The sequence below is a fragment of the Janthinobacterium sp. LM6 genome (assembly GCF_002002885.1).
GTDB classification, from domain to species: Bacteria; Pseudomonadota; Gammaproteobacteria; order Burkholderiales; family Burkholderiaceae_D; genus Janthinobacterium; species Janthinobacterium kumbetense.
Genome location: NZ_CP019510.1, coordinates 2,289,331 through 2,346,262, shown reverse-complemented (window position 1 = coordinate 2,346,262; position 56,932 = coordinate 2,289,331). Strand labels below are relative to the sequence as shown.

51 protein-coding genes and 5 tRNA genes (1 of these 56 cut by a window edge) are annotated in these 56,932 nt (G+C 63.4%); 21 read left to right on the top strand and 35 right to left on the bottom strand.

Annotation, left to right across the window (positions count from 1 at the left end):
• Positions 1-8: 8 nt before the first annotated feature.
• The 8 genes from BZG29_RS10480 to BZG29_RS10445 form a co-directional block, all read right to left on the bottom strand.
• Positions 9-1,085 (bottom strand): DUF5694 domain-containing protein, encoded by a 1,077-nt coding sequence (locus BZG29_RS10480; RefSeq protein WP_077402035.1) that lies wholly within the window; start codon positions 1,083-1,085, stop codon positions 9-11.
• Positions 1,086-1,336: 251 nt separating this feature from the next.
• Positions 1,337-1,412, bottom strand: a tRNA-Ala gene (locus tag BZG29_RS10475).
• A gap of 50 nt (positions 1,413-1,462) precedes the next feature.
• Positions 1,463-1,538: transfer RNA gene (locus BZG29_RS10470), tRNA-Glu, on the bottom strand.
• Between the two features lie 38 nt (positions 1,539-1,576).
• A tRNA-Ala gene (locus BZG29_RS10465) sits at positions 1,577-1,652 on the bottom strand.
• A gap of 134 nt (positions 1,653-1,786) precedes the next feature.
• Positions 1,787-1,862, bottom strand: a tRNA-Glu gene (locus tag BZG29_RS10460).
• A gap of 54 nt (positions 1,863-1,916) precedes the next feature.
• Positions 1,917-1,992, bottom strand: a tRNA-Ala gene (locus BZG29_RS10455).
• A 124-nt stretch (positions 1,993-2,116) separates the two neighbouring features.
• Positions 2,117-3,523, bottom strand: coding sequence for a glutamate--tRNA ligase (gene gltX, locus BZG29_RS10450; RefSeq protein WP_077402032.1), 1,407 nt, complete (start codon positions 3,521-3,523; stop codon positions 2,117-2,119).
• A gap of 70 nt (positions 3,524-3,593) precedes the next feature.
• On the bottom strand, positions 3,594-4,505 hold the full coding sequence (locus BZG29_RS10445; protein ID WP_077402029.1) for a LysR family transcriptional regulator: 912 nt from the start codon (positions 4,503-4,505) through the stop codon (positions 3,594-3,596).
• 101 nt (positions 4,506-4,606) lie between these two features.
• Here BZG29_RS10445 and lysA point away from each other — a divergent pair, with 101 nt between their 5' ends.
• Both lysA and BZG29_RS10435 read left to right on the top strand, forming a co-directional pair.
• Entirely contained in the window at positions 4,607-5,845 is a 1,239-nt protein-coding gene (gene lysA, locus BZG29_RS10440; protein ID WP_077402026.1) for a diaminopimelate decarboxylase, read from the top strand.
• Between the two features lie 62 nt (positions 5,846-5,907).
• The gene (locus BZG29_RS10435; protein ID WP_077402023.1) at positions 5,908-7,473 is read left to right on the top strand and encodes a phospholipase D family protein; all 1,566 of its coding nucleotides are present in this window, start codon (positions 5,908-5,910) and stop codon (positions 7,471-7,473) included.
• A gap of 83 nt (positions 7,474-7,556) precedes the next feature.
• Here BZG29_RS10435 and BZG29_RS10430 read toward each other — a convergent pair whose 3' ends face one another.
• The 3 genes from BZG29_RS10430 to apbC all read right to left on the bottom strand — a co-directional run bounded on the left by BZG29_RS10430 (position 7,557) and on the right by apbC (position 11,029).
• The gene (locus tag BZG29_RS10430) at positions 7,557-9,242 is read right to left on the bottom strand and encodes an alkaline phosphatase family protein (RefSeq protein WP_077402021.1); all 1,686 of its coding nucleotides are present in this window, start codon (positions 9,240-9,242) and stop codon (positions 7,557-7,559) included.
• Positions 9,243-9,396: 154 nt separating this feature from the next.
• Positions 9,397-9,804 carry a DUF4399 domain-containing protein gene (locus BZG29_RS10425; RefSeq protein WP_077402018.1) on the bottom strand — a complete coding sequence of 136 codons (408 nt, stop codon included), beginning with the start codon at positions 9,802-9,804 and terminating at the stop codon, positions 9,397-9,399.
• Between the two features lie 136 nt (positions 9,805-9,940).
• Positions 9,941-11,029, bottom strand: coding sequence for an iron-sulfur cluster carrier protein ApbC (gene apbC, locus BZG29_RS10420; RefSeq protein WP_034758315.1), 1,089 nt, complete (start codon positions 11,027-11,029; stop codon positions 9,941-9,943).
• Positions 11,030-11,189: 160 nt separating this feature from the next.
• Here apbC and metG point away from each other — a divergent pair, with 160 nt between their 5' ends.
• The 5 genes from metG (at position 11,190) to panC (ending at position 16,006) form a co-directional block, all read left to right on the top strand.
• Positions 11,190-13,346 (top strand): methionine--tRNA ligase, encoded by a 2,157-nt coding sequence (gene metG, locus BZG29_RS10415; RefSeq protein WP_077402015.1) that lies wholly within the window; start codon positions 11,190-11,192, stop codon positions 13,344-13,346.
• Between the two features lie 19 nt (positions 13,347-13,365).
• The gene (locus BZG29_RS10410; protein WP_077409049.1) at positions 13,366-13,845 is read left to right on the top strand and encodes a GNAT family N-acetyltransferase; all 480 of its coding nucleotides are present in this window, start codon (positions 13,366-13,368) and stop codon (positions 13,843-13,845) included.
• Between the two features lie 107 nt (positions 13,846-13,952).
• Complete coding sequence (locus BZG29_RS10405; protein ID WP_034778041.1) at positions 13,953-14,162, top strand: DUF3460 family protein; 210 nt, start codon at positions 13,953-13,955, stop codon at positions 14,160-14,162.
• A gap of 17 nt (positions 14,163-14,179) precedes the next feature.
• Positions 14,180-15,112, top strand: a complete 933-nt coding sequence (locus tag BZG29_RS10400) for a ScpA family protein (protein ID WP_077402012.1) — start codon at positions 14,180-14,182, stop codon at positions 15,110-15,112.
• A gap of 54 nt (positions 15,113-15,166) precedes the next feature.
• Complete coding sequence (gene panC / locus BZG29_RS10395) at positions 15,167-16,006, top strand: pantoate--beta-alanine ligase (protein ID WP_077402009.1); 840 nt, start codon at positions 15,167-15,169, stop codon at positions 16,004-16,006.
• Between the two features lie 162 nt (positions 16,007-16,168).
• On the opposite strand, the gene BZG29_RS10390 is transcribed toward panC, so the two are convergent.
• On the bottom strand, positions 16,169-16,621 hold the full coding sequence (locus BZG29_RS10390; RefSeq protein ID WP_150130853.1) for a hypothetical protein: 453 nt from the start codon (positions 16,619-16,621) through the stop codon (positions 16,169-16,171).
• 294 nt (positions 16,622-16,915) lie between these two features.
• On the opposite strand from BZG29_RS10390, the gene BZG29_RS10385 reads away from it, so the two are divergent.
• The gene (locus BZG29_RS10385) at positions 16,916-17,668 is read left to right on the top strand and encodes an SDR family oxidoreductase (protein WP_077402003.1); all 753 of its coding nucleotides are present in this window, start codon (positions 16,916-16,918) and stop codon (positions 17,666-17,668) included.
• Between the two features lie 118 nt (positions 17,669-17,786).
• On the opposite strand, the gene cheY is transcribed toward BZG29_RS10385, so the two are convergent.
• From cheY to flhD, 14 genes are all read right to left on the bottom strand, one after another.
• On the bottom strand, positions 17,787-18,185 hold the full coding sequence (gene cheY, locus BZG29_RS10380) for a chemotaxis response regulator CheY (protein ID WP_010396677.1): 399 nt from the start codon (positions 18,183-18,185) through the stop codon (positions 17,787-17,789).
• Positions 18,186-18,332: 147 nt separating this feature from the next.
• A complete protein-coding gene (locus tag BZG29_RS10375) occupies positions 18,333-19,403 on the bottom strand; it encodes a chemotaxis response regulator protein-glutamate methylesterase (RefSeq protein WP_035826603.1) in 1,071 nt (356 codons plus the stop codon).
• A 109-nt stretch (positions 19,404-19,512) separates the two neighbouring features.
• Positions 19,513-20,121, bottom strand: a complete 609-nt coding sequence (cheD, locus tag BZG29_RS10370) for a chemoreceptor glutamine deamidase CheD (protein ID WP_034758343.1) — start codon at positions 20,119-20,121, stop codon at positions 19,513-19,515.
• Between the two features lie 9 nt (positions 20,122-20,130).
• The gene (locus BZG29_RS10365) at positions 20,131-21,003 is read right to left on the bottom strand and encodes a CheR family methyltransferase (protein ID WP_077402000.1); all 873 of its coding nucleotides are present in this window, start codon (positions 21,001-21,003) and stop codon (positions 20,131-20,133) included.
• 71 nt (positions 21,004-21,074) lie between these two features.
• The gene (locus tag BZG29_RS10360) at positions 21,075-22,796 is read right to left on the bottom strand and encodes a methyl-accepting chemotaxis protein (RefSeq protein WP_077401997.1); all 1,722 of its coding nucleotides are present in this window, start codon (positions 22,794-22,796) and stop codon (positions 21,075-21,077) included.
• Positions 22,797-22,987: 191 nt separating this feature from the next.
• Entirely contained in the window at positions 22,988-23,494 is a 507-nt protein-coding gene (locus tag BZG29_RS10355; protein WP_034758356.1) for a chemotaxis protein CheW, read from the bottom strand.
• 30 nt (positions 23,495-23,524) lie between these two features.
• Positions 23,525-25,717 (bottom strand): chemotaxis protein CheA, encoded by a 2,193-nt coding sequence (gene cheA / locus BZG29_RS10350; protein WP_077401994.1) that lies wholly within the window; start codon positions 25,715-25,717, stop codon positions 23,525-23,527.
• Between the two features lie 43 nt (positions 25,718-25,760).
• On the bottom strand, positions 25,761-26,126 hold the full coding sequence (locus BZG29_RS10345) for a response regulator (RefSeq protein ID WP_034758362.1): 366 nt from the start codon (positions 26,124-26,126) through the stop codon (positions 25,761-25,763).
• Positions 26,127-26,209: 83 nt separating this feature from the next.
• On the bottom strand, positions 26,210-26,758 hold the full coding sequence (locus tag BZG29_RS10340; protein WP_077401991.1) for a chemotaxis protein: 549 nt from the start codon (positions 26,756-26,758) through the stop codon (positions 26,210-26,212).
• Between the two features lie 46 nt (positions 26,759-26,804).
• Positions 26,805-27,782 carry a flagellar motor protein MotB gene (gene motB / locus BZG29_RS10335; RefSeq protein ID WP_077401988.1) on the bottom strand — a complete coding sequence of 326 codons (978 nt, stop codon included), beginning with the start codon at positions 27,780-27,782 and terminating at the stop codon, positions 26,805-26,807.
• Positions 27,783-27,840: 58 nt separating this feature from the next.
• On the bottom strand, positions 27,841-28,701 hold the full coding sequence (motA, locus tag BZG29_RS10330; protein WP_077401985.1) for a flagellar motor stator protein MotA: 861 nt from the start codon (positions 28,699-28,701) through the stop codon (positions 27,841-27,843).
• Positions 28,702-28,919: 218 nt separating this feature from the next.
• Positions 28,920-29,681 (bottom strand): class I SAM-dependent methyltransferase, encoded by a 762-nt coding sequence (locus BZG29_RS10325; protein ID WP_077401982.1) that lies wholly within the window; start codon positions 29,679-29,681, stop codon positions 28,920-28,922.
• A gap of 109 nt (positions 29,682-29,790) precedes the next feature.
• Complete coding sequence (gene flhC / locus BZG29_RS10320) at positions 29,791-30,354, bottom strand: flagellar transcriptional regulator FlhC (RefSeq protein ID WP_077401979.1); 564 nt, start codon at positions 30,352-30,354, stop codon at positions 29,791-29,793.
• A 136-nt stretch (positions 30,355-30,490) separates the two neighbouring features.
• Positions 30,491-30,808: a flagellar transcriptional regulator FlhD gene (gene flhD / locus BZG29_RS10315; protein ID WP_034758381.1), complete on the bottom strand. Its 318-nt coding sequence runs from the start codon at positions 30,806-30,808 to the stop codon at positions 30,491-30,493.
• A gap of 607 nt (positions 30,809-31,415) precedes the next feature.
• On the opposite strand from flhD, the gene kynU reads away from it, so the two are divergent.
• The 5 genes from kynU (at position 31,416) to BZG29_RS10290 (ending at position 37,314) form a co-directional block, all read left to right on the top strand.
• Positions 31,416-32,666: a kynureninase gene (gene kynU, locus BZG29_RS10310; protein ID WP_077401976.1), complete on the top strand. Its 1,251-nt coding sequence runs from the start codon at positions 31,416-31,418 to the stop codon at positions 32,664-32,666.
• A gap of 26 nt (positions 32,667-32,692) precedes the next feature.
• Positions 32,693-33,562: a tryptophan 2,3-dioxygenase gene (gene kynA / locus BZG29_RS10305; RefSeq protein ID WP_077409048.1), complete on the top strand. Its 870-nt coding sequence runs from the start codon at positions 32,693-32,695 to the stop codon at positions 33,560-33,562.
• Positions 33,563-33,577: 15 nt separating this feature from the next.
• Positions 33,578-34,123: an alpha/beta hydrolase gene (locus BZG29_RS10300; protein WP_077401972.1), complete on the top strand. Its 546-nt coding sequence runs from the start codon at positions 33,578-33,580 to the stop codon at positions 34,121-34,123.
• Positions 34,124-34,231: 108 nt separating this feature from the next.
• Positions 34,232-36,286 carry a toxin-antitoxin system YwqK family antitoxin gene (locus BZG29_RS10295; protein ID WP_150130851.1) on the top strand — a complete coding sequence of 685 codons (2,055 nt, stop codon included), beginning with the start codon at positions 34,232-34,234 and terminating at the stop codon, positions 36,284-36,286.
• 2 nt (positions 36,287-36,288) lie between these two features.
• Positions 36,289-37,314, top strand: coding sequence for a hypothetical protein (locus BZG29_RS10290; protein WP_077401966.1), 1,026 nt, complete (start codon positions 36,289-36,291; stop codon positions 37,312-37,314).
• Positions 37,315-37,316: 2 nt separating this feature from the next.
• Here BZG29_RS10290 and BZG29_RS10285 read toward each other — a convergent pair whose 3' ends face one another.
• Positions 37,317-38,354 (bottom strand): hypothetical protein, encoded by a 1,038-nt coding sequence (locus BZG29_RS10285; RefSeq protein ID WP_077401963.1) that lies wholly within the window; start codon positions 38,352-38,354, stop codon positions 37,317-37,319.
• Positions 38,355-38,489: 135 nt separating this feature from the next.
• On the opposite strand from BZG29_RS10285, the gene BZG29_RS10280 reads away from it, so the two are divergent.
• Positions 38,490-39,230, top strand: coding sequence for an alpha/beta hydrolase (locus BZG29_RS10280; protein ID WP_150130850.1), 741 nt, complete (start codon positions 38,490-38,492; stop codon positions 39,228-39,230).
• On the opposite strand, the gene BZG29_RS10275 is transcribed toward BZG29_RS10280, so the two are convergent.
• From BZG29_RS10275 to BZG29_RS10265, 3 genes are all read right to left on the bottom strand, one after another.
• Positions 39,207-39,572 (bottom strand): hypothetical protein, encoded by a 366-nt coding sequence (locus tag BZG29_RS10275; RefSeq protein WP_077401957.1) that lies wholly within the window; start codon positions 39,570-39,572, stop codon positions 39,207-39,209. The two genes, BZG29_RS10280 and BZG29_RS10275, sit on opposite strands and share 24 nt — an antisense overlap.
• 71 nt (positions 39,573-39,643) lie before the next feature.
• Positions 39,644-41,563: a molecular chaperone HtpG gene (gene htpG / locus BZG29_RS10270; RefSeq protein ID WP_077401954.1), complete on the bottom strand. Its 1,920-nt coding sequence runs from the start codon at positions 41,561-41,563 to the stop codon at positions 39,644-39,646.
• A gap of 89 nt (positions 41,564-41,652) precedes the next feature.
• Complete coding sequence (locus BZG29_RS10265) at positions 41,653-43,071, bottom strand: PLP-dependent aminotransferase family protein (protein ID WP_077401951.1); 1,419 nt, start codon at positions 43,069-43,071, stop codon at positions 41,653-41,655.
• 129 nt (positions 43,072-43,200) lie between these two features.
• Here BZG29_RS10265 and BZG29_RS10260 point away from each other — a divergent pair, with 129 nt between their 5' ends.
• The 3 genes from BZG29_RS10260 (at position 43,201) to BZG29_RS10250 (ending at position 47,134) form a co-directional block, all read left to right on the top strand.
• On the top strand, positions 43,201-44,115 hold the full coding sequence (locus BZG29_RS10260; RefSeq protein WP_077401948.1) for a DMT family transporter: 915 nt from the start codon (positions 43,201-43,203) through the stop codon (positions 44,113-44,115).
• Positions 44,116-44,291: 176 nt separating this feature from the next.
• Positions 44,292-45,485 (top strand): PLP-dependent aminotransferase family protein, encoded by a 1,194-nt coding sequence (locus tag BZG29_RS10255; RefSeq protein ID WP_077401945.1) that lies wholly within the window; start codon positions 44,292-44,294, stop codon positions 45,483-45,485.
• 290 nt (positions 45,486-45,775) lie between these two features.
• Positions 45,776-47,134, top strand: a complete 1,359-nt coding sequence (locus BZG29_RS10250) for a diguanylate cyclase (protein WP_077401942.1) — start codon at positions 45,776-45,778, stop codon at positions 47,132-47,134.
• A gap of 4 nt (positions 47,135-47,138) precedes the next feature.
• Here the strand turns inward: BZG29_RS10250 and BZG29_RS10245 are convergent, their stop codons facing one another.
• The 4 genes from BZG29_RS10245 to BZG29_RS10230 form a co-directional block, all read right to left on the bottom strand.
• Positions 47,139-48,719, bottom strand: a complete 1,581-nt coding sequence (locus BZG29_RS10245) for an FGGY-family carbohydrate kinase (protein WP_077401939.1) — start codon at positions 48,717-48,719, stop codon at positions 47,139-47,141.
• 3 nt (positions 48,720-48,722) lie between these two features.
• Positions 48,723-48,950, bottom strand: a complete 228-nt coding sequence (locus BZG29_RS10240; RefSeq protein ID WP_077401936.1) for a hypothetical protein — start codon at positions 48,948-48,950, stop codon at positions 48,723-48,725.
• Positions 48,951-49,073: 123 nt separating this feature from the next.
• The gene (locus BZG29_RS10235; protein WP_253192848.1) at positions 49,074-50,627 is read right to left on the bottom strand and encodes a glycerol-3-phosphate dehydrogenase/oxidase; all 1,554 of its coding nucleotides are present in this window, start codon (positions 50,625-50,627) and stop codon (positions 49,074-49,076) included.
• A gap of 23 nt (positions 50,628-50,650) precedes the next feature.
• Positions 50,651-52,261 (bottom strand): FAD-binding oxidoreductase, encoded by a 1,611-nt coding sequence (locus BZG29_RS10230; RefSeq protein ID WP_077409047.1) that lies wholly within the window; start codon positions 52,259-52,261, stop codon positions 50,651-50,653.
• A 139-nt stretch (positions 52,262-52,400) separates the two neighbouring features.
• Between BZG29_RS10230 and BZG29_RS28740 the strand changes: the two genes are divergently transcribed.
• The 4 genes from BZG29_RS28740 to BZG29_RS10215 all read left to right on the top strand — a co-directional run bounded on the left by BZG29_RS28740 (position 52,401) and on the right by BZG29_RS10215 (position 55,369).
• Positions 52,401-53,030, top strand: coding sequence for an AraC family transcriptional regulator ligand-binding domain-containing protein (locus BZG29_RS28740; RefSeq protein ID WP_366928717.1), 630 nt, complete (start codon positions 52,401-52,403; stop codon positions 53,028-53,030).
• A gap of 3 nt (positions 53,031-53,033) precedes the next feature.
• A complete protein-coding gene (locus BZG29_RS28735; RefSeq protein WP_366928716.1) occupies positions 53,034-53,474 on the top strand; it encodes a helix-turn-helix transcriptional regulator in 441 nt (146 codons plus the stop codon).
• 92 nt (positions 53,475-53,566) lie between these two features.
• On the top strand, positions 53,567-54,349 hold the full coding sequence (locus BZG29_RS10220) for a 3-hydroxybutyrate dehydrogenase (RefSeq protein WP_034777971.1): 783 nt from the start codon (positions 53,567-53,569) through the stop codon (positions 54,347-54,349).
• 171 nt (positions 54,350-54,520) lie between these two features.
• A complete protein-coding gene (locus tag BZG29_RS10215; protein ID WP_150130849.1) occupies positions 54,521-55,369 on the top strand; it encodes a DUF2071 domain-containing protein in 849 nt (282 codons plus the stop codon).
• Here the strand turns inward: BZG29_RS10215 and BZG29_RS10210 are convergent.
• A protein-coding gene (locus BZG29_RS10210; RefSeq protein ID WP_077401928.1) for a methyl-accepting chemotaxis protein crosses the window boundary here: on the bottom strand, positions 55,341-56,932 show its 3' portion. 52 nt of this gene lie beyond the right edge of the window; only the last 1,592 of its 1,644 coding nucleotides appear in the window; its start codon lies beyond the right edge, outside the window; it ends in the stop codon at positions 55,341-55,343. The genes BZG29_RS10215 and BZG29_RS10210 overlap by 29 nt on opposite strands.

Sequence of the window (56,932 nt, the reverse complement as noted above, 5' to 3'; positions counted from 1 at the left end):
AGCATTCCTTAGCGCAAGATATCGTCCGCATTGGCGATGCGCACGTCATGCATCTGACTCAGATACGCGTCCAGGTAACCCTTGTGGGATGCACCGACGATGACCAGCACGCGCATGCCCGGGCGCGCCGCCATGATTTCGCGGATATTCGACGCCATGCGCAAGTTGCGCACCTCCCAGGATGCCACGTAGTTGCGGCCATAACGCTGCGGCGACGGCTCTTCGAGCGCCGCGCCAAAATCGCCGCGGAAGGCAAGATCCGCCTCTGCGCGTCCGTTATAGGCGCGATAGATCGCCAGCACACCGGCGGGCGTACTCCATTGCCCCTCAAACCCGGCATGGATGCGCTTGCGCTCGGCCGAAAAGGAATTATTCCAGGCCGCCCTGATCGCCTTGGCATACGCCTTTTCATCGTCAACAGGCATATCGGAGGTATGGTCATCCATGCCATGCACCCGCTCGTGCCCGCCCTTCGCCGCCAGCACGGCAGCAATCTGATAGCTCTCGTTGCGCTGTCCCAACAGGGAATTGAGGTTCACGGCCAAGGGCTCGCTCACGCCGTCACCGGCGCGCCGCTCATCCACGGGCAGGCGCAGCCATTGCACCAGCGCCGATGCACGCTCGCCACCGGCCAGGAACAGGGAAGCCAATGTGCGCCGCTGGGCGGCGGACGGCGCCGCCGGCCAGGCGGCCAGCAAACGCTCCGCCTGCGCCGTGGCCGCCACCACATCGAGCCCCGTGGCGGCCCGCGCGGCGGAAGTGTCATAGCAGTACGCTTTTACCGTATCGCCATAGCGCTGCGGATAGGCGCGCAAGTAAGCGCATTGCAAGCCAGAAAGCGCCTCGATCGCGATCGCATTCGGCCGCCAGCCCGCCAGGCGCTCGTTGAGCAAGCTCAATTGAGACGGATCAAACGATGTTGGCAATTGCACCAAATGGGGCGAACCGAGCACCAGCACGTCATTGAACGGCCCCTTTTGCAACTTCAGCACACCGGGATCGAATTTCGCCGCAGGCGGCGCCTCCGCGTGCACGGGAACGTGAATGACGGCAGCAAGAAAAAAACTGACAAATACGCGGTGCATCCTGTCTCCTCAGTGTAATGGTCCATTTTTTATCTGCAGGCATGATGAAATCAAGCCGCCCGCCAAATGTAACCACTCCGCAAAACACTGTCAGTTATATCCACGCAACCAATAGGCACAAAAAAAGCCGCCCAAGGCGACTTTGAATATCTTGTGACTTATATGCTATTGAAGGAGGTTGACGGAAAATGTTCCGGAAATAAAAAAAGCCGCCCGAGGCGACTTTGATTATCATGTGATTTCTGCGCTGTTGGTGGAGGTAAGCGGGATCGAACCGCTGACCTCTTGCATGCCATGCAAGCGCTCTCCCAGCTGAGCTATACCCCCCGGGCGCAGAAACACTGCTACTTCTTCACTACCACAACACCAGACTGAACTGGCGTCCCCAAGGGGATTCGAACCCCTGTACTCACCGTGAAAGGGTGATGTCCTAGGCCTCTAGACGATGGGGACCTCGGCACTACAGTTTTACCACCTTACTTCTGCGCTGTTGGTGGAGGTAAGCGGGATCGAACCGCTGACCTCTTGCATGCCATGCAAGCGCTCTCCCAGCTGAGCTATACCCCCCGGGCGCAGAAATAATAAAAGCCGCACTTGGCGACTTTGTTCCACTACTTGCTTTCCATCCAGATCCCGCTTTTTACGGGCCTGAACTTACAACAATCAGTACAAACAACTGCCACTACTATACCACAACTACCTGGCGTCCCCAAGGGGATTCGAACCCCTGTACTCACCGTGAAAGGGTGATGTCCTAGGCCTCTAGACGATGGGGACCGCGGAACTTCCAAACAACATCTGCACCACTTCAACAAGCAACATCATTGCTGCTGGTGGAGGTAAGCGGGATCGAACCGCTGACCTCTTGCATGCCATGCAAGCGCTCTCCCAGCTGAGCTATACCCCCGTTGGTGCAGAAACAAGAGTATAGCAAAGAAGTTTCACTCTGCAAATACCCTTTTTCGTCTATGAGCAACTTTTCATAGGGGCGGTTTCCGCAACGTATTTACACGCTCAATTCGGCGCGGCGATTACAGCCACTTTGCCAGGCGCGCCAGCACGGTGTCGCGGCCGAAAATCACCACCACCTGGTCGATGGCCGGCGTCTGCAGCTGGCCCGTCAGGATCAAACGCAAAGGCATGGCCAGCAGCGGCATCTTGATGGTGTTCGCGGCCAGCACTTCCTTGATCATGGCGGCGACGGCTTCCTTGCTCCACTCCACCGTGGCGATACGCTCGGCAAACTGCGCCAGCACGGGCTTGATGGCATCCGTGATGTGCTGCGCGACCAGTTCCGCTTCCGGCTGCGGCTCGCGGAAGAACAGCATCGAGGCGGCAGCCAGCTCATTGACGGTGTTGGCGCGCTCTTTCATCATGCCCAGCACTTGCGCCAGGTCCGGCGCGCCTTCGAAGACGGCGCCGGCGGCGGTCATTTGCGGACGCGCCAGGTCGGCCAGGCGGGTATTGTCGGCCTGCTTGATATAGTGGTTATTCAGCCAGGCCAGTTTTTCATTGTTGAACTGGGCCGCCGATTTCGACAGGTGGTTCAGGTTGAACCACTCGCAGAACTGCTCGGTCGAGAACACTTCATCGTCGCCATGGCTCCAGCCCAGGCGCGCCAGGTAGTTCAGCATCGCTTCCGGCAGGAAGCCCTGCGCCGGGTAATCCATCACGCTGACGGCGCCATGGCGCTTCGACAGCTTCTCGCCATCCGCGCCCAAAATCATCGGCAGGTGGCCGTACAGGGGCAGCGGCGCGCCGATGGCGCGCAGGATGTTGATCTGGCGCGGGGTGTTGTTGACATGGTCGTCGCCGCGGATCACGTGGGTGATCTGCATGTCCCAGTCATCGACGGCCACGCAGAAGTTGTACGTCGGCGTGCCGTCCGGGCGGGCGATCACCAGGTCGTCCAGCTCACGGTTGGAAATCGTGATCGTGCCCTTGACCACGTCGTCCCACGTCACGTCGCCATCGAGCGGGTTCTTGAAGCGCACGACGGGCTTGCGGTCGGCAGGGATGGCCGGCAGCGTCTTGCCCGGTTCCGGGCGCCAGGTGCCGTCGTAGCGCGGCTTTTCGCCGGCGGCGCGCATGCGCTCGCGCATCGCTTCAACTTCTTCCGGCGACGAGTAGCAGTGGTATGCCGTGCCCTCAAGCAGCATCTGCGCCACCACCTCGCGGTAGCGGTCCATGCGCTGCATCTGGTAGAACGGGCCTTCGTCGTGGTCCAGGCCCAGCCACTTCATGCCTTCGATGATGGCTTGCACGGCTTCCGGCGTGGAACGCTCCACGTCCGTGTCTTCGATACGCAGCACGAAGGTGCCGCCGAAGTGGCGGGCATACGCCCAGCTGTATAAAGCGGTGCGGGCGCCGCCCAGGTGCAGATAGCCGGTCGGGCTGGGAGCGAAACGGGTACGGACAGGAGTAGCGGTTGTGGTCATCGAAGTAATCAGGCTTGAATAAGTAAAACGCCATTTTACTCTGTTGACCGCCGCGGCTCCACAAGCACCGTCACAGCTGCAGCAAGCGCCTTTTTACCTCGTCCGCCTGCGCATGCAGCGCCTGCTCGAACAGGGCGACGAGTTGCGACAAGGGCCGGTGCAAAGGTTTCACGAGATTCACCGTAAACGGCAGGGACACGGCAAAGCGGCGGATCTGCAAGCCCTGCTCCGCATAATCGAGCGCCGTGAGCGGATTGACGATGGCCAGCCCCACGCCTTCGCGCACCATCGCGCAGACGGAGGCGGCGCTGTGCGTGTCGAGCGCCATGCGCCGCTCCACGCCCGCCTGCGCGAAGATGGCGTCGATCTGCTGGCGGTAAGGGTCGACGGCGGCCAGGCTGATGAAAGGCTGGCCCGCGAAGTCCGCCGGCGCCAAGGTCATCTTGCCTGCCAATGGATGGCCGTCGGGCAGCACGCACACTTCATCGACGGACATCAATGTATCGAGCGCGGTGCCCGGCGGCGCATTGCCCACTTCCGTCAGACCGATATCGTGGCGCTGCGCCGACAGCCACTCTTCCAGCAGCGGCGACTCCTGCGGCGTAATGCTGATGCTCACCTTGGGAAAATCGGCGACGAAACGCTTGCACGCCTGCGGCAGCAAGGACTGGGAAAACACGGGCAGGCAGGCGATCGACAACTGCCCCTGGTCGAACTGGCGCAAGGCCGCCGCCGTGCTGATGATGCGCTCCAGGCCGAAATACGCGCGCTGCACTTCCTCGAACAGCTGCAGCGCCTGGGCCGTCGGGCGCAGCCGCCCCCGCTCGCGCTCGAACAGTGTCAGGTCCGTCAAGTGCTCGAGGCGCGCCAGCTCGCGGCTGACGGTGGGCTGCGACGTATGCAGCATGGCGGCGGCAGCCGTCACGCTGCCCGTCGTCATGATGGCGCGGAAGACTTCGATATGGCGCAGGGAGATAGTCATTCCCATATCATAAATGAATAAGGTAGCCTCAAATAGATATTTTATAGTCGAAGCACAATCAGCCATCATGCGCTATCTCCTCATTCCACCGAAAGCACACGATGAAGCCCGTCACCGACCAGACCCTCGCCCAACTCGCCCAGGAACACGGCACCCCCCTGTGGGTGTATGACGCGGCCACCATCCGCGCGCGCGTGGCGCAGCTGGCGCAGTTCGACACGGTGCGCTTCGCGCAAAAGGCCAATTCGAACATCCATCTGCTGACCCTGATGCGCGAAGCGGGCGTGCACGTGGACGCCGTCTCGCTGGGCGAGATCGAGCGCGCGCTGCAGGCAGGCTTTACGCCGGCGCAAACGAATGGCGCTGCCGGCGTGGTATTCACCTGCGACCTGTTCGACCGCGCCACCCTGGCGCGCGTGGCGGCGGCGAAGATCGAAGTCAATTGCGGCTCCGTCGACATGCTGCGCCAGCTGGGCCCAGTGTCGCCCGGCCACCGCGTCTGGCTGCGCATCAATCCCGGCTATGGCCATGGCCACAGCAACAAGACCAATACGGGCGGCGAAAACAGCAAACACGGCATCTGGCACGAAGAGCTGCCGGAGGCGCTGGCCGTCATCCGCGCACATGGCTTGCACCTGGTCGGCCTGCACATGCACATCGGCTCCGGTGTCGACTACAGCCACCTGGAGACCGTCTGCGGCACCATGGTCGAGCTGGTGAAAAACATGGGCCACGACATCGAAGCCATTTCCACGGGCGGCGGCCTGTCCGTCCCCTACCGCGAAGGCGAGCAACCCGTCGACACGGACCACTACTTCCAGCTGTGGGATGCGGCGCGCAAGCAGATCGAGGCGCACCTGGGCCATCCCGTGCACCTGGAAATCGAGCCGGGCCGCTTCCTCGTGGCCGACGCGGGCTTGCTGGTGGCCGAAGTGCGCACCACCAAGCAAATGGGCGGCAACCACTTCACCTTGCTCGATACGGGTTTCAATGAACTGATGCGCCCTGCCATGTACGGCAGCTACCATGAAATGTCGGTCATCGCGCATGACGGCCGCGCACTGGACACGCAGCGCGCCACCGTGGTCGGCGGTCCCCTGTGCGAATCGGGCGACGTCTTCACCCAGCGCGACGGCGGCGTGGTGGAAACACGCCTCCTGCCCGCAGCGCAGGTGGGCGACTACGTCGTCTTCGAAGGCGCGGGCGCGTATGGCGCGTCGATGTCGTCGAACTACAACAGCCGCCCGCATGCGGCCGAATACCTGGTCGACGGGGCACAATCGCGCTTGATCCGCCGCCGCCAGACGGTGGCCGAACTGATCGCGCTGGAACAACTGTAACACCTTGCCCCGTGCGGGCATGCGCATCTGCTAACATCGGGGCAACCCGATGAAAGCCCGCCATGCCCGCCCAAGCACTTCCCTTCCGCAGCACCACCCGGCTGCTGCTGCCACTGCTGCTGTCCGCCGTCCTTGCCGGCTGCGCTACACTGCCTTCGCTGGACAGCCGCATCCCCTCCACCGTCATCACCGATACGGCCGACACCCGGCTGGCCACGGCCATTGCACCCATGGTGGCGCAGCATCCCGGCGTGTCCGGCATTTACCCGCTGGCCGACGGACGCGACGCCTTTGCCGCGCGGGCACTGCTGGCCGCCGCCGCCCAGCGCAGCCTGGACGTGCAGTACTACATCTGGCACAAGGACATCACGGGTACCCTGCTGTTCGACGCCCTGCGCCAAGCGGCCGAACGGGGCGTGCGCGTGCGCCTGCTGCTCGACGATAACAACACGGCGGGCCTGGACCAGACCCTGACCATGCTGGGCAAGCAGCGGAACCTGGAAATCCGCCTGTTCAATCCCTTCGTGCCCCGCGCGCCGCGCGCGCTGGCCTTCGCCACGGATTTTTCGCGCCTGAACCGGCGCATGCACAATAAATCGTTCACGGCCGATAACCAGGCCACCATCGTGGGCGGGCGCAACGTGGGCGACGAATATTTTGGCGCGGCCGGCGACGTGCTGTTTGCCGACCTGGACGTGCTGGCCGTCGGCCCCGTCGTCGACGACGTTTCGCGCGATTTCGACCGCTACTGGAACAGCGCCTCGGCCTACCCGGCCAGCCTGCTGCTGACCAGCCCTGTCGAGGGCGACGCGGCCACCATCGCCGCCGAAGCAGACCGCATCGACGACACCAGGGCCGCCGAGGCCTACGTGCAGGCGCTGCGCACCTCGCCCTTCGTCAAGCAGATGATGGAGCGCACCCTGCCCTTCGAATGGGCGCGCACGCGCATGGTCAGCGACGACCCGGCCAAGGTGCTGGACCAGGCAAGGCCAGGCACGGGCGTGGCGGACAACCTGCGAAACCTGCTCGGCGTGCCGGAAAAGGAAGTGGACCTGGTGTCGCCGTATTTCGTGCCCGGCAAGGCCGGCACGCAAGCCTTTGCCGACCTGGCCAGCAAGGGCGTGGGCGTGCGCATCCTGACGAATGCGCTGGAAGCGACCGACGTGGCGGCCGTGCATGCCGGCTATGCGAAGTGGAGAAAGCCGCTGCTGGAAGCGGGCGTGCTGCTGTACGAGTCGCGCCGCTCGTGGGAAGCCGGCGACGCGCGCGAGCAAACGGGCCGTTTCGGCAGCTCCGCCTCGAGCCTGCATGCGAAGACCTTTGCCGTCGACGACCGGCGCATCTTCGTCGGCTCGTTCAACTTCGATCCGCGCTCCATCGACTTGAACACGGAAATGGGCCTCGTCATCGACAGTCCCGCACTGGCCAGCCAGCTGGGGCAAGCCATGCGCACCACCATCCCGCAGCGCGCCTACCAGGTACTGCTGGGCGACGACGGCGCGCTGTACTGGATCGCCCGCGACGCCAGCGGCGCCGCCACGCGCTACGACACGGAGCCAGGCGCCAGCGTGTGGAAGCGCATGGGGGTGGCGATTCTGTCGGTGCTGCCGATTGATTGGCTGCTGTAGTGCCTTTTTAACGGCCAACCCACATGCACACCTGGGGTCGGACCCTGAGGGTCCGACCCCGGCATTTTCGCACTGGGGTTCTTTTACCGCACCGCTTCCGTCAAAATTCTCCCCTCCGACGCCGACGGCTGGCGCACGCGCAGCAGATGCGCCAGGGTCGGGGCGATGTCGACCACTTCCGCGTACTGACCATAGACGCCCGGCTTGATCCAGCGGGGGCCGAAGACCATCAGCGGCACGTTGGTGTCATACGTGTAAGGCGTGCCGTGCGAGGTGCCGCCGCTGCCCTTGCCGAAATACCAGGCCGGTTTTGTGACGACCATCAGGTCGCCCGACAGCTGGCGGTTCCAGGCGCGGCGCATCAGGGTGTCCATGCGCGTGGCGACGGCACCTGTTTCCATCTGCGTGCGCGTGTAGACTTGCGCCAGGCCGTCCTGCTGCTGCAGGAAGCGGGCCGCCGCGTCTTCCAGGGCGGCGCGATGGACGCCGCCCTTTTCCGCCAGCGCGTAATCGAGGTAGATATTCGGCAGCGACGACGACGTCACCAGCTTATCGATGCCCAGGCTGGTCGCCAGGTGCTGGTTCAAGGCATCGACCAGCTTGGCGCCATCGATGCGCTTGGCCGAGAAGCCCCGCGTTTCGGCAAATTCCGGCACGTTGGCAAAGCCATGGTCGGCCGTCAGCACCACCAGCACGTTATCCATGCCGACTTTTTTATCGAGATCAAGAAAGAAGCTTGCCAGCATGCGGTCCAGGCGCTGCAGGTGGTCGTGCGACATCTTGCTTTCCGGGCCGTAGGCGTGATTCACGTAGTCGTGCGCGGACAGGCTCACGCCGAGGATATCGGGCACGCCGGCCGGGTTGCGGCCCAGGTTCTCGCCATCGATGGCGGCGCGTGCGAATTCCAGGGTCAGCTCGTCGAGGAAGGGGCCGGACTTCAAGCGGCTGTAATACTCGCCATCGAGCTTGCCGCTGTCGCTGTAGTAGGCGAACGGGAAGGTGTTGCGCGTGCCCGGCTTGGCCGGTACCAGATCATCGCGGGCATCGCGCGCATAGGCGGAATCGGCCAGCAGCGGCGTCCAGCTCTTGCCATAATAACGGTCCTGCGGTTTGGCGGCCTGGTAGCGCTGCACCCATTGCGGGTGCTGCTGCATATAGTAGGTGCTGCTGGCGAAATTGCCCGTCTTTTCCATGTACATATACGCCGTTCCCGTTTTCCCGGCCAGCAGGATGGCGCCGCGGTCCTTGCCCGACACGGTGACAACCTTGGCCTGGTCGCCCGTGGAATAGCGCAACTCGTCGCCCAGGGTGCTCACGCGCAGTTTCGTCGGCGCAGTGCCGTCGTCGGGTTGCGTCTCTTCGCCGATGTAATGGAAATTGCCATCCTCGGTGCAGTACACGGATTTTTTCGTGACGGGATCGATCCAGTTATTGCCGATCACGCCATGCTGGTAAGGATAGGCGCCCGACAGCACGGCCGAGTGGCCGATGGCGGTGACCGTGATGCCATGCGCCTGGTGCGCGTCGCTGAACCACGCGCCCTGCTCCAGCAGGCGGCGGAAACCGCCCTGGCCGAACTGGTCGCGGTAGCGCGTCACCTGCTCTTGCGGCAAGCCGTCCACCACCAGTACCACCACCAGCTTCGGCTGCGCCGCACCGGCAGAAGCAGCAGGAACGGCCTTGGCCGCATGCGCCTGGCTCGCCGCCACGCCAGCGGCCAGCAGCAGCGCCTGCGCCAGTTGCCGGGAAAGGGAGAAATGTTTCGTCATATCCGCTCATCAAAAGTTAGGCCACCGGCCAGCATACGCCGACTATATGACACAATAATGACAAGAGGCAACAATATGAAAAAGGCCAGACCCCATCGCTGGAACCCGGCCTTTACTGAAACAGATGAATTTGCCTGACTGTTATTTGCCTGGCTTACTTGACCGTCACCTTGATGCTTTTGCTCAACTCCGGCCCATACGACTGGTGCGCGCCGTTGGCGAACTGCATGGTGAGCGTGTACTGGCCCGGCGGCAAGGTGACGTCCGTTTCCGTTTGACCTTTGCCAAAATGCAAATGTTTGTCATCCATGGGTATCATCTCGCCCGCCGTCATCGGCCCCATATTGATGAGCAAATGATGGTGGCCCGTCTTGGCCGTCATGTCGCCGGCCGGCTTGACGTCCATGCCGCTGACGGCAAATTTCACTTTGAACGGGCTGGTCACCGTCGCACCATCGACGGGCTCGACGAACGAGACGGATTGCGCAAACGCGCTGGCGGCCAGCAAGCTGCCGGCAAGCAGGACTGCGGCCTGGCGCAGGAATACGGTGGTCAATTGCATGATGTCTCCTCTTGTTTAATAACAACACGGACTGCATGAAACCATATTCCTGCCGGCAGTGGCGCCGGATTGTTGACCCATGAAGGGCCGGGGTCGAACCCTGAGGGTTCGACCCCAGTCTCTGCCTTGGGTTAGATCAGTCGTTCTTGATCACGATCGACGGGAATTTACTTGTCATATCCTTCGCCTTTTCCGCCACCTTGATCGCGATGGTGCGGGCGATCTGCTTGTAGATCACGGCGACGGGGCCTTCCGGCTCGGCCACGACGGTCGGCGTACCCGAATCCGTCTGCTGGCGAATCGCCATGGTCAGCGGCAAGGCGCCGAGGAATTCCACGCCGAAGTCCGCGCACATCTTCGCGCCGCCGCCGGCGCCGAAGATTTCTTCCGCATGGCCGCAGTTCGAGCAGATGTGCGTGCTCATGTTTTCCACCACGCCGAGGATCGGGATGCCGACCTTCTCGAACATTTTGAGACCCTTGCGCGCGTCGAGCAAGGCGATGTCCTGCGGCGTCGTGACGATCACGGCGCCCGTGACGGGCACTTTCTGCGACAGGGTCAATTGAATGTCGCCGGTGCCTGGCGGCATATCGACGATCAGGTAATCGAGGTCGCGCCAATTGGTCTGGTCGAGCAGCTGCTGCAAGGCTTGCGTGACCATCGGGCCGCGCCACACCATCGGCTCGTCCGGATCGATCATGAAGCCGATCGACGACACTTGCAGGCCGTGGTTTTCCATCGGCTCCATGCTCTTGCCATCGAGCGTCTTCGGCTGGCCGCTGATGCCCAGCATCATCGGTTGCGACGGGCCATAGATATCGGCGTCCAGCATGCCGACGGTGGCGCCTTCAGCAGCCAGGGCCAGGGCCAGGTTGACGGCCGTGGTCGATTTGCCAACACCGCCCTTGCCGGAAGCGACGGCGATGATGTTTTTCACGTTGCTCATCGGCTTCAAGCCGCGCTGCACCGTGTGCGAAATGATTTTCGACGACACGCCCACGCTGACGTTGCCCACGCCCGGCAGCACGCGCAGGGCGGCCAGCACGGACTTGCGGATCAGGTCGATCTGGCTTTTGGCGGGGTAGCCCAGCTCGATGTCGAGGGAAATATCATCGCCATCGACTTTCAGATTCTTGACGGTTTTGCTGGAAACGAAATCTTTATGTGTATTTGGATCAATAACCTGGGCCAGCGCGGCCTTGACGTCTTCTACTGTGATGCTCATGTAAATCTCCGTGTGTACTACATATGTGCAATACGCGCAGTCTAGCGCAAATTTGCATGGCGCGATGGCGGCAAAAGCATCACTTGCCGGCGCTGCATCTGCTCATATTGCCTTTCCGCTGTTAAAATGACCTATTATCCATCCCAAAAGTGCATCAATCATGACTCGCAAGCTGTTCGTCACCACTGCCCTGCCTTACGCAAACGCCGCTTTTCACATTGGCCACATCATGGAATACATCCAGGCCGATATCTGGGTCCGGTTCCAGCGAATGCAACGCGATGGCGCAGCCGGCCGTGAAGTGCACTTTGTGGGCGCCGACGATACGCATGGCACGCCCATCATGATCGCCGCCGAAAAGGAAGGCATTACGCCGCAGCAATTCGTCGCCAACATCGCCGCCGGCCGCGCCCAGTACCTCGATGGCTTCCATATCGCCTTCGACAACTGGTATTCGACCGATTCGCCGGAAAACGTCGACCTGTCGCAATCGATCTACCGCAAGCTGCGCGATACGGGCCTGATCGTCACGAAAACCGTCGACCGCTTCTTCGACCCGGTAAAAGGCATGTTCCTGGCCGACCGCAACATCAAGGGCGAATGCCCGAAATGCGGCGCCAAGAACCAGTACGGCGACAATTGCGAAGTGTGCGGCGCGGCCTACCAGCCGACCGACCTGGTCAACCCGTTCTCCGTGTTCACCAACGCGACGCCCGTGATGAAGCCGTCGGAACAGTATTTCTTCAAGCTGTCCGACCCGCGCTGCTTCGAATTCCTGAAAAGCTGGCTGAATACGCCTGGCCGCTTGCAGCCTGAAATGGTCAACAAGGTCAGCGAATGGCTGGGCGAAGCGGGCGAAAAGCTGGCCGACTGGGATATCTCGCGCGATGCGCCCTATTTCGGCATCCCGATTCCCGATGCGCCGGGCAAGTTCTTCTATGTGTGGATGGATGCGCCCGTCGGCTACCTGGCCAGCCTGAAAAACTATTGCGACAAGAAAGGCCTCGATTTCGACGCCTTGCTGAACGATCCTGCCACGGAACAAATTCACTTCATCGGCAAGGACATCGTTTCCTTCCATTTGCTGTTCTGGCCCGCCATGCTGAAATTTGCCGGCCACCCGGTGATCGACAAACTGAAAGTCAATGTGCACGGCTTCCTGACGGTCAACAATGAAAAGATGTCGAAGTCGCGCGGCACGGGCATCTCGCCGCTGCGCTACCTCGACCTGGGCATGAACCCGGAATGGCTGCGCTACTACATCGCCTTCAAGCTGAACTCGAAAGTGGAAGACCTGGACTTCAACGGCGAAGATTTCGTCGCCCGCGTGAACAGCGACCTGATCGGCAAGTACGTGAACATCGCCAGCCGCTGCGCCGGCTTCATCGCCAAGCGTTTCGACGGCAAGCTGGCATCGACGCTGTCGGAAGGCGCGCAAAGCTGGATCAACCGCGCGCTGACGGTGGACGTCAACGGCGTCATCGTCGAGCGCCAGGCCAGCATCGCCGCGCACTTCGAGAACCGCGAATTCGGCAAGGCCTTGCGCGAAATCATGGAAATCGCCGACATCACCAACCAGTATGTCGATGAAAACAAGCCGTGGATCCTCGCCAAGGACGTCGAAAAGACGGCCGAACTGCACGACGTGTGCACCACGGCCCTGATCCTGTTCCGCCAGCTGACGATTTTGCTGTCGCCGGTGCTGCCGGGCGTGGCCAAGAACGTGGCTTCTTTCCTCAACGACGCCGAATTCACCTGGGCCGACACGCAAGTGTTCGGCGACGCCGTCTCGAACAGCATGCTGGGCCGCACCATCGGCGCCTACAGCCACTTGATGACGCGCATGGATGCGAAGATGATCGAAGCGCTGTTTGACGCGCCGCAAGCTGCCGCCATCGCCGCGCCCGCTGGCGATGCCGCCAACGACGCCGCAGCGCCTGCAGCTGCCGCCGCTGCCGCCATCGAGGAACTGGCGCCCGAGATCAAGATCGACGACTTCCTCAAGGTCGACCTGCGCATCGCGAAAATCGTCAACTGCGAACTGGTCGACGGCTCGGACAAGCTGCTGCGCCTGACCCTGGACGCGGGCGAAGGCCGCTTGCGCAATGTCTTCTCCGGCATCCGTTCCGCGTACCAGCCAGAAGAACTGATCGGCAAGCTGACGGTGCTGGTGGCCAATTTGGCGCCGCGCAAGATGAAGTTCGGCATTTCCGAAGGCATGGTCATGGCCGCATCAAGCGCCGACGAGAAAGCCAATCCGGGTATCTACATCCTGAACCCTTGGCCGGGCGCCGAACCTGGCATGCGCATCCGCTAAGCCCGCACAAGGATCGATGATGAATATCGTGGTGCGCGAAGCAACGAATGCCGATGCACAACTGATCGCCGAGCTGACCCGCGCCGCGTGGGCCGGCAAGGTGGCGGCCTCGTCCAGTGGACACCACGAGACGGCGCAGCAGGTGGAAGAGCAATTGCGCCACGGCGGCGGTTTTCTGTTGCTGATCGACGACATTCCAGCCGGCTCGCTGCGCTGGATGCCGCTCGACAGCGATCCCGCCATCTGGAAGATTTCACGCATGGGCGTGCTGCCCGCCTACCGGGGCAGCCACGTCTCGCAACATTTGCTGGAAGCCATCATTCATCACGGCCTGTCGTGCCAGGCGGAAGAATTGCGCCTGGCCGTGCGGCGCGACCAGCGCAAGCTGATCGATTTTTATGCGGCCTTCGAATTCGACCTGGCCGAAGAACTGGAATATTCGCACGCCAACCCCGCCGAACCGGCGCCGATGGTGATGCGGCGTTTGCTGCGTTATTGATTTTTAGCAATTTCGCCCCGGACTTGCCGATACTACAACCCGCGAAGCGACACGGCGCGGTAGAATACGGCCGGCTGACCTTACCCATAAGACACTCAGAAGAGAATATGAAACTGCCTGCAAAACACAACAACTACGTATCCGACCACACCTTGTTCATCGCCGAACTGAAGGCCAAGAATCCTGGCATGGAAGCGGGCCAGCAAGCGGGCCGCGCCCTGCTGTGGGACAAACCGGCCGTCAGCATCGATGAGCAGGAGCGCCAGCTGGCGTCGGCCGTCAAGCAACAGGCTTACGTTTACCAGAACAAGAACTAATATCTGGAACCGGCACGATGTTGCCTGAAGAGTCTGCCGTCACGCCGGAAGCCGACGCTTCCGGCGCCGGCGCAGTCATAGAGTCGCCCGAACCCGCCGCTGGCGGCGACGGCAGCGGCGACCCCGCAGCATCCGCCACGGCAGTAACGGACGCGGCGCCCGCCGCCGACCCGCTGGGCATCGCCCGCCTGTATGGCGAGCCGATGATGCGCATGCCGACGGATTTGTACATTCCGCCGGACGCGCTGGAAATCTTCCTCGAAGCCTTCGAAGGTCCGCTCGACTTGCTGCTCTACCTGATCCGCAAGCAAAACTTCAACATTCTCGATATTCCGATGGCGCAGGTGACCCTGCAATATCTGAAATATGTCGACCAGATCCGCGTGCGCAACCTGGAACTGGCCGCCGAGTATTTGTTGATGGCTGCCATGTTGATCGAGATCAAGTCGCGCATGCTCTTGCCATCGCGCAAGAGCGACGTCGAGGAAGATGGCGGCGACCCCCGCGCCGAACTGGTCCGCCGCCTGCTCGAGTACGAGCAGATCAAGCTGGCCGCCTACGACCTGAACGCCATTCCCCAGTTCGAACGCGATTTCGTGCGCACGCAGATTTTCATCGAGCAAAGCCTGACGCCCACCTGGCCCGACGTGGAACCGGTGGACTTGCAGCAGGCGTGGCTCGACGTGCTGAAACGCGCCAAACTGACCCAGCATCACCGCATCAGCCGCCAGGAACTGTCCGTGCGCGAGCACATGTCGAGCATTTTGCGCCACTTGCAGTCGTCGCGCTTCGTCGAGTTCAGCGAGCTGTTCGACATTGCCGGCGGCGTGCCCGTGGTGGTGGTCAACTTCGTGGCCTTGCTGGAACTGGCCAAGGAAACCCTGATCGAAATCACGCAGGCAGAACCGTTTGCCCCCATCTACGTCCGGCTGGCGTATTCGCCCGCCTGACCCCTTCCCTTTGTCACTGACCACCGTACAACGGGGTTTTAGCGAAAGCAATCCATGAAAATTATTTCCGACATTGAAGAATTGCGCGACCAGCTCAGCGGACAGCTGCGCACGGCGTTCGTCCCCACCATGGGCAACCTGCACGAAGGCCATCTGTCGCTGATGCGCCTGGCGCGCAAGCATGGCGACCCCGTCGTCGCCTCGATCTTCGTGAACCGCCTGCAATTCGGCCCGAACGAAGACTTCGAGAAGTATCCGCGCACCATGGCGGCCGACATCGCCAAGCTGGAAAAGGAAGGCGTGTACGTGCTGTTCGCGCCGACGGAAAAGGAACTGTACCCGGAGCCGCAGGAATACCGCGTGCGCCCGCCCGATGACCTGGGCAACACCCTGGAAGGCGAATTCCGCCCCGGCTTCTTCGAAGGCGTGTGCACGGTCGTCACCAAGCTGTTTTCGTGCGTGGGTCCGCGCGTGGCCGTGTTCGGCAAGAAGGATTACCAGCAATTGATGATCATCCGCAACATGGCGCGCCAGTTCGCGCTGCCGACGGAAATCATCGCCGCCGAAACCTACCGCGCCGACGATGGCCTGGCCCTGTCCTCGCGCAATATGTACCTGTCGGAAAGCGAGCGCGCGGAAGCGCCGGAACTGTACAAGGGTCTCAATTTCGTGGCCGAGGAAGTGCGCAAGGGTAACCTGGCCGTCGGCGAACTGGAACAGGCCAGCATGCAGCTATTGAACAGCCGTGGCTGGAAATCGGACTACATCGCCGTGCGCAAGCGCGCCAACCTGCAAGCGCCGAACGCCGCCGAACTGGCCGCCGGCGAACCGCTGGTGGTGCTGGCCGCCGCCAAGCTGGGACAGACCCGCCTCATCGACAACCTGGAAATTTAACATACAACAAAACCTGCTGCGCGTCGCGCTTTGCGGCCTGCCATGCTCACCGTGCTTCAGCACGGTTGCGCTTCTTAGCCACAAATCACTGCCGCTCGCGACGGTTTTGTCAGATGTTTTTCAATGCAATTACAACGGGGCCATTCGGCCCCGTTTCCTTTCCTACCTCTCCATGCCAACCAGCTTGAGTTCGGCAAACAGCGGCCTGTTGCTGTCGCGTGCCGCTTGCAACATGTCATAGCTGGCCGCATCGAGCACGATTTCCTCCCCCGCCCACAGCTTGCGCTGGTTCGCAGGCAGCCTCAGGCTGCGCAAGATGGCCCGCGCCTGGGCCGGATCGGCCGCCAGCAGGCGGATGGCGTGCGCATGGCGCTGCGTACCCGTGAGTATCGGCAAGCCGCCCTCGGGGCCCTTCTGGCTCAGACTGACATAGTCATGGCCGCCCACGCGGTGCAGGTAGGCATGCCGGCCATCGCCTTCGGCAGGCAACTGCGCGGCCGACTCCTGCATCTCGACGGACGCGACAGGCACGACAGTGGTTTGTTCAAGGCTCACGCCGCAAGCTGCCAGCAAGGCCGTGCTCAGGGCGAACAATAATACGGGTGCTCGGCGCATCGTGCGCTCCTTCTTGTCGGGGTCGGGGACAAAGGGGAAATACTGCAGCGATCATGGGCCAAATTATTTGACGTGTAAAGTTAACTTTGGGAAATATTTCATTCCTTTACGCAATTATCTGCAGGCAGGGGGATCTTCGCTGTCCGTATCCGGCAAGCCTGGGACAATTGTTAATGCAATTTGCACACTGAAATCATCAGACCCATCTTTATCCATCAAACAATAAAGATGACAATGGCTGCACTGGCTCGCAGCAACAGCATGCGGGCCTCCCACCACGACAGGAGAACATCCATGAACACAGCAGCCATACCGGCCAAGGTCGCCATCGTCACGGGCGCTTCGCGCGGCATCGGCGCAGCCATCGCCCGCCGCCTGGCGCGCGACGGCATGCGGGTCGTCGTCAATTACGCCAGCGGCAACGTGACAGCAGAGCAGCTGGTGGCGGCCATCGTGGCCGACGGCGGCGCCGCCATCGCCGTCAAGGCCAACGTCGCCGACGCGGGCGAGGTGCAAGCCCTGTTCGATGCGGCCGAGGCGGCCTTCGGCGGCGTCGACGTGCTGGTCAACAACGCCGGCATCATGCCGCCCGTGCTGCCAGCCCTGGCCGACACGGACGACGCCACCTTCGACAGCCTGTTCGCCATCAACGTCAAGGGCAGCTTCAACACCATGCGCCAGGCGGCGACGCGCTTGCGCCACGGCGGCAGCGTGGTCAACTTCTCGAGCAGCGTGATCGGCCTGGCCCTGCCCGGCTATGCCGTCTACGGTGCCACCAAGGCGGCCATCGAGACGATGACTGCTATCTTCGCCAAGGAATTACGCGGCAAGAACATCACCGTCAACGCCGTCGCCCCCGGTCCCACGGCCACGGCGTTGTTCTTGAACGGCAAGACGGAAGAAACGATACAGCGCATGGGCAAGATGGCGCCATTGGAACGCCTGGGCACGCCGGACGACATCGCCGCCGCCGTGGCCTTTTTGGCAGGGCCGGATGGCCGCTGGGTGAATGGACAAACGTTACGCGCGAATGGCGGCCTGGTATAGCATCAGCATCGGCGATTTGCTTTCCGTCCACGGCGCAGGCTGGAGCTGAAGCAAGGGACAAAAAAAACGCTGCCAATTCGCATTGGCAGCGTTTTTCTTGATCGGTATCAAGCCGTGATCAGGCGCCGGCTTTTTCCAGCTTCTCGAAAATCTTGTTCAGCTTTTCATCGAGGGTCGCGGCCGTGAACGGCTTGACGACATAACCGCTGGCGCCAGCCTGGGCGGCGGCGATGATGTTTTCTTTTTTCGCTTCGGCGGTGACCATCAGCACGGGCAGTTTGGCCAGTGCGGGATCGGCGCGGATATGCTGCAGCATCGTCAGGCCATCCATGTTTGGCATGTTCCAGTCCGACACGACGAAATCGTAGGATTCCGCGCGCAGCTTGGCCAGGCCCATCACGCCGTCTTCCGCCTCATCGACGTTGGCATAACCCAGTTCCTTCAACAGATTCCGGACAATGCGGCGCATCGTCGAAAAATCGTCAACGACTAAAAATTTCATCTTTGGATCAGCCATGAATAACTCCGTTGTTTCTGTAGCGGTTTGTTAATAATATCGACATGAATGCCGACATTATGGTCGACACTACGGCAGCAAGTTGTAGGATAGCATTTTCGTTGCTTTTAGGCGAACAAACTTGCCTCAGATCATATAAAACGTGGCTTACACGCGCAAAGCACGCATGCCATGCGCAGCCAGGTGTCCCAGCACCATGCCAGGCAGCGCCGTCAGAGCGCCGACCTCATGCGTAGCACCGACGGCGATCGCCTCGCGCGGCATGCCGAACACCACGCAACTGGCTTCATCCTGCGCAAAATTATACGCTCCTGCGGCCTTCATCTCCAACATGCCTTGTGCGCCATCCTTGCCCATGCCGGTGAGGATCACGCCGACGGCATTTTTACCGGCCGATTGCGCGGCCGAGCGGAACAGCACGTCGACGGACGGGCGGTGGCGGTTCACCGGCTCACCCTGGTCGATCTTGGTCATGTAGTTGGCGCCGCTGCGCGTCAGGGTCAGGTGCGAATGGCCCGGCGCGATGTAGGCGTGGCCGGGCAGCACGCGTTCGCCGCCCGCCGCTTCCTGCACCGAGATCTTGCACAGCGAATCGAGGCGGCGCGCAAACGAGCGCGTAAAGCCTTCCGGCATGTGCTGCGTGATCAGGATGCCGGGGCAATCGGACGGCATCTGCATGAGAAATTCGCGGATCGCTTCCGTGCCGCCCGTGGAGGCGCCCACGATGATCAGCTTTTCGCTCGACGTCAACGGACTGCGCAGCGCAGGCAGCGGCGCGGCCACCTTGTCGCCGGCAGACGGCAGGGTACGCGCGCGGATGCGTGCCTTCGAGGCGGCGCGGATCTTGTCGGCGATCATGTCGGTGTACTCGCGCATGCCGCTCTGGATGGAAATTTTCGGCTTGGTGACGAAATCGACGGCGCCCAGTTCCAGCGCGCGCATGGTGATTTCCGAACCGCGCTCGGTCAGCGACGACACCATCAATACCGGCATCGGGCGCAAGCGCATCAGTTTTTCCAGAAAGTCGAGGCCATCCATCTTCGGCATCTCGACGTCGAGGGTCAGCACGTCGGGGTTGGTCTGCTTGATCATCTCGCGCGCCACCAGCGGATCGGGCGCAGCGCCCACCACTTCCATGTCGGGCTGGCTGTTCACGATTTCCGTCATCACGCTGCGGATCAAGGCCGAATCATCCACGATCAATACTTTGATCTTCATAGTTATCCTTCCAGGCCTTGCGGCCCTTATTCTTTATTAAATTAGTACACCGGACAAAATCGCCGCAAGCCGCACGGCGCGACGCGCAGCAGGTTTGGTCTGGTGTTTGTCAGAACAGCTCGACTTCGCCGCCGACCGGCGCGACCTTGAGACGGCTTGCGTAATCGAGTTCGCGGCGCACCAGCGTATCGTTATGCGTCTGCATCAGCTTTTTCACCAGCACCTTGCCGCTGCGAGGGAAAAAATACACCTTGCGCGGGTGGATGTCATTGAGGTCTTCGGCCACCACGCGCATCTTTTCCGCCTTCAGGTAGTTGATGACGAAAGCCGCATTGCGCTCACCCACGTTGATCGCCGTGAAGCCGCGCAGCACGGCGCCGCCGCCGAACACTTTCGCTTCCATATTCTCGCGCCGCGCGCCCGCCTTCAGCAAATCGTTGATCAGAATCTCCATGGCGTAGGTACCATAGCGCATCGACGCGGAAATCGGGCTATTCGGATCGCTGCCGCCATCGGGCAGCATGAAGTGATTCATGCCGCCCAGGCCCGTGACGCGGTCGCGGATGCAGGCCGAGACGCAGGAGCCGAGCACGGTGACGATCAGCATGTCCTTGTTGGTAAAGTAATACTCACCAGGCAAGATCTTGGCGGCGTCACAATTGAACGTCCTGTCGTAATAGACGTTAGTGGCAAATTGCTCTTTGGATTCCAGGCTCATATTTCACTCTCATGTACGATGCGACGATGCCTTGGGCGCGGCGCCCCGAGGCTGATCGAGCTCATAGACTGTTTTACCGCGCAGCTTCAATGAATCCGACACGTACAGGAAATTCTCCGAATGGCCCGCAAACAGCAGGGCATCCGGCTTCATCAACGGCACAAAGCGCGACAGGATCTTGCGCTGTGTCGCCTTGTCAAAATAAATCATCACGTTACGGCAGAAGATGACGTCGAACTGGCCAGTCAATGGCCAGCTGTCGGCCAGCAGGTTGAGCGGCTTGAAGGTAATCATCTGGCGCAGTTCCGGGCGCACCCGCACCTGTCCCTCGCGATCGCCCTTGCCGCGCAAGAAAAAGCGCCGCGCACGGTCGGCCGACATCTTGTCGAGCCGGTCCAGGTTGTAGACGCCATTGGCGGCCGTGGCCAGCACGTTCGTGTCGATGTCCGTGGCGATGATGGTGACCGGCGGCGTGAGCGTATTGAATGCCTCGCACACCGTCATGGCGATCGAATACGGCTCCTCGCCGGTGGAACTGGCCGAACACCAGATGGTGATCGGCCCGCTCAGTTTTTTCACATGCTCGGCCAGCAGCGGAAAGTGATGCGCCTCGCGGAAGAACGACGTCAGGTTGGTCGTCAGCGCATTCGTGAACGCTTCCCATTCGTCGCCCATGCGGCCCGCTTCCAGGTCGTCCAGGTAGCGGACGAACGAGGAGATGCCGGTAGCGCGCAGGCGCCGCGCCAGGCGGCTGTAGACCATTTCCTGCTTGCTGTCGGCCAGCGCGATGCCGGCCCGCTTGTAAATCATGGCGCGGACCCGTTCGAAGTCCTTGCCAGTGAAATCAAATTCCTTGACCGAATCCGTTTTAGTTTGCGGCATTTTGTTTTTACCTCTCTATGACTACTCTGACCAATGCCTTTGCAAGTATAACTAGCGGGACCGGGTTGGCGTCAGAACTCTTCCCAATCGTCGCCGCCGGCCGCCGCCAGCTTTTTCGCGGGCGGCGGCGTGCCGGCTTGCGCCGTCTTTGCCAACCGCCGTGTATTTGCCGCCACACTCGGTGCCGGCCGTGCCGCCATCTTGACTACCGGCGCGGGTGCGGACATGGCCGCCTGCGCCGCGCTCTCGCCATCGAGCTTGAAGATGCTGACGGCGTCGGCCAGTTTCTGCGCCTGATCCTGCATGCTTTCGGCCGCCGCCGCCGCTTCCTCGACCAGCGCCGCGTTCTGCTGCGTCATCTGGTCCATCTGCGCGATGGCCTGGTTCACTTCCTCGATGCCATGGCTCTGTTCCTGCGTCGCCGCCGTGATCTCGCCCATGATGTCGGCCACCTGCCGGATCGAGGTGACGATCAAGCCCATGGTCTGTCCCGCCTCGTCCACTAGGCGGCTGCCTGCATCGACCTTGTCGACCGAGTCGCCGATCAGGCCCTTGATCTCTTTCGCTGCGCCAGCGGATCGCTGCGCCAGGTTGCGCACTTCCGACGCCACCACCGCAAAGCCGCGTCCCTGCTCGCCTGCGCGCGCCGCTTCGACGGCCGCATTCAAGGCCAGGATATTCGTCTGGAACGCGATGCCGTCGATGACGCCGATGATATCGACAATCTTGCGCGAACTGTCCTTGATGGAACCCATGGTATCGACCACTTGCGCCACCACCTTGCCGCCCTGCTCCGCAACCGACGATGCCGACACGGCCAGCTGGTTGGCCTGGCGCGCGTTGTCCGCGTTCTGCTTCACGGTCGACGTCAGCTCCTCCATCGACGACGCCGTCTCTTCGAGCGAACTGGCCTGCGTTTCCGTGCGCGCCGACAGGTCCGCATTGCCGCTGGCGATCTCGCGCGACGCCACGGTAATCGTATCGGTCCCGTTGCGCACGTCGCTGACCGTCTGCACCAGGCTCTCGTTCATGTCCTTGAGCGCCTGCTGCAAGGCGCTCGTTTCATCCTTGCCTTCAACCACCACGCGCGCCGTCAGCTCGCCGGCAGCTACCTTCTGCGCCACGGCCAGGGCGCCGGACAAGGGCACCGTGATCGAGCGCGTGATGAAGATGGCGCACCAGGCGCCGATCGCCACCGCCGCTCCGCCCAGGATGAACAATACCGTCATCAGGCGCGCATCGGCCGCCAGCGAGTCGTCCATGAAGCTTTGCTGCGCCACGTGCTGCAAGTCGAGCAGCTTGTTGATATCGGCCAGGGTCGCCTTGTTCAAGGGGTCGATGCGGGTGGCGATCACCTTCGCCGCGCCCTCGCTGTTAAACGCCAGCACCTGCCCCATCGCTTCCTTGAAGGCGGCATCGACTTCGCCGTCGACCTTGGCGATATTGGCCAGCAATGCCTTCTCTCCCTCGGACAGGCCCAGGCCGGCCAGCTTGCCGCGCGCACCGTCGTACAACTTGCGCTGCTCGCGCACCTTGCCCTCTTCCGCCTGCATCAAGCCCACATCGCCCTGCAGGCCGATGTTGCGCATGGCGATACCGGTTTCCAGCATCGCGCTTTTCATCAGCGACGCCTGCGTATTCTTTTCGCTTGCCAGCGCCAGGCCCGTGAGCAACTGGGCCTTGTTACGGTAATTCAGTGCATTCGCCGAAACGATCACTACCACCAGGATGGCAAGGATGCTGCCAAAACCTATCCCCAGCCGGGTGCCTATCTTGAAATCGCGCAAACTCATTACAGTCTCCAATATTTATGTGAACGGCGCCCGTTCAACCGGACGGCGCCGTGTTGTGGCCTGGTCTCTGACGGACCTTGCAGCCTGCCGGCGCGCCTCTGCTCGCGCCGGTACATCCATATCTGTAGTGATTCATTGCGTGCCAAAACGGCGGCGCACCGGGCGCCGCCTTGCTGCCTGCTTGCTGCCGCTTACGCCGCCAGCTTGTCGATCAGGCCCATCTCGCTGCTCGACATCAGCTTGTCGATGTCGACCAGGATCAGCATGCGCTCGTCGATGGTGCCCAGGCCGATCATGTAGTCGGTCGAGAAGGCGGTACCCATTTCCGGCGCCGGCTTCACCTGCTCCGGCGTCAGCGTGGTGACGTCGGAAACGCTGTCGACCACCATGCCGACGATGCGCCCGCCGATGTTCAGGATGATCACCACCGTGAACTGATCGTACACGGGCGTGCCCAGGTTGAACTTGATGCGCATGTCGACTACGGGGATGATGATGCCGCGCAGGTTGATCACGCCCTTGATGAATTCTGGCGCGTTGGCGATGCGGGTGACCGCTTCGTAACCGCGGATTTCCTGAACCTTCAGGATATCGATGCCGTACTCTTCGGAGCCCAGGGTGAAGGCCAGGAATTCACGGCCGGCGATGTCCTTGCCGTCGCCCGCATTGCTTCCGGATGTTTGTTGAGTATCTGACATGGTGCGTTTTCCTATCTTTATCTATCGGTATTACGAAAAAATGGACTCGTCGGCCAGCTGGCGAGAGGAACGGATCAGGGCGGCGACATCGAGAATCAGCGACACGCCGCCATCGCCCAGGATGGTGGCGCCGGAAATGCCCACCACCTTGCGGTAATTCGATTCGAGGTTTTTCACCACGACCTGCTGCTGTCCCACCAGGTCGTCGACAAACAGGGCCGCCTTGCGCCCTTCCGTCTCGAGGATCACGCAGATGCCTTCCGAGGGACTGGTAAAGCGCGGCGCGATGTCGAACATCTGGTACAGCGGGATCAAAGGCAGGTATTCGCCGCGCACCTTCACCACCTGGCCTTTACCGCTGATGTCCTTGATATCCTCAACGGCTGGCTGCAGGGATTCGATGACAAAGCCCAGCGGTAAAATATACACTTCGTCGCCGACGCGGATCGACATGCCGTCCAGGATGGCCAGGGTCAGCGGCAGCGAGATGGAAATCGTCGTGCCGAAACCCTTCGCCGAACGGATGTCGACGACGCCGCCCATGGCGCTGATATTGCGCTTGACGACATCCATGCCCACGCCGCGGCCCGACACGTCGGTGACCGCTTCGGCGGTGGAAAAGCCGGGCGCGAAGATCAGCTGCCACACTTCGGCGTCGCTCATCGTCTCGGATACGTCCAGCCCCTGCTGCGCGGCCTTGGCCAGGATGCGCTCGCGGTTCAGCCCCGCGCCGTCATCGGATACTTCGATGATGATGTTGCCGCCCTGGTGGCTGGCCGAGAGGAACAAACGGCCAGCCTCGGTCTTGCCGGCGGCCACGCGGGCGGCCGGCATTTCCACGCCATGGTCGATGCTGTTGCGCACCAGGTGCGTGAGCGGGTCGACGATGCGCTCGATGAGGCCCTTGTCCAGTTCCGTGGCGGCGCCATTCGTGATGAAGTCTACCTTCTTGCCCAGTTTCGTCGCCAGGTCGCGCACCATGCGCGGGAAGCGCGAAAAGACGAAATCCATCGGCATCATGCGGATCGACATCACCGCTTCCTGCAAGTCGCGCGTATTGCGCGTCAGGTGGCTGACGCTGTCGAGCAGTTTTTCATGCAGCATCGGGTCGAGCGCGCTGGCGCGCTGCTCGATCATCGCCTGCGTGATCACCAGTTCGCCCACCAGGTTGATCAGCTGGTCGACTTTCTCGATCGAGACGCGGATCGACGACGATTCGGCGCCGGCCTTGTCGCCCTCTTTCTTGGCAGGTTTCTTTTCCTGCTCCGCTTCGGCCACGGCGCTGGCCACGACCGGCGTGGCGGCAGCGCTGGCGTTGCCGGCCTTGGCCGCGTCGGCGCGAATCTGTTCGAGCGGCTGGAAGAAACCGTAACCCTGTTCGGCGTCGCTCTGCACGCCGGCGGCGGCGCGGATGTCCTCGAGCGGCTGGAAGAAGCCGTAGCCGGGATCGGCCGCGCCCTGCGCCCCCGGCAGCGGATCGAAGAAACCGTAGCCCTGGGCTTTTTCCTGCGCCGCGCGGGCCGCTTCGGCTTCGCCTGGCGCCAGTGGCGGCGCCTGCGTGATCACCATGTCGTCGGGATTGAGCACGAACGAGCAGATGGCCAGGATATCGTCCAGGCTTTCATGCGTCGTCACTTCCAGCACCTTGCGCGCGTCGGGCAGGCTTGATACCACGACGTCGCCCAGCAAGCCCAGTTCGGCCGCCAGCGCATCGACTTCGCGCGGCTCCATGGCCGGCAGCTCCAGGCGGATGCGATGGCCGCCGGCATGGCTGACAGCGGCCTTTTCCGCCGTATGGAAAGCCGGCGCGACGGGCGTGAGCGCGGCCACGGGCACGTCCTGCGAGAACGACTGCAGCATCATGCGCACATTGGCCACGGCATCCTGGTCGACGGCGCTGCCCAGACGGTGGCCGTCGAGCTGCATCTTGAGGATATCCTTGGCCGCCAAAAAGGCGTCGACGTGTTCCGCCGTCAGGGCCATCTGGCCCTGGCGGATGCGGTCGAGCAGCGACTCGAGGATGTGCGTCACCTCGCTCATGTCGGAGAGGCCGAACGTCGATGCGCCGCCCTTGATCGAATGGGCGGTGCGGAAAATGGCATTCAGGTCTTCGGCGTCGGGCGCCGCAATATCAACGGCCAGCAGCAGCCGTTCTTTTTCAGCCAGCAGTTCTTCGGCCTCATCGAAAAAGACCTGAAAAAACTGGCTAATATCGATGGTCATAGGGTGACTCCGTCAATTGCATCGTTGTGCTGCGCGGCTGGCATCAGCCGATCACCTTCTTGACCACTTCGATCAGGCGTTGCGGATCGAACGGCTTGACCAGCCAGCCGTTCGCGCCGGCGGCACGTCCCTTCGATTTCATCTCGTCCGACGACTCCGTCGTCAGCATCAGGATGGGTACCTTCTGGTAGGTCGGCAGTTCGCGCAGCAGCTTGATCAGCTCCAGGCCATCCATGCGCGGCATGTTCTGGTCCGTCAATACCAGGTCCACGGTTTGCAGCTTGGCTTTTTCCAGTCCATCCTGGCCGTCGACGGCCTCCACCACCTGGTAACCGGCGGCTTTCAGGCTGAACGCCACCATCTGGCGCAATGAGCTGGAATCGTCCACTGCAAGTATCGTTTTGGCCATCTTTGCTCCCACTTATTCCGGGCATCCTGCCCGAGTATTTGATTAATCAATCCATGCAACCACAAGCGTTCCGCACTGGCATGCTAGAACAGCTCGATGTCGCCACTTTCCAAATGCTGTTGACTGACAGCCTTGCGCAGCACGCTGCGCAACTCCAGGCTTTGAATCGCCAGCGCCATGCTGACCCGCCCCAGCAAGGCGACAATTTCTTCATTGTCGCTCTCCGGCAACATCTCCGCGCCATGCGAGCCCAGGGTTCCGAGGAACTCGCGCAAACCCGTCACGCGCTTCAAGGTACGCTCGATCAGCTGGCTGGTCATGTCCTGGAACTGCAGGCTGGTGATGGCGGCATTCACGTAGCCCCCCACCTCATCCTGCAACGCCAGCAGTTTTTCCCGCTGCTGCTCGGCCGGAATTCCGCCGTCGAGCAGCAGGGCGATAGTATCTTGCTGCGCAGCAACAGCTGCGTGTATCGCCATGAAATTGAAGGACAGCTTCTCGATCGCCTCTTCCAGCAAGATGCCGGTCTGCACCAGGTCGGTTTCCACCTCCGTCAAGTGCTTGCGGCCATGGTCCGACACGCCAGACAGCAGGCGCTTTACATGCGAGCCAAGTATTTTCTTTCTTGTCATAAAGGTCTCATTGTTTCAATACACCACGCGTCGACAGCCTTGCGTGTTATTTTTTTGCCGCTACCGGGCTGGGGGCTGGCGCCGCCGCGGGCGGCGCACCGGCCGCCAGCCCTGAAGCGACAGCGGCGGCAGCGGCATCGGTCACCGGCAGCTCAATCGCCGAACCATCGCGCAGGACATTTTCTTCCGTGCGTTTGTTCATGACGATGATGCTGATGCGCCGGTTGATCGGATTGAAGGGGTCGAGCTTGTCCAGGTGGGCGGCCGAACCCAATCCCACCACGCGCAATACTTTCTCTTCCTTCATGCCGCCAATCACCAGTTCGCGCCGCGACGCATTCGCGCGGTCGGCCGACAATTCCCAGTTGCTGTAGCCGGCATCGCTCATGTAGGGCGTCGAATCCGTATGGCCCGACAGGCCGATGCGGTTCGGCACTTCATTGAGCACGGAGCCGATGGCATGCAGGATTTCCTTGGTGTACGGTTGCAGATTCGCATTGGCGAGCGCAAACATCGGACGGTTCTGCTCGTCGACGATCTGGATGCGCAAGCCTTCGCTGGTGATATCAAGCAGCAACTGGTTCTTGTATTTTTTCAGCAGGGGATTGGCGTCGATGGTCGCTTCGATGCGCGCTTTGAGCGCCTGCAGGCGCTTGCCTTCCTCGCGTTCGAGCGCGGCCTTGGCCGAATTGAGGTCGAACGACTTGCGCTGCTGCTCTTCCTGCGCCTTGCGCACTTGCCCATCCTGGCGCGACAAGTCCTGGCCGCCGCCCTGGATCACGGAATTGCTTTCGCCGCTGCCGGAACCGCCCGCCATGGCCACTTTCAAGGGGGTCTTGAAGAATTCGGAAATGCCGTTCAAGTCGCCCTTCGAGGTGGAGCCCAGCAGCCACATCAGCAGGAAGAAAGCCATCATGGCCGTGACAAAGTCGGCGTAGGCGATTTTCCACGCCCCGCCATGGTGTCCGCCAGCCGTTTTCTTGATACGCTTGACGATAATCGGGCGCATGCCTTCATCGGCCATGGCGTCCCCCTTCCGTGTGCTGCAAATGACTCATGGTGTCCAGGCGTATATTCACTGCTTACTTCGTTTTCGATTTCTTGATGTGGTCTTCCAGCTCATTGAACGTCGGGCGCTCGGTCGAGAACAGCACCTTGCGGCCGAACTCCACGGCCAGCGCCGGCGCATAGCCGTTCAGGCTGGCCAGCAGGGTCACTTTTACGCACTGGAACATCTTGCTCGACTCTTCCAGCTTCTGTTCCAGCAGGCTGGCCAGCGGTCCGACGAAACCATACGCCAGCAAGATGCCGAGGAAGGTGCCGACCAGCGCGTGCGCGATCAGCATGCCCAGCTCGGCTGGCGGGATACCCACCGATTCCATCGTATGCACCACGCCCATCACGGCGGCGACGATACCGAACGCGGGCAAGCCATCGCCCACCTTGGCGATCACGTGGGCCGGCACGGCGCCTTCGTGATGGTGCGTTTCGATTTCGTTGTCCATCAGGTTTTCGATCTGGAACGCATCCATATTGCCCGACACCATCAGGCGCAGGTAATCGGTCATGAATTCAACGATGTGGTGGTCGGCCAGCACGGCCGGATACTTGGAAAACAGCGGGCTTTCCTCGGGCTTGTCGATATCGCCTTCGATCGACATCAAGCCTTCCTTGCGCACTTTGCTGAGCACTTCGAACAGCAGCGACATCAGTTCCATGTACAGCTCTTTGGTATAGCGCGACCCCTTGAACAGGCTGGGCAAGGCGGCGATCGTCGCCTTGATGGCCTTGTTATTGTTACCAACAAGGAAGGCGCCCAGGGCGGCGCCGCCGATCATCAGCAGTTCCAGCGGCTGGAACAGCGCCGCCAGATGGCCGCCGGCCAACGCGAAGCCGCCAAAGACCGAGGCGCAGACGATGATGTATCCGATTATGACTAACAAGTGCCCTGACTCCCAATAATGGCCGGGGCTGTATGCCCGGCATGTTCAAACCTGTTCCTGTCTTCTGGCGGCTGCGCCGCCGGCAAAGACAGCGGCAAAAAAGCAACCGGAAGTTAATTGAAATGCGCTGCTTTTCAATGCAATTCCGAGAAAATGCCGTGTGGAACTACAATAACGTGAGATTGCCCTACGGGCAAGCAAATAACGCAGACAATTGCTTAAAAGCACCATATGTAAAGTAAAGGGCCACCCTCTGTGGCGGCGATGGTCTTATCGGGCTCGCGTGCCGCAATCTGGAATTCGTAACTAAGAAGCATGCTACCGGGCAACATTTCCCTTTCCGCCTTGCGCCACAGGGCCGCCATCGCCGCTGGCGACAGGTAGGCAAAGACGGCATCGTAGCGGCCGAAATCGAGCGCCTCGTAGTCGCCGCGCAGGAAACGCGCGCGGCTGCCCGCCAGCCGTGCGCGCAAGCGGCTTGCCAGCCACGGCAGCGGCGCCAGCTCAATGCCGGAAAACTGCCCGTCGGGCCGGCGCCGTGCCAGGTCCAGCACCAGGCCGCCCAGGCCGCTGCCGATATCGACCAGGCGCACGCCGGGACGGTCTGCGATCAGCCCGGCCACCGCCTGCCACACCTTCGGCCCCGACGGATAAAACGGCACTTGCGTGCGAAACGTCGACCAGTACAAACTCAGCAGGAAGACGAAGGCCGCCAGGAACACGGCCGGCGGCAAATCGAGCAAGCTGGCCGCCAGCAAGGCGGGCGCAAACAGCAGGCCGATGGCGCACCACCAGCGCGCCAGTCCCGCGCGCCACGTGATGAGCGCCGCCAGCACGCCCTGCACCAACACAACGGCCGGCAACGACATGGTCACGCCGGCACGCGCCAGGGAATACACAAAGAGCAACATCAAGGGAAAGGCCAGCACCTGGATCAGGATGGCCTTGAGCGCGGGCGCGCGCAGGATTTGTTGCAGCATGGGGCAGTCAAAGGAGGAAAACGCCAGTGTAAGCGAAAGCGCCATGAAAAAACCGGAGTCCGGTCTGGCGACCGCTCCGGTTTTCACTGAGGCTATTATTGAGGCAATCTCAGGCGGTGACACTCGGCGGCGCGACAGCGGCCGCTTCATCGCGCGCCTTCTTGGTCTTGCCGGCGCGCGAAGGCATGTGGCACAGGCCGCACACATAATCGGCGTTCAGGTCGAGGCAGTTGACGACAAATTTGCCGCCGCACTTGCCGCAGGGCGCCATGTCCAGCATCTTGCTGCTGAAGAAGCGCACCAGGGTCCAGGCCCGCGTCAGCGACAGCAGGGGCTCCTCACCCGCTTCGGGCGGCATTTGCTCCAGATACAGCTTATAGGCCTTCATCACGGCTTCGATGCCGGTGGCGCCGGCGTGGTCGACGAGGAATTTGTGGATATTGATGAACAGCGAGGAATGGATATTCGGTTGCCAGGTGATGAACCAGTCGGTGGAAAACGGCAGCATGCCCTTGGGCGGCGAGACGCCCTTCAATTCCTTGTACAGATTCAGCAGGCGTTCGCGCGACAGCGAGACTTCGGTCTCCAGCAGTTGCAAACGGGCGCCCAGCTGTATCAATTCGATGGCCAGCTGGATTTCCTGCGCTTCCGATACGACACTTTTCTTGGCCATGCTGTGCACTCCACTACTGACTGATACTGACTAATAAGGTTGCCAGAAAAATGTTCAGGGCAAGGCGCGTTGCCGAAGACAGTACGAATGTACGGCGAGGCAATGCAACGCCGCCATGGGCGTTTTGATGGGAACCTTAGGCGATTTCTTCGACGCCCTGGCCGGCCATGAGGATGGCCGCATGCGACTGGGCCAGCGAGCGGTCCTTATTGTAGTTCGTCAACATGCCCAGGATGGCGCTGTCGTCGAAGCGGAAGCGGGCCAGCATCATGTTGCCGCCAGCCAGTTTCAGGATCTGCGCATTGCTCATGCCCTCGATCAGTTCGGCGATTTCGGCGGCAATGCCCAAACGGAAGATGGCCGTTACCTTGTCCGCACGAATCATTTGCTGGGCCAGCATCAGGTAGCTCAGGTTAGCGTCGCGAATCTCAGCCATCATGTCGTTAGCAGTCATTTCCATCTCCTCAATCCGTTGAATTCAGCTGGCGTTGTGTGTTGCCAGTGAGATACATTCTGCAGGAGCAACATTAAACGCAACAGAGGCGTAGCGCTGTATTTTTGGTCGGGAAATAGCGGAGGGGATCGTAGGTGTTTGTCTGACAAACACTGCTCGATCATGGTCGCACGCCAGCAACGGCGCGGATGTGGGAGGTTGGCTCTGTGCCGGATTTGTCCGACTTTTGGCCTGTAAAAAATATCACTTTTTTACAACAACTTGATAAGAATCAAGCCTATCTACCTAGATAACGGCTGCCTTGGCAGGAACTTTAGGGCTTTTTTGAAAAATATTTAAAAAAGCCGCATTCTTTTTCCGTCGGTTTGACGCCGTTCATGTAATCGTTGACGGCGGCGTCAGGCAAAACTTTAGGGTGATTTGAAAATATTTTAAAAAAAACGTGATTTTTTTCGTTGACGCCCCGCAAGCAGGCATTTTTTCGCCGCCGGTCCATGTCAGGAAACGCGTTTTGCGGCGGGGATTTGCTACACTGCCACTTCCGCGTGATACTTTAAGCCTCAAGCAATATCATGCCATCCAGACAAGTATCAATATGAAAGCCACCATGATTTCTCGACATGACTGCAGCGCGCGCGACCTCGATGACCCGCTGGCACCCCTGCGCCAGCAATTCGACTTGCCGCAAGGCGTGATTTACCTCGACGGCAATTCCCTGGGCGCGCGGCCGAAAGCGGCCCTGACCCGCGCCCAGCACGTCATCACGGCCGAATGGGGCACGGATCTGATCCGCAGCTGGAATACGGCTGGCTGGTTCGACCTGCCCAAGCGCCTGGGCGACCGCCTGGCCCCGTTGCTGGGCGCCGGCACGGGCGAAGTGGTGATCACCGACACCACATCCGTCAACCTGTTCAAGGCCCTGGCCGCCGCCCTGCAGATGCAGGCCAGCGATCCCGCGCAGGCCGCGCGCAGGATCATCGTCAGCGAACGCAGCAACTTCCCCACCGACCTGTACATGGCACAGGGCCTGGCCGCCTGGCTCGACCGCGGCTACCAGCTGCGCCTGGTCGACAGCCCCGAAGAACTGGTGCAAGCCATCGACGCCGATTGCGCCGTCGCCATGCTCACGCATGTCAACTACCGCACCGGCTACCAGCACGACATGGCCGCCATCAGCAGCCATTGCCACGCGCACGGCGCGCTGGCGCTGTGGGACCTGGCCCATTCGGCCGGCGCAGTGCCGCTGGACCTGAACGGCGCCGGCGCCGACCTGGCCGTCGGCTGCACCTATAAATACCTGAACGGCGGCCCCGGCTCGCCCGCCTTCATCTGGGTGCCGGAAAAACACCAGGCGCGCTTCCGCCAGCCCTTGTCCGGCTGGTGGGGCCACGCCACGCCGTTCGCCATGGAGCCCGGCTTCGCGCCCGCCGACGGCATCGCGCGCGCCCTGTGCGGCACGCAGCCGATTCTCTCGCTGGCCCTGGTCGAATGCGGCCTCGATATCTTTGCGCAAACGAGCATGGAAGCCATCCGCCGCAAGTCGCTGGCCCTGACCGATTTGTTCATCGCGCTGGTGGAGCAGCGCTGCGCCAGCCATCCGCTGGGCCTCGTCACGCCGCGCGAGCATGCGCGGCGCGGCAGCCAGGTCAGCTTCACGCACCCGCACGGCTATGCCGTGATGCAGGCGCTGATCGCGCGCGGCGTGATCGGCGACTACCGCGAACCGGCCATCATGCGCTTCGGCTTCACGCCCCTGTACACGAGCTTTGCCGACGTGTGGGATGCCGTGGACATCCTGCGCGACATCCTCGACACCCAATCCTACGACATCGCCGCCAAGCGCGATGCGGTCACCTGAACCATCCAATGAGCGACGACAAGACTATGAACAAGGAAAACACCAGCGGCTGCCCCATGCATGCCGGCGCCCAGGACGCGCAGTGGCATGGCGCGCAGATGGATTTCAGCGAATCCATGAGCTACGGCAATTACCTGGCGCTGGACCGCATTCTCACAGCCCAGCATCCGCTGTCGCCGAACCACAACGAAATGCTGTTCATCGTGCAGCACCAGACGAGCGAATTGTGGATGAAGCTGATGCTGCACGAAATGCACGCCGTGCGCGCCAACCTGCAAAGCGGCGACCTGGCACCCGCCTTCAAGATGCTGGCCCGCGTGGCGCGCATCATGGATCAATTGGTGCATGCCTGGGACGTGCTGGCCACCATGACGCCGCCCGAATACACGGCCATCCGCCCCTATCTGGGCGCCTCGTCCGGCTTCCAGTCCTTCCAGTACCGCGAAATCGAATTCATTTTGGGGAACAAGAACGCCGCCCTGCTCAACGTGCACACGACGGCGCCGGAAACCTATGCGGTGCTCGACGCCGCCCTGCGCGCGCCCTCCGTCTACGACGAAGCCATCAAGCTGCTGGCGCGCAGCGGCCTGCCCATCTCCGCAGAACGATTGAACGCCGACTGGACCCTGCCGACCGCCGCCGACGCCTCGGTCAAGGCGGCCTGGCTGGAAGTCTACCGCGACCCCTCGAAACACTGGGCCCTGTACGAGCTGGCCGAAAAGCTGGTCGACCTGGAAACGGCCTTCCGCTTCTGGCGCTTCCGCCATGTGACCACGGTGGAGCGCATCATCGGCTTCAAGACGGGCACGGGCGGCACGGCTGGCGTGAGCTATTTGCGCAAGATGCTCGACGTGGTATTGTTCCCTGAATTATTTGCCCTGCGCACGGAGTTATAACCTCAAGGAGCATCGATGTCGCCTCTCGTACTGACCCTGGCCGGCCTGTGGAATTCGGGGCCGCAGCATTGGCAAACCCATTGGGAAGCGCGCCACCCGCAATGGTCGCGCGTGCCGCATCGGGAATGGCAGACGCCGGACAAGGACGAATGGGTGGCGGAGCTCGACCGCGCCATCGCCGCCTGCGAGCGCCCGCCCGTGCTGGCGGCGCACAGCCTGGCCTGCACGCTGGTGGCCCATTGGGCGGCCAGCGGCTCGCCGCACAGGATCGCCGGCGCCTTCCTCGTCGCCCCCAGCGATGTGGAAGCGCCCTCCTACCCGTCCGGCACCACCGGCTTTGCGCCGATGCCGCTGCAAGCCTTGCCGTTCCCCAGCCTGGTGGTGGCCAGCGGCGATGATCCCTACGTCAGCTTCGCGCGCGCACGCGCGTTTGCCGCCGCCTGGGGCAGCGATTTCACCCTGATCGGCGACGCCGGCCATATCAACGGCGACGCCGGCTACGGCCCGTGGCCGGACGGCGAGCAGCTGCTGCTGGAGTTCTGCGCCGCACACCAGCCCTGAACAAGGGTGCGCACGCGCACACGATAGACGTGCGCGCATTTGCCCACAAGTAAGAACGCAGGCAGAATCGTGGCCTTTCCATTGCGGCGCCCCGGCGCCAGCCACACGATGAAACGTCTGCTTCTGCCCTTGCTCCTCTGCTCCACGCTGGCCCATGGCGCGCCCTTCTACGAAGGCAAGAGCCTCGCCCATCCCGCCATCAGCGCATCGCAGGACAGCGGCTTCGATATCGCCTTCCTCAAGGAAAAGGACGGCGTCAACGGCTATTACTGCGAGTCCAAGAGCGGCAGCGCGAAACCCATTTTGCTCGACCAGTTCGGCAATGCCGTCATCCGTTCCGTCTTCTACGCCTCGCTGGACAAGGAAACGGACGACAGCGTGCAAACCATGCTGGTGCTGTTCCGCCAGGGCGACAAGGACGGCTTGCGCGCCTACCGCTACCACCGCAGTTCCGGCAAGTACCGGCGCCTCGATGGCTTGCAGCCGGCTCTGAACCGCATTGCGGCGCAAAGCGCAAGTCCCAACGCGGGACAGGTCAAGGCCTCGCTGGCCAAGCTGGCGCCCATGGACTACAGCGTCGCCCGGGGCAAGAGCGGCAATGCGGACTTCGACGCCATCGACCATACGCAAGGCACCATCGTCGGCTACTACAGCGATGACGGCAAGCCCGTGGCCGCTGGCGGCAAGGACGCCATCACCTACAAGAAAACCTTCCTGAAAAAAGGCGACCACTACCTGACGGCCAGCTACACCCTGTACAGCGACGCGGGCGCGGGCATCCTGCCCAACTACCGCCTGTGGCAAGTGACATGGGAAACGGCGCCGCGGCAGTTCACGGGCAGCGCAGACGGCCCGTCCGTCATTTACAGCCTGGCCTGGGACGATGGCTCGGTGGTCGAACGGGGGCAGTACGTGAAGGGCAAGCGCCAGGGACTGTGGGTGCGCGAAGGCATGCACGAAGGCCGCGAAAAGGGACATTTCGTCAACGGCCTGCAGGAAGGCCTGTGGCGCTTCGATTATCCAAGGCAGAGCGAGAGCGGCATGTACCGGGCCGGCAAGCGCGAAGGCCGCTGGACGGTCGTCAACTATGCCGATGCAGAGGAAGTGACGGGCTTCGACACCTACACGGGCGGCCAGCTCAATGGCCCGCACGAGCGCAGCATGGGCGGCAAGCTGCAAACGCGCGGCAACTACGTCAACGGCGCGCGCCATGGCGCGTGGATCACGGAAGACGGCGACGGCAGCTTCATCGACGGCTTGCGCGACGGGCCATGGAAACTCAGGCTCAAGGACAAGGTCACGCAAAGCGTCACTTTTGTGCAAGGCAAAAAACAGGGCGAGGCCCTCGACACGAATGCGCAAGGCGCGCTGCGCGTGCGCGACCACTACCAGGCCGGCGTGCTCGACGGCAGCCGCACGCGCTATCTGGGCCCGATGGGAAAGGAATACGTGGTCTACACGGCCACCTACCGCAACGGCCAGCTCGATGGGCGCGAACAGGCGTTCGACGACAGCGGTAAGATCCTGCGCCTCGATACCCTGTGGGACAACGGCAGGAAGCAGGGCCTCGATGCGCGCTACTACCCGAACGGCAAGCCGGAGCGCCTGGCCGTCATTGACCAGGGCCGCCTGCTCACGCACCTGCGCGAATACTATGAAGACGGCCAGCTGCTCAACGACATCCACCGCTGCACCTTCAAGGAGTACGGCAGCACGCGCGACGACGTGTGCGAGTACCACCACATGTACTACCCGGACGGCAAGCCGCAGTATTACTATGCCTTCCAGTATGGCCAGCGCCAGGAAGGCTATTCGAACTACCCGAACGGCAAGCGCAAGGACGAACTGCTGGTCGACCGCGCCGCCGACACCTCCGTCGTCAACGCGTATTACGAAAGCGGCCAGCTCAAATGCACGGAGCCGCGCAGCGGCCACAGCACGCGCACGGTGAATGGCCAGACCATGATCAGCTATGCGTCGGCCGACCGCGATGGCGACAATATCTGCTACCACCCGAACGGCAAGGTAGCCAGCATCTACACCTTCCGCAAGCGCGTGCTCGTCGAATGCGGCAAGCGCTACGATGACACGGGCAAGCAGACGTTTCCCGGCCCGGAGGGCTGCCCGCCCCCCAGGAAAGTCGACTACCCGATAGGACTGTGACCATGACGCAAACAAGACAGCCGCTGCGCATCCAGAACCCCGAACGCATCGACGCCGCGGCGATCCGCGCCGCCATCGCGGGCGGCCAGCAGGTGCTGGTGCAGTTCAATACCCTGGCCGAGCCGGAGCCGCTGCTGGCCGACCTCGACGCCCTGGCCGCCACCTGCGGCACGGCGCTGACCATCCGCATCTACGGTTACGACCCGAGGGTGTTCGATACCCGCATCCTGCGCGCGCTGCCGCATGTGGCCAGCCTGTCCATCGACTGCCACCGCAACGCCCTGTATCTGGAAACACTGGGCGAGCTGCGCCACCTGAAGCGCCTGAGCCTGGGCGTGTATGAGCTGGCGCAAGGCGACATCCTGCAACTGGACAATTTGCGCGCCCTCGAATACCTGAACCTGGGCGAGTCGGCCAGGAACAATATCGACCTGGCGCCCCTGCGCCAGTATGCGCACCTGGCCTGCCTGGCCATCGAAGGCCACCACCAGCATATCGAGACCCTGGCCAGCCTGCCGGCGCTGCACGAGCTGTCGCTGTACCGCATCAAGAACAAGGTGGCGCTCGATTTCATCTCGGAGATGAGCCGCCTGGACAGGCTGCTGTTGCAGCTGGGCGGCCGCGAATCGCTTGCACACATCGAGGCGCCGCTATTGAGGAAACTGGAAGTGATACGCGTGCGCGGCCTGGAAACGCTGGGCGACATCGGCCGTTTCCCGCTGCTGCAGGCGCTATGGGTGGAAGACCAGATCAAGCTGCGGCAGATCGCGCTGGGGCCCAATCCCGTGCTCGAACGCCTGAATCTGCACACCTGCAAGTCGCTCGACAGCCTGCCCGGCCTCGCCGCCTTGCCCGCCCTGCGCCAGTTGTCGGCATCCGAGACCATGCTCGACATCGACGCCTTGCTGGCGCATGGCTTGCCCGCGTCCCTGACGCATGCGCGCCTGCGCACGGGCAAAAAAACACGCGACGACGCCATCGCGGCGCAGCTGGTGCAACTGGGCTACGAACCGGCGCGCCCTGGCTGAAATCAGCGGCCGGCCGCCAGCTTGCGCTGCCACAAGGCCACGTCGATCATCACGCCATCGGCACCCGTGTTGCGGATGTAGACGCGGTAGCTGCCCTGCCCCATGTCGCCATCGAGGTAGGCCGTGCGCTCGTTGCGCTGCAGCCTGGCGCCCTTGGCCAGCTGGCGGTAGCGTTCCACCACCGCGTCGAAACTGGCATAGCTGCGCAACGCCACTTCCAGGTCGCGCGGCGGGCGGCCTTCGGCATGGTCCAGCACATTGGTCTGTTTCTTGCCCTTGAGCGTGAGCGGATAGGCAAACACGCCGGCGCCGGCCGACGTCAGCACCGTCGATTTATCGAGCAGCAGCGGCAGCAGCGCCGGCGGGTAGGCGGGCGGCAGCTGGGCGCGGTTCCAGCCCGGCAGGGCCGGCTGCGCCAGCACGTATTCGACGCTGGCGATCTTTTGCCCATCGGCGCCCGCTTCCTTGTCGCCCGCGATAAGCGCCAGCATGGGCGGCAATTGCCGGGCCCAGGCCAGCAAGGGCGCCGCTTCGCCAACCAGCATGCCCTTGCGGTGGAACACCGTCAGCACCGCGTTCGGATCGGGATTGCAGACTTTCGCCAGCGGCTGGCCCTCCAGGTGGCAATGCCCGTTGACGAGGCCAAAAGCGATGATGGCGCCGCGCTTGTCGAGCAGCATGGCGCCCCGTTCGCGGCCCTGCTTGCGGTCATTCATCGACGCCAGCAACTGGCGGCCGTCGGCCAGCACGGCGCGCGTGGCGTCGCGCTTTTCGCTGATCGCTTCGAGCGCCTGCGCCAGCAGCAATTCATCGTCTTCCGTGTAACTGCCGCGCGCGTAACCGAAGAAATCGAACAGCGCGGCGCGCACTTGCGGGTCTTCGCTCAGGCGCGGCAAGGGGCCGCCGACCAACAGCGAAGCCAGGCTTTTCCCGGCCGGCGCCGAGGGTGCCGCCGTGGCGCAGGCAGGCTGAGAAAGAACGCAGGCCGCTGCCAGCAAGGCGCCGCCCAGGGTACGGTAATTCGAAAAAATGATATGCATGATTCTGTCTGTCGGGGGATTTGGCCGCGATTGCGGCCACGCATGGCGTCGCCGGAGATTCTAGCATGGCGCCAGCCTCCATGCGGTGCGGCAGGCGGACGGCGCGCGCATCGGCTGGCTGGTATGATGGCCGCAATGACGATCTCTCACCCCGCCTCGCCACTGCTTGTCCTCCTGCCCGGCATGGATGGCACGGCCCGGCTCTTCCACCGTTTCGACGCCGCCTTGCTTGTGCAGAGCGCCATCGCCACCCAGGCCATCGCTTATCCCGCCGCACCGCTGGACTACGCGGCACTCGAAGCGTTCGTGCGCGAGCGCCTGCCGCAGGACCGTCCCTTCGTCGTGCTGGCCGAATCGTTTTCCGGTCCGCTGGGCGCCGCCCTGCGCGCCGATCCGCCGCCCGGCATGCGCGCCCTGATCCTGTGCTGTTCGTTCGTGCGCAATCCGCGCCCGATGCTGGCGCCGCTGCGCCACCTGCTCGGCCTTGTGCCCTTCGGCGCCATGCCCGGCTTCGCCCTGCGCCAGGCGCTGCTGGCGCCCTGCGCCACGCCGCAACTGCAGGCGGAACTGGCAGCGGCGCTGGCGCAAGTGCCTCCCAGCGTGCTGCGCCAGCGCCTGCGCGCGGTACTGGAAATACGCGAAAAGGACGCCTCGCGCAGCTTCGCGCGCGGCAGCCTGCCCGTGCTGTATCTGCGCGCCCGCCACGACCGCCTGGTGCCGCCGGCGAACGCCGTGCAGATACTGCGCCTGGCACCCGGCGCGCAACTGGCCGACATCGCCGCGCCGCACATGCTGCTGCAGGCGGTACCGGAAGCGGCCGCCGACGCCGTCGCCGCATTTATTACAAGCCTGTCAGCCGCGCAGGCGCTCAACTAAACGTGCGCTGGCCAGCACGGCCAGCCAGCTCAAGCCGCCCGACAGCACGCTGAAGTAGATGGCCCGCAGCGGGTGGTGCGGCAGCAGGTATGCGAGCACCGCCACGCCCAGCAAACCGCACAGCAGCGGTTTCACCCTGCCGGGCGGCAGCAGCGCCAGCAGCAGATTCGTGCCCGCATACACGTAAAACACGAGCAGCAGGGCCAGGCCGCCCGCCACGCCGCGCGAGCCGAGGCTGCCGAACAGCTGCGTGTACAAATAAAACCCCAGCCAGCTCAATGCGATAAACAGCAGGCAGCCCAGCGCATGCGCGCCCAGGCCGGCCATCAAACGGTGCTTCATCCTGCCCCCAAAAGAAAAAACCGGCCCTTTCAGATGAAAGAGCCGGCTTGGCGATATCTACGACAGAAAAATTACTTGGCCGAGTTAAGCAGCAATTCGTTGAGGCGTTTCACAAAACTGGCCGGATCGGCCAGCGAACCGCCTTCGGCCAGCATGGCCTGGTCGAACAGGATGTTGGCCCAGTCGCCGAACTTGCCGCCTTCCGCATCCTCGTATTTCAGACGCGTCACCAGCGGGTGGTTCGGGTTGATTTCCAAAATCGGCTTCGATTCCGGCGCGCTCTGGCCAGCAGCTTTGAGCATGCGCAGCAGGTTGCCCGACAATTCGTTTTCATCGGCCACCAGGCAGGCTGGCGAATCGGTCAGGCGGAACGTGACGCGCACGTCCTTGGCCTTGTCGGCCAGCACGGCCTTCATCTTGCCCACCAGGTCGGCATACGAAGTTTCCGTTTCTTCGTGCTCTTTCTTTTCCGCTTCATCTTCCAGCGCGCCCAGGTCCAGACCGCCCTTGGCGACGGAGACCAGTTCCTTGCCTTCGAAGTCCTGGATAAACGACAGCATCCATTCATCGACACGGTCCGTCAGCAGCAGCACTTCGACGCCCTTCTTGCGGAAGATTTCCAGGTGCGGGCTGTTCTTGGCGGCGGCGTAGTTGTCGGCCGTGACGTAATAGATCTTGTCCTGGCCTTCCTTCATGCGCGCCACGTAGTCGGCGAACGAGGTGATTTGCTCGTCGCTGTCGTTGGCCGTCGATGCAAAGCGCAGCAGCTTGGCCAGGCGCTCCTTGTTGGCCGCGTCCTCGCCGATGCCTTCCTTCAGCACCTGGCCGAATTCCTTCCAGAAGACGGCGTACTTGTCCTTCTTGTCCTGCTCGTCCGCGTTCGCCAGTTCTTCCAGCATGCCCAGCACGCGCTTGGTCGAGCCTTCGCGGATCACTTTCACATCACGCGATTCCTGCAGGATTTCGCGCGACACGTTCAGCGGCAGGTCGGCCGAGTCGATCACCCCGCGCACGAAGCGCAAATAGGTCGGCATCAGCTGCTCGGCATCGTCCATGATGAAGACGCGCTTGACGTACAGCTTGATGCCGCCGCGCTTGTTGCGGTCCCACATGTCGAACGGCGCCTTGGCCGGGATGTACAGCAGCTGCGTGTATTCGCTGCGGCCTTCCACGCGGTTGTGCGTGTGCGTCAGCGGCGACTGGAAGTCGTGCGACACGTGCTTGTAGAATTCGTCGTACTGTTCCGGCGTGATGTCGGCCTTGTTGCGGGCCCACAGGGCGCTGGCCTGGTTGACGGTTTCGAATTCGTCCTTCAGGACGGTTTCTTTTTTCTCGTCGTCCCACTCTTCCTTCTGCATCACGATCGGCAGCGAGATATGGTCCGAATATTTGCGGATGATGGACTTGATCTTCCAGCTCGACAGCAATTCGTCCTCGCCTTCGCGCAGGTGCAGGATGATGTCGGTGCCGCGCGACGGCTTGTCGATCGATTCGATGCTGTAATCGCCTTCGCCGGCCGATTCCCAGCGCACGCCTTCCGAGGCGTCCACGCCGGCGCGGCGCGTTTCAACGGTGATCTTGTCGGCGACGATGAAGCCGGAATAGAAGCCCACGCCGAACTGGCCGATCAGGGCCGCGTCCTGCTGCTGGTCGCCCGACAGCTTGCCGAAGAATTCCTTGGTGCCCGACTTGGCGATGGTGCCCAGGTGCGAGATCGCCTCGTCGCGGGTCATGCCGATGCCGTTGTCGGAAATGGTGATGGTGCGCGCATCCTTGTCGAAGCTGACCTTGATCTTCAATTCGTGATCGTTGCCGTACAGGGCGTCGTTATCGATCGCTTCGAAGCGCAATTTGTCGGCCGCGTCGGACGCGTTCGAGATCAGTTCGCGCAGGAAGATTTCCTTGTTCGAGTACAGGGAATGGATCATCAGGTGCAGCATTTGCTTCACTTCGGTCTGAAAACCCAGGGTTTGCTTTTCGGAGACAGCCATTTTTACCTCATAGTCTTGTGGATGGGACGGATTTGATGAAGTTGGGGATTATATAAGCGATTTCAAGGGCTCCCGTTTCACGCCGTGCCTTATCCCAGCGCGCGGTCGAAAAAGTCCCATACCCGCTCGTCCTGCACGGTGGCCAGGTTGAGGCGCATGCGGGTCGACGGCAGCTGGCGCGGCGAAAACAGGCTGCCCGGCCCCAGCACCAGGCCGTCGGCCAGCGCCTTCTCGGCCAGCACATTCGTGTCGCAGCCCGCATCGGCCCAGATGAACATGCCGGCCGGCGCGGGATCGAAGCGCAGGCCGGCCCGCTCGGCGCGGCGATACGTGCCCTCGCGCACCTTGTCGAGCCGCGCGCGCAGGCGCTCCGCATGCTTGCGGTACAGGCCTTGCGAGAGGATTTTATACACCACGCGCTCGCCGATGTCGCTGGTGGTGAGCGTGGCCAGCATCTTGCGGTCGGCCAGGCGCTGCGCCCACTCAGGCGAGGTAGCGATGAAGCCCACGCGCAGGTTGGCCGACAGGCTCTTGGAAAAGCCGCCCAGGTAGATCACGCGGCGCAGCTGGTCCAGCGCGGCCAGGCGCGTGGCCGCTTGCACGTCGCCGCCCGGGTGCATGTCGCAATAGATATCGTCTTCGACGACGAGAAAATCGTGCTGTTCGGCCAGGCGCAGCACCTGGAAGGCCTTGGCCGCCGACAGCGACGTGGAACTGGGGTTGTGCAGCACCGAGTTGATCACGTACAGCTTGGGACGGTGCAGAGCCGCCAGCTCGGCCAGCACGGCGATATCGGGACCGTCTTTCAAGCGCGGGATGCCGATGACGTTCATGCCCATCGCGGCAAAAGCGCCGAACATCAGCCAATACGCAGGATCGTCGACGAAAATGGTGTCGCCGGGACGGGCAAACTCGCGCGCCACCAGGTCCAGCGCCTGCATCACGCCCACCGTGGTGACGATCTGCTCGGGCGCACAGGCGATTTCCAGCCCCGCCAGCTTCAGCTGCAACTGCTGTCGCAGCGGCAAAAAGCCCTGCGGCGATCCGTAACCGAGCAGCAGACTGCCAGGCTGGCGGCTGACGTCGCGCAGGGCGCGCGCCACCAGGTCGCCATCGAGCCACTCGGCGGGCAGCATGCCGGTGCCGGGCGCGGGGATGGCCGGCGTCTGGCGGAACATGTTACGGATCAGCCAAACGACGTCCATCGGCTGTGCCGCCGCGTCCTGCGCCCCAGCGGGCGGCGCCGGCGTGTTCAGCGGCGAACGCTCGCGCACGAAAAAACCGGCGCCGCGCCGCGATTCCAGGTAGCCGCGCGCCACCAGCTTGTCGTAGGCGGCCACCACCGTGGCGCACGACACCTCCAGGCTGGCCGCGCACTGGCGGATCGACGGCATGCGCGCACCGCCGCGCAGCAGCTTGTCGTCGATGCGCGCCGCCAGCGAGCGCACGATCTGGTCGATCAGGGTTTCGCCCGAGACGCGCGACAGCAAAGGGAGTGTATTGCTCATATGACCATCACAGTATGTGAAATTATGCGTAAAAGTGTATTTGTACTGTATTGCTATTGCGCCCTAGGATAGCAGTACCGGGCAGATTAATCCATGCCCATACCTTGTCACGCCAGCCCCAGGAATCCCATGTCTTCGCACACCAGCACCATCGCTTCCAACCATCCACCGCGCCTCGGCGCCGACCGCACCGGCATGTTGCTGGGCTTGATCGCCGTCGCCCTCTTCAGCCTGACCCTGCCGTTTACGCGGCTGGCGGTGGCCGAACTCGACCCCACCTTCGTCGCCCTGGGCCGCGCCCTGGTGGCCGCCGCCCTGGCCGGACTGTGGCTATGGCAGCAGCGCGCGCCAATGCCGCGCCGCGAACAATGGCTGCCGCTGGCGCTTGTGTCGCTGGGCTGCGTGCTGGGTTTCCCCTGGCTGACGTCGATCGCCATGCGCAGCCTGCCCGCCTCGCACGGCGCCGTGCTGGTGGGCATCCTGCCGCTGACCACCGCCGTGTTTGCCGTACTGCGCGGCAAGGAGCGCCCATCGCTGGGCTTCTGGCTGATGGCCCTGCTCGGCACGGCGCTGGTGGTGGCCTTCGCGCTGCGCCAGGGCGGCGGCAGCTTCCACCTGGCAGACTGGCTGATCTTTGCCGCCGTGCTGCTGGCCGCGCTCGGCTATGCCGAGGGCGGGCGCCTGGCGCAAGCCATGCCGGGCCAGCACGTGATTTCCTGGGCGCTGCTGCTGGCCGTGCCATTTGTCTTGCCCGTGGTGCTGTGGAACGCCTGGCCGCAGCGCGCGCTGATGGCGCAGGCCAGCGCCGCCGCCTGGCTGGGCTTTGCCTATATTTCCGTGTTTTCCATGTTTATCGGTTTCTTTTTCTGGTACCGGGGCATGGCGCTGGGCGGCGTGGCGCGCGTGGGACAGACGCAGTTGCTGCAGCCTTTCCTCACCCTGGTGGGCGCGGCCGTGCTGCTGCACGAACCCTTGACAGGTGAAAGCCTGCTGTTTGCCGGCGCCGTGATCGCCGTGGTGGGGATCGGGCGCAAGCTGAAGTAACGCTCCCTGACGCCCATTTGCAACGCCGTTGCGCGTGCGGATGGGCAGAGCGGCGTGCAAGCCGTACAATACCGCAGCACCATGGCGACGCCTATCCGGCGCCGCTTGCGCACGCACCGCCACAAGCGGGCCAACAAATCCAGCCGGCGCAGCTCGGCATCTTCTGTGAGACTCGTATGAAAATTGAAAATCCGAATCCGATCCAATGGCGCTTTGCCGAACGCGCGGAACAGCTGCAAAGCTCGTTCATCCGCGAAATCCTGAAGATCACGCAGCGTCCCGAGATCATCTCGTTTGCCGGCGGCCTGCCCTCGCCCGCCACCTTCCCCGTGGAAGAAATGAAGACCGCCTTCGACAAGGTCCTGTCGAACAATGGCAAGGTTGCCCTGCAATACGGCCCGACCGACGGCTACCTGCCGCTGCGCCAGTGGATCGCCGACTCGCTTTCCAGCAATGGCAGCACCATCATGCCGGAACAGGTACTGATGACGTCCGGCTCGCAGCAGGCGCTGGACTTGCTGGGCAAGGTCCTGATCGACGAAGGCAGCAAGGTATTGGTGGAAACCCCCAGCTACCTGGGCGCCCTGCAGGCGTTTTCCGTCTACCGTCCCGAATTCGTTTCCGTCGACACCGATGACGAAGGCCTGGTGCCGTCGTCGATCAATCCCGTCGCCGATGGCGCGCGCCTGCTGTATGCGCTGCCGAACTTCCAGAACCCGACTGGCCGCAGCCTGTCCGTGGCGCGCCGCGTGGAACTGGTGGAAACCTGCGCCCGCCATGGCCTGCCGCTGATCGAGGACGATCCGTACGGCGCCCTGAGCTACAGCGGCGAGCCGTATCCGAAGATGATCAACATGAATCCGGACGGCGTGATCTACATGGGTTCGTTCTCGAAAGTGCTCACGCCCGGCATCCGCCTCGGCTACGTGGTGGCGCCGATGCCGCTGGTGCGCCGCCTGGAACTGGCCAAGCAGGCGGCCGACCTGCACACGTCGCAGCTGACGCAGATGGTCGTGCATGAAGTGATCAAGGATGGCTTCCTGGACCGGCATATCCCCAGCATCCGCAGCCTGTACGGCAACCAGTGCCAGGCCATGCTGTCGGCGCTGGAAGAGCACTTCCCGGCAGGCGTCACCTGGACGAAGCCGGAAGGCGGCATGTTCATCTGGGTCACCCTGCCGAAGCACATCGATGCGATGAAACTGCTCGATGAGGCCATCGCCAACAAGGTCGCCTTCGTGCCGGGCGCGCCGTTCTACGCCAACACGCCGGAAACGCACACCCTGCGCCTGTCGTTCGTGACGGTGCCGCCGGAACGCATCCGCGAAGGCATCGCCATCCTGGGCAAACTGATCGCCGCAAAAATGTAATTGCACTCCCCACGCCCCGCCTGCCGCGGGGCGTGTCCCAGCTGCCCCAGCGCCAAGGGGCACGCGTCTTTTTCGCCCAAAAACCCCCTTCACGACAGCAAATGCGTGTATCTATTTTTAAAAATAGCATAAAAATAATATTTTACCGCCTCGCGCATCGTCGATTTTTTCACCCAAAAAATTAGCGAGGCGGTATGATTTGACCGCTGTCGCAGATTTGAACCCGGTCAGCATCACCGAAAATGCAGCAAACGCTGGCATCGCAAAGTACATCGAGAAGGCCGGAAGCAATGAGTCCAGGCAGTGTGGAGCATTCCCAGCGGCGCGAGGCCGCCATTTTGATTGTCGACGATGCGCCGGCCAACCTTGAGCTGCTGCGCAAGCTGATGAGCGAACAAGGCTATCAAACCTATGTCGCCACGTCCGGCGAACGGGCGCTGGCGATCGCTCAGCGCGCCCGCCCCGACCTGATCCTGCTCGACGTGCTGATGCCGGACATGGACGGCATCGAAACGTGTCGCCGCCTCAAGCAGCACCCGCTGACGCAGGGCATCCCCGTCATCTTCATGAGTGCCAAGACGGAAACGGAAGACGTGGTGGCCGGCTTCGACTGCGGCGCCGTCGATTACATCAGCAAGCCGCTGCGCATGGCCGAAGTGCGCGCGCGCGTGCGCGCCCAGCTGCAAATCCGCAGCAACAATGAAACCCAGCAGGAACAGGCGGAGCGCCTGCGCACCATCGTCAACAACATGGCCGAGGGCTTGCTGATCATCGAAGCCGACGGCCGCATCCAGTACACCAATCCGGCCTGCGACCAGTACCTGGGCTACCGCGAAAACGAACTGGCCGGGCGCTCCATCGGCGAGCTGCTCAGCCCCCTGGTGACGCAGGAATACCTCGATTATTTCGCCATGCACGCGGCCAATCCGGAAAAAGCGCACAACCACGGCACGCGCGAAGTGGCGATCCGCCACCGCAACGGCGAGGCGCTGAGCATGGACCTGACCCTGACGCCCATGTACCTGCGCCAGCCCCTGTATATCGGCCTGCTGCACGACATCACGCACCACAAGCAGTCGGAAGACGCGCTGCAGCGCGCCGCCTATCTCGACCCGCTGACGCAGATCGCCAACCGCCGGCATTTCGACAGCTTCCTGGAAAAGGAATGGCAGCGCGCCGTGCGCGGCGGCGGCGCCCTGTCGCTGGTGGTGCTCGACGTCGACCACTTCAAGCTGTACAACGACAGCCTGGGCCACCCGGCCGGCGACAGCTGCCTGCAGCAGGTGGCGCAAGCCATCGCCTCGCATGCCGCCCGCCCGGGCGACCTGGCGGCCCGCTACGGCGGCGAGGAATTCGTCCTGCTGTTCGCCGACACGGATGCCGAAGGCGCCCTGCAGCTGGCCGAAGCCATCCGCGCGCACATCGAGGCGCTGCAACTGCCGCACCCGCGATCGATCACCTCGCCGTGGATCACCGTCAGCATCGGCGTGGCGACCATCCGGCCGCACCAGCTGGACGACCGCGAAGCGCTGTTCGTCGCCGCCGACCGCGCCCTGTACGTGGCCAAGGAAGGGGGACGCAACCAGGTGCGCGTCACGCAGTCGGGCAGCGCGGCCTGGGAAACGGTGAAAGCGCTCGTCCTGCGCTAGCCGGTCACTTCTCAGGATAGCCGGTGATGTCGGCGATTTCGCGGTACAGGGGCTGCAGCCGCGCATACATCTTGCGGTACACGCGCCGGTACAGTTTGTCATAGACCTTGCTGTGCCCGGGATCCGGCTGGAACACCTTGCCCTTGCGCGTCATCGCCTGCACGGCGGCGGGAAAGTCCGCATGCCAGCCCAGGCCCACGCTGGCGGCGATGGCCGCGCCCAGGCCCGAGCTTTCATACACGTGGGCGCGCGCGGCGGGCAGGCCGAAGATATCGGCGGTCAGCTGCATAGCGGCGTCGCTCTGCGAGCCGCCGCCGGCGATGCGCAGCTCCGTGATGGCGATGCCGCTGCGCTGCTCGATGCGCTCCTTGCCTTCGCGCAGCGCATACGCGAGACCTTCGAGGATGGCGCGATAGATGTGCGCGCGCGTGTGCACGTCGCCAAAGCCGATCATGGCGCCCTTCGCTTCCGGCCCCGGCACCTTGATGCCGGGACTCCAGTACGGCTGCAGCATCAGGCCCATGGAGCCGGGCGGCACGGCCTCGACCAGGTGGTCGAACAGCGCCTCGGCGGACAAGCCCGTGCCATCCTCGGCCGCCGCCGCCCGTTCGCGGTCGCCGAACTGCTCCTTGAACCAGTTGACCATCCAGTAGCCGCGGAATATCTGCACTTCCGTGCTGTAGGCGCCCGGCATGGCGGCCGGATACGGCGGAATGAAACGCGTCACTTCCACGTATTTGCGGTTGGTCGTGTTGATGGTGGCCGTGGTGCCGTAGCTGAGGCACGCCACGTGCGGTTCGACGCAGCCGGCGCCCAGCACCTCGCACGCCTTGTCGGCGGCGGCCGCCAGCAAGGGCGTGCCCTCCGGGATGCCCGTCGCCGCGGCCGCCGCGGCCGTGATGGCGCCCATGCGCGTGCCCGGCGTCACCAGCTCGGGCAGCATCGAGCGTCGAATCGCCAGCGCCTGCCATTTCCAGTCGAAGCGCCCGGCCCAGGCGTGGCGCTTGTAGTCGAACGGGATATACGCCACTTGCGAGCCCGTCGAATCGATATACTTTCCGCAGAGTCGGTGGTTCAGGAAGCCCGACAGCAGCAGGAATTTGTGCGTGCGGCGCCAGATGTCGGGCTGGTGCGCGCTGATCCAGTTGATCTCGGCCTCGCGGCGGAAGTAGCGAATCGTGCCGTCGAGACGCGTGGCGCGGAAGGCGGCGCGCCACCATGGCGCCAGCCGGGGAATGTCGCGCGTGCTGCGCTGGTCCAGCCAGGTGATGGCGGGCCGTAACGGTGCGCCATGTTCATCCACGTTGACCACCGTGCCGCGCTGCGTGGTGACGGCCACACCGGCCACCGACGATTTTTCAATGACGGTGCCGCGCCACAGCTGCTGGCACGCTTCGCATACGGCTTGCCAGTAGCCTTCGGCGTCATGCTCGGCCCAGCCGGGGTGGTCCGAGTAATACGCTTCCAGGAAGACTTGCGCCTTGGCCGCCAGCTTGCCATCCCGGTCGAACAACAGCGCGCGCACGCTTTGCGTGCCATTATCGATGGAGAGGATGTACGGGCCGTCGCCCGCTGCGCAGGTCATGGCTCAGGCCACGCTGGCCAGCGCGGCGCGCAGCGCCTGCAGCAGCGCCTGCGGATCCTTGTCCGGCAGCGCGCTGAACACGGGCGCTTCCCAATCCTGGCCGTGCACGGCCACCACGCGTAATCTCCCCTCTTCGTTCCAGGCCGGATACCAGCCCACGTCGACGATGCAACCATTCGCGCAGGTGATTTGCAGCAGGTCTTCTCCCAGGTCGTCGACAAGGGCGGCCACGGGCTGGCACAAGTCCAGCGGCGACAGGCTGTCGTAGGTGATGCGGGCGTCGCCCAGCGCCAGGGGCTGGCCAAACAGGGTAGTTTCGATAATGCTCTCCTCTTGTTTATTTTTTATGTTTTTTCAATCGCCCTGCGGCACGCTGTAATGGCGGCGCCACAGGGCCAGGTAGCGCTGCTGCTCTTCCTCCCAGCGCGCATCGTCCCAGCCCAGTTCATGCTGGCAGATGGCGCGCAGGCGCGGCATGATAGCAAGCGCGCCGCCGGCCAGCTGCAAACCGAGGCGCGTGCGCCGCAGCAGCAGGTCGTCCAGGTGCTGTACGTCCTCGCTGCGCGCGCCCCAGCGCAGCTGCGCCCATAAAGTCTGCGTGCCGGGAACCGGTGCCAGTTCGCCCTCGTGCGCCGCGTCGCACAGCGCTTGCGCGGCCGCGCCATGACGCCCCAGCAGGCGCGCGCGCTGCTCGCCATCGAGCGCCAACGCCTTGCCCGACAGGGGCGGCGTTGGGTCAAAGATGGGCAAGGGACGCAAATCCGCCTGCCAGCCCGGCAGCAGTGGTGCGGCGCGGCGCAAGGCATCGAGGGCGATCACGCGGAACGTCGTCAATTTTCCGCCCGCCACCGTCAGCAAGCCGTTTTCCAGCCATAGCGCATGTTCGCGCGCTTCCTTCGACGGGTCAAGCTGGCCGCTGTCGATCACGGGGCGCACGCCGGCAAAGGTAGCCAGCACGTCGTCTTCGCCCAGCGCCAGCTGCGGGAACTGCCAGCGCAGCGCCGCCAGCAGATAATCGAGTTCGCCGCGCGTGATGGCCGGCTCCAGTTCCAGGCTGGCGCCGTGGTCGACATCGGTGGTGCCCACCAGGGTCACGCCCTCCCACGGATAGGCAAACACGGGGCGGCCGTCCTGCGGGTGCATCAGGCTGACGGCTTGCGCCAGCGGCAAACGCCAGGCCGGCAGCAGCAGGTGGCTGCCGCGCAGGGGCCGCAGTTTCGGCCGCTCTCCCACCTGGCCGCGCAAGCCGTCGGCCCAGGCGCCCGTGGCGCTGATCACCAAGTGCGCGCGCACAGCGAGTGCCCTGCCATCGACCGCATCGTTCAAGGTGGCGCCGGCAACCTTGCCATCTTCGCGCAGCAGCGATGCCACGCCCAGGTAATTGACGGCCACGCCGCCATGGCGGCGCGCCTCCTGCAGCACGCGCAGCACCAGGCGCGCGTCATCCGTCTTGGCGTCCTGGTACAGCATGCCGCCCCGCAGGCCATCGCGGTTGACATGCGGCGCCAGCATGGCAAAGTCAGAGGCGTCGACATAGCGGCGCGCGCGCCGGCCCGCCATCACGTCATAGATGGCCAGGCCCAGCATGAACTGGCGCCGGCCCGGCTTGCGGCCCGCGTAATCGCCGAAGGCAAACCCCTGCGGCTCGACCAGCCCCGCCGCATCCGTCAGCAAGGCTTGCCGCTCATGCACCGATTCGCGCGTCAGCGCGAACTGTCCCTGCTTGAGGTAGCGCAAGCCGCCGTGCACCAGCTTCGAGGAACGGCTCGACGTGCCCCAGGCGAAATCGCGCTGCTCCACCAGCAGCGCCGTCAAGCCGCGCCGCGCCGCTTCCAGCAGGATGCCGGCGCCCGTGATGCCGCCGCCGACGATCAAGATATCCCACTCGCGCGCCAGGACGTCAGGCAAATCCGCCCTGCGCCGGGCCGCGTTCACAAGCCGCCTCCCGCTTCGGGCAGCAGTTTGCCGGGATTCATCATGCCCTGCGGGTCGAACTGGCGCAGCAGCGCGCGCATGGCGGCGATGCCCAGCTCTCCCTTTTCCGCCATCAGCCAGGGTGCGTGGTCCGTGCCCACGCCATGCTGGTGGCTGATGGTGCCGCCGTTGGCGACGATGGCGGCGCAGGCCGCGTCTTTCAAGGCACGCCAGCGCGCCATGTTTTCCTCAAAGGTGGGCGCCAGCCGGTATACATATGTGGTGTAGACGCTGGCGCCCTGCGCGTACACGTGCGACAAATGCGTGTACGCGTGCACCTGCTCGCCGTGCCGCGCCAGCGCTTTGGTGCCCGCCTGCTCCAGCGCCGCCATCATGGGCGCCACGCGCGGCCAGTCGACGGCCGTTTCCACCGTGTCGATGACGTAGCCATGTTCCCACGCGCCGTTGCGCAGGTAGACGTTGCGAAAGCGCCCCTGCTTCCATTTATCTCCCATGTGGCGTCCCACATGCACGCCCTTGTGCCGCCGCGCCAGCGCCAGGGCGCCGCGCAGTGCCGCGCGCGCCGGCCCGGCCTCGCCGCTGACGCCCAGCATCAGCATGCACTTGCCTTCGCCGCAGCCGCGCAGCGACAGATAGCGCTCCAGCAGTCCCACCAGCTTCTTGTGCCCAGCCAGGGTCAGCATGGTCTGCGTTTCGAGCGCATTCGACAGGCGCAGCATGCACAGGGGCAGGCGCGACTGGGCCAGCGCCCGCACGGCTGCTTGCGCCTGACCCCAGTCGGCGAAAAACACGGCGTGGAACGCTTCATAAGGGGGCAGCGGCGAGACGCGCACCGTCGCCTGCGTCAGGATGCCCAGCCGCCCTTCGGAGCCAAGCACCACTTCGCGCAGGTCGATGCCGGCCGCCGAAGCGGGAAAGGTGGGAATCGTCAAGGTGCCGGCCGGCGTTTCCACTTCGCCGCCCGCGAACAGCTGCTCGATGCGGCCATAGCGCAGCGATTGCTGGCCCGACGAGCGCGTGGCGATCCAGCCGCCCAGCGTCGAATACTCGAACGACTGCGGATAGTGGCCCAGGGTATAGCCATGCGCGCGCAACTGCGCTTCCAGGTCGGGACCATACACGCCCGCGCCGAACGTGGCCAGCTGCGCCTCGCGGTCCAGGTGGCCCAGTGCGCACAGGTGGGAGAGATTGATCGACAGCACGGGGCGCGGCCCCGCCGCCACCGTCAAATGCCCGGCCACGCTGGTGCCGCCGCCATGCGGTATCACGGCCACGCACGCCTGGCGCGCGTAGTCGAGCAGCTGGCGCACCTGCAGCGCGCTGTCGGGAAAGGCCACGCCATCGGGCACCGCGCCGATGCGGCCATGGCGTAATTTAAACCAGTCGGGCAGGCTTTGGCCGAGCGCATGGCGCACGCGCGTGGCAGGCAGGGTGTCGATCAGCGGATGCGGCGCCAGGCGCGAAGCGGGCACCCGCGCGCAGGCGTCGTCAAAGGTGGCGTCGACGATGCCGCTGCCCGGCCCCAGGCGCTCGCCCAGGAAGGTCAGCGCGTCCTCGCTCAGCGCATACGTGATGCTCTCGTCTCCCCAGCCATTCCAGCGTTGCATCGACATCCCCTGTGTTCGGCCAGTTGCGCGCCACGGCGGCTTGCTATACTGTTCTTGCCTGATTTTCTTGCTAGATCAATAGCATATGCCGCCACAGACGAAGGGTATTGGTTTTTCATGACAATCGCATTGTTCCATCATGACAAGCACTGACGGCCGGGTCGCCGGCGCCTACCTGCAGCCGCTGCTGGAAACGGCCAGCGCGCACGGCATCCCCGTTGCCGCCCTGGCGCAGGCGGCCGGCGTAGCGCCGCACAGCATGGAAGCGTCCGCAGCCAGCCTGGCCGCGCGCGACTACGTGCGCCTGCTCGATGCGGGCGCGCAACTGGCGGGCGATGCGCATTTCGGCCTGCACGTGGGCCAGCGCGTGCGCATGGGCACCTACAGCGCCTACGGTTTGATATTGCTCAGTTGCAGCAACGTGGGCCAGGCACTGGAACAGACGGCCCGCTATGAACGGCTGGCGCACGACCTGGGCCGCTCGACCCTGCAGCGCGACGGCGCCGTCGCGCATTACCGCTGGGCCAGCAATTATCCGGGCGCCAGCCGGCACCTGGTCGACAGCGTCTTTGCCGGCATCCGCGTCTGCGGCGACTGGCTGGCGGGCATGCCGCTGCCGCCGGCCAGCCTGGCGTTCACGCACGATGGCGGCGGCGACCTGCTGCGCCACGCGGCGCACCGCGACGAATACGTGCGCGTGCTGGGCAGCCTGCCCGCCTTCAACGCCCCCGCCAACACGGCCACCTTCGATGCGCAGTTGCTGGACTAGCCCGTGCCGAACGCGGACGTCAGCCTGTACCCCGTGCTGTGCCAGCATGCGGAACAGCTGCTGGCGCAACGCCAGGCTGAAACCGACACTGGCGGCGGCATCGACGCGCAAGTCCACGCGGCCATCGTGGCGGGCTTGCGCCAGGGTTCTGCTCGGCTGGCCACCGTTGCCGCCGCACTGGCGGTCACGCCGCGCACCCTGCAGCGCAAGCTGGCCGACGCGGGCACCAGCTTCCAGGCCCTGCTGGACCAGGCCAGGTACGGCCTGGCACGCGATTATCTGCGCGCGCCGGATTTGTCGCTGGTCGACATCGCCTTCCTGCTTGGCTACCAGGAACAAAGCGCGTTCAATCATGCGTTTCGCACCTGGGCGGGCACCAATCCCGGCGCCTGGCGCTTGCAGGAAATGCAAGAGAGGCAGCTTGACCGGCAGCAAGCCCCATAGGCGTGCGCGGGGCATGCGCGGCGCGTTTTCTGGCTATACTGGCATAGTCAGGTTTTCCACGATCACTCCAACCCGCAATGCAAAGGATTAATATGCAACTCAAAGACAAAGTCGCACTGATTACCGGCGCCGCCAGTGGTATCGGCAAGGAAATGGCCATCGAATACGCGAAACAAGGCGCCAAGGTCGTCATCGCCGACCTGGCCCTGGAAGCGGCCAGCAAGACGGCCGAGGAAATCAAGCAGTCGGGCGGCCAGGCGTTTGCCGTCGCCATGGATGTCTCCAGCGAAGAACAGGTGGACAAGGGCGTGGCGGATGCCGCCGCCCACTTCGGCGGCATCGATATCCTGATCAGCAATGCGGGCATCCAGATCATCAGCCCCGTCGTCGACTACCCGTTCGATCAATGGAAAAAGATGCTGGCCATTCACATGGACGGCGCCTTCCTCACCACGCGCGCCTGCATGCGCGAAATGATCAAGGCGGGCCGCGGCGGCGCCATCATCTACATGGGTTCCGTGCACTCGCACGAAGGCTCGCCGTTCAAGAGCGCCTACGTTGCTGCCAAGCACGGCTTGCTGGGCCTGGCCAAGGTGGTGGCCAAGGAAGGCGCCAAGGATGGCATCCGCGCCAACGTCATCTGCCCCGGCTTCGTGCGCACGCCGCTGGTCGACAAGCAAATCCCCGAACAGGCGGCCCAGCTGAACATCAGCGAGGAAGACGTGATCAAGAAAGTCATGCTGAAAGACACCATCGACGGCGAATTCACCACCACGCAGGACGTGGCGCAAACGGCCGTGTTCCTGGCCGCCTTCCCGTCGAACGCCCTGAGCGGCCAATCCATCGTCGTGAGCCACGGCTGGCACATGCAATAATAGTGACGCCCGCCCACATCGGCTGCTCGGCGCCCTGTGCGGCCTGCGATGCTCGCTGTGCTCCAGCACAGCTGCGCGTCTCGGCCACACATCGCTGCCGCTCGCGATGATGTGGACGGGCGTTGCAGCGTTAGCGTATCAACCCTCCGCGCCTTTCCCGAAAGTTCCCAATTGCAAGACAACACTTACCGCCACCCGCGCGCGGGCTGGCCGGGGCGCCTGTTTGCCGCGCTCGCCAATTCCACGCGCTTTGCCAACCTGCGCCAGGCGATCATGTCCCGCCTGCCCTTCCTGCCCCTGCACAGCGACGTGCGCGACGTCGTCTACGTGAGCTGGCTGGTCGACGCCGCTGCCGCGCAGCAACTGCTGCCCGCCGGCGCGACCCTGTGGCAACGCGACGGCAAAACGCCATTTACCGTGCTGACCTACCGTCACGGACACTTCGGCCCGGCCCTGCTCGGTCCCTTGCGCCGCCTGCTGCCGTCTCCGTTGCAAAGCAACTGGCGTGTATATCTGGACCACACGCCAGCGGGCGCGCCGGACGTACCCTGCGTGTACTTTCTGAAAAACATCATGGACAGCTTGCCGCATGTGCTGGGCACGCGGCTGTTCAGCGACATCCTGCCGACCCACCTGGCCGCCGGCATGACGCTGGACGTCACGGCCGCGCAAGCGCGCTGCAGCATTGCCAGCGGCGCCGGCAGCGCGCCATCGCTGGACGTGCAGGCGGACATCGTGACCGACCATATCCTCGATGCCGGCTGGCAAGCGCTGTTCGGCAACTGGCGCGACGCTGTCGCCTTCCTCGCCTGCCAGGATGCGGCCATTGCGCACGTGCCGCGCAACGGCAAGCTGGTCTTCGGTGAAATCGACTTACCCGTTGATCTGGATCAAGTACAAGCGCTGACAGCCTTGCGCGCCGACTGCGGCTTGCTGGGGCAGTTGCCGCCCCTGTCAACGCCGTTTGCCTTTCTCGTGCGCAAGGTTTCCTTCAAGGCGCTGTCAGAGCACCTGCTGTAGCGCGGCGGCGCTCGGGCGCGCGCAGGGGTGTGGCCGGACCGCCGCGCCGCCGTTCCAGCTTGAACAGGGCCATCGCCTGCTCCAGCTGCAAGGTCTGGTCTTGCAGCGAGGCCGAGGCGGCCGCCGATTCCTCCACCAGCGCCGCGTTCTGCTGCGTGACTTCATCCATCTGCGTGACGGCCATGTTGACTTGCCCGATGCCGTGGCTTTGCTCGCGTGAAGCGGAGGCGATCTCTTCCATGATGCCGTGCACGCCCTGCACGGCGCCCAGCATTTCGGCGCTGCTGGCGCCCGCCTGCTGCGCCAGCTTCGCGCCCGCCTGCACCTGCGCCAACGACGCCGTGATCAATTGCTTGATTTCCGTGGCCGCCGCCGCGCTGCGATGGGCCAGGCTGCGCACTTCGCCCGCCACCACGGCAAAGCCCCGCCCCTGGTCGCCGGCGCGCGCCGCTTCCACGGCCGCGTTCAGGGCCAGGATATTCGTCTGGAAGGCGATGCCTTCGATAATGCCCGTAATTTCGCCGATCTTCTTCGAAGAGGCGTCAATATCGGCCATCATGCTCACCATCTGGCCGACGATCTCGCCGCCGCGCCCGGCCAGGCCGTGGACCTTGCCCGCCATGTCGCTGGCCTGCACGGCGTTGCCGCTGTTTTGCTGCACCGTCGCCGCCAGCTGCTCCATGCTCGACGCCGTCTGCTGCAGGGCCGACGCCTGCGCTTCCGTGCGGCCCGACAAGTCCATATTGCCGGCGGCGATTTCCTGGCTGGCCATGCTGATGCGCAAGAAATTGCCGCGCACATCGCCGACGATGGAATGCAGGTTCACGCGCAACTGGCGCAGAGAGCGCAGCAGTTGCCCCATCTCGTCGCGCCGCGTGGTGTCGAGCTCGCCCGTCAAGTCGCCGCCAGCCATCACGTCGCACGCCTGGCGCGCCCGCTGCAGCGGCTGCAGCACCACCTTGTGCAAGGCATGCCAGAAATACAGGGTCAGGCACAAGGCGGCCACGGACAGGCCCGTCAGCCAGCCGTGGGCCGCCTCCGGCAGCAAGCCCGCATCCCAGCCCAGCTGCAGCAGCAACAGCAGGGACAACGAACCCAGATTCCAGGCAATGCGTTTGCCCAGGGCCATATCGCGCAGGCGCGCGAACCTGGCCAGCCAGTCCGTGCGCACGGCCGCGCCCTGGCTGATAACGATGCCGTCGGCCTGCCCCGCCTTGATGCGCGCGTACAGGGCCGAGGCCTGCGCCACCTGCTGGCGCGTGGGCTTGGTGCGCACGGACATGTAACCGACGGCCACGCCGTCTTCCACCACCGGCGTCACATTCGCCAGCACCCAGTAGTAATCGCCATTCTTGCAGCGGTTTTTCACCATGCCGCTCCACGAGCGCCCCGAGCGGATGGTGACCCAGAAATCGGCGAACGCTTCGACCGGCATGTCCGGATGCCGGAGGATGTTCTGCGGCGCGCCGATCAATTCTTCCGCGCTATAACCGCTGACGGCGATGAAATACGGGTTGGCATAGGTGATATTGCCTTGCAAGTCGGTAGTCGAGACGATGGTCT

Excerpts from the sequence above, each read along its gene's own strand:
- BZG29_RS10480 (WP_077402035.1), bottom strand. The coding sequence starts at position 1,085 with ATGCACCGCGTATTTGTCAGTTTTTTTCTTGCTGCCGTCATTCACGTT.
- gltX (WP_077402032.1), bottom strand. The coding sequence starts at position 3,523 with ATGACCACAACCGCTACTCCTGTCCGTACCCGTTTCGCTCCCAGCCCG.
- BZG29_RS10445 (WP_077402029.1), bottom strand. The coding sequence starts at position 4,505 with ATGACTATCTCCCTGCGCCATATCGAAGTCTTCCGCGCCATCATGACG.
- lysA (WP_077402026.1), top strand. The coding sequence starts at position 4,607 with ATGAAGCCCGTCACCGACCAGACCCTCGCCCAACTCGCCCAGGAACAC.
- BZG29_RS10435 (WP_077402023.1), top strand. The coding sequence starts at position 5,908 with ATGCCCGCCCAAGCACTTCCCTTCCGCAGCACCACCCGGCTGCTGCTG.
- BZG29_RS10430 (WP_077402021.1), bottom strand. The coding sequence starts at position 9,242 with ATGACGAAACATTTCTCCCTTTCCCGGCAACTGGCGCAGGCGCTGCTG.
- BZG29_RS10425 (WP_077402018.1), bottom strand. The coding sequence starts at position 9,804 with ATGCAATTGACCACCGTATTCCTGCGCCAGGCCGCAGTCCTGCTTGCC.
- apbC (WP_034758315.1), bottom strand. The coding sequence starts at position 11,029 with ATGAGCATCACAGTAGAAGACGTCAAGGCCGCGCTGGCCCAGGTTATT.
- metG (WP_077402015.1), top strand. The coding sequence starts at position 11,190 with ATGACTCGCAAGCTGTTCGTCACCACTGCCCTGCCTTACGCAAACGCC.
- BZG29_RS10410 (WP_077409049.1), top strand. The coding sequence starts at position 13,366 with ATGAATATCGTGGTGCGCGAAGCAACGAATGCCGATGCACAACTGATC.
- BZG29_RS10405 (WP_034778041.1), top strand. The coding sequence starts at position 13,953 with ATGAAACTGCCTGCAAAACACAACAACTACGTATCCGACCACACCTTG.
- BZG29_RS10400 (WP_077402012.1), top strand. The coding sequence starts at position 14,180 with ATGTTGCCTGAAGAGTCTGCCGTCACGCCGGAAGCCGACGCTTCCGGC.
- panC (WP_077402009.1), top strand. The coding sequence starts at position 15,167 with ATGAAAATTATTTCCGACATTGAAGAATTGCGCGACCAGCTCAGCGGA.
- BZG29_RS10390 (WP_150130853.1), bottom strand. The coding sequence starts at position 16,621 with ATGCGCCGAGCACCCGTATTATTGTTCGCCCTGAGCACGGCCTTGCTG.
- BZG29_RS10385 (WP_077402003.1), top strand. The coding sequence starts at position 16,916 with ATGAACACAGCAGCCATACCGGCCAAGGTCGCCATCGTCACGGGCGCT.
- cheY (WP_010396677.1), bottom strand. The coding sequence starts at position 18,185 with ATGGCTGATCCAAAGATGAAATTTTTAGTCGTTGACGATTTTTCGACG.
- BZG29_RS10375 (WP_035826603.1), bottom strand. The coding sequence starts at position 19,403 with ATGAAGATCAAAGTATTGATCGTGGATGATTCGGCCTTGATCCGCAGC.
- cheD (WP_034758343.1), bottom strand. The coding sequence starts at position 20,121 with ATGAGCCTGGAATCCAAAGAGCAATTTGCCACTAACGTCTATTACGAC.
- BZG29_RS10365 (WP_077402000.1), bottom strand. The coding sequence starts at position 21,003 with ATGCCGCAAACTAAAACGGATTCGGTCAAGGAATTTGATTTCACTGGC.
- BZG29_RS10360 (WP_077401997.1), bottom strand. The coding sequence starts at position 22,796 with ATGAGTTTGCGCGATTTCAAGATAGGCACCCGGCTGGGGATAGGTTTT.
- BZG29_RS10355 (WP_034758356.1), bottom strand. The coding sequence starts at position 23,494 with ATGTCAGATACTCAACAAACATCCGGAAGCAATGCGGGCGACGGCAAG.
- cheA (WP_077401994.1), bottom strand. The coding sequence starts at position 25,717 with ATGACCATCGATATTAGCCAGTTTTTTCAGGTCTTTTTCGATGAGGCC.
- BZG29_RS10345 (WP_034758362.1), bottom strand. The coding sequence starts at position 26,126 with ATGGCCAAAACGATACTTGCAGTGGACGATTCCAGCTCATTGCGCCAG.
- BZG29_RS10340 (WP_077401991.1), bottom strand. The coding sequence starts at position 26,758 with ATGACAAGAAAGAAAATACTTGGCTCGCATGTAAAGCGCCTGCTGTCT.
- motB (WP_077401988.1), bottom strand. The coding sequence starts at position 27,782 with ATGGCCGATGAAGGCATGCGCCCGATTATCGTCAAGCGTATCAAGAAA.
- BZG29_RS10325 (WP_077401982.1), bottom strand. The coding sequence starts at position 29,681 with ATGCTGCAACAAATCCTGCGCGCGCCCGCGCTCAAGGCCATCCTGATC.
- flhC (WP_077401979.1), bottom strand. The coding sequence starts at position 30,354 with ATGGCCAAGAAAAGTGTCGTATCGGAAGCGCAGGAAATCCAGCTGGCC.
- flhD (WP_034758381.1), bottom strand. The coding sequence starts at position 30,808 with ATGACTGCTAACGACATGATGGCTGAGATTCGCGACGCTAACCTGAGC.
- kynU (WP_077401976.1), top strand. The coding sequence starts at position 31,416 with ATGATTTCTCGACATGACTGCAGCGCGCGCGACCTCGATGACCCGCTG.
- kynA (WP_077409048.1), top strand. The coding sequence starts at position 32,693 with ATGAACAAGGAAAACACCAGCGGCTGCCCCATGCATGCCGGCGCCCAG.
- BZG29_RS10300 (WP_077401972.1), top strand. The coding sequence starts at position 33,578 with ATGTCGCCTCTCGTACTGACCCTGGCCGGCCTGTGGAATTCGGGGCCG.
- BZG29_RS10295 (WP_150130851.1), top strand. The coding sequence starts at position 34,232 with ATGAAACGTCTGCTTCTGCCCTTGCTCCTCTGCTCCACGCTGGCCCAT.
- BZG29_RS10290 (WP_077401966.1), top strand. The coding sequence starts at position 36,289 with ATGACGCAAACAAGACAGCCGCTGCGCATCCAGAACCCCGAACGCATC.
- BZG29_RS10285 (WP_077401963.1), bottom strand. The coding sequence starts at position 38,354 with ATGCATATCATTTTTTCGAATTACCGTACCCTGGGCGGCGCCTTGCTG.
- BZG29_RS10280 (WP_150130850.1), top strand. The coding sequence starts at position 38,490 with ATGACGATCTCTCACCCCGCCTCGCCACTGCTTGTCCTCCTGCCCGGC.
- BZG29_RS10275 (WP_077401957.1), bottom strand. The coding sequence starts at position 39,572 with ATGAAGCACCGTTTGATGGCCGGCCTGGGCGCGCATGCGCTGGGCTGC.
- htpG (WP_077401954.1), bottom strand. The coding sequence starts at position 41,563 with ATGGCTGTCTCCGAAAAGCAAACCCTGGGTTTTCAGACCGAAGTGAAG.
- BZG29_RS10265 (WP_077401951.1), bottom strand. The coding sequence starts at position 43,071 with ATGAGCAATACACTCCCTTTGCTGTCGCGCGTCTCGGGCGAAACCCTG.
- BZG29_RS10260 (WP_077401948.1), top strand. The coding sequence starts at position 43,201 with ATGTCTTCGCACACCAGCACCATCGCTTCCAACCATCCACCGCGCCTC.
- BZG29_RS10255 (WP_077401945.1), top strand. The coding sequence starts at position 44,292 with ATGAAAATTGAAAATCCGAATCCGATCCAATGGCGCTTTGCCGAACGC.
- BZG29_RS10250 (WP_077401942.1), top strand. The coding sequence starts at position 45,776 with ATGAGTCCAGGCAGTGTGGAGCATTCCCAGCGGCGCGAGGCCGCCATT.
- BZG29_RS10245 (WP_077401939.1), bottom strand. The coding sequence starts at position 48,719 with ATGACCTGCGCAGCGGGCGACGGCCCGTACATCCTCTCCATCGATAAT.
- BZG29_RS10230 (WP_077409047.1), bottom strand. The coding sequence starts at position 52,261 with ATGCAACGCTGGAATGGCTGGGGAGACGAGAGCATCACGTATGCGCTG.
- BZG29_RS28740 (WP_366928717.1), top strand. The coding sequence starts at position 52,401 with ATGACAAGCACTGACGGCCGGGTCGCCGGCGCCTACCTGCAGCCGCTG.
- BZG29_RS10220 (WP_034777971.1), top strand. The coding sequence starts at position 53,567 with ATGCAACTCAAAGACAAAGTCGCACTGATTACCGGCGCCGCCAGTGGT.